Source organism: Mycobacterium sp., from assembly GCF_965229105.1.
Lineage (GTDB): Bacteria > Actinomycetota > Actinomycetes > Mycobacteriales > Mycobacteriaceae > Mycobacterium.
On record NZ_OZ245858.1, the window covers coordinates 512,861 to 570,227 of the forward strand.

Sequence of the window (57,367 nt, forward strand, 5' to 3'; positions counted from 1 at the left end):
GCCGGATTCTGCTCGACCGATCATGCCCAGGTGGTCGCGGCGCTGACGAAGGTCGGACTGGATGCGGCCCTGGCCCGGCGTCGGGTGGACCATCTCTCCGGCGGGCAAATGCGCCGCCTGGTGCTGGCGGGTCTGCTCGCCCGCAAACCACGAGTCCTGATCCTCGACGAACCGTTGGCCGGTCTGGACGCCGCCAGTCAACGGGGTCTGGTCGGCTTGCTGACCGACTTGCGGCGGACTACCGGGCTGACGGTGGTGCTGATCTCCCACGACTTCCTCGGCGTCGACGAGTTGTGCCCACGTGTACTGCAGCTCACCAACGGGGCAATCGAGGTGCCGGTGGCGCCGTCGACAGGAGGACGTTCATGACAACGGTTCAGGAAAAGATGACTGCGCCGCCGCGTAAACCGGTGCGCAGGCCGCTGGTGCTGATGCGTCCGGTTCCGGTTGCCAGCCCGATCCATTCACTGTGGGCGGGAACCAAGCTGATCATCATCTTCGGGGTCGGCCTGATATTGGCCACCAACCCCGGTTGGGTTCCCATCGTGGCGGTCGGCGGACTCGTCATTGTCGGCGTGGGGCTGGCACACATCCCGCGAAGTGCGCTGCCGTCGGTGCCCAGCGCCGTCTGGGTGGTGCTGGCGATCGGCTCCGCCTTCCTCACCACGTCTGGGGGTGCTCCCTTCGTCGACATCGGCTCCCTGCACGTCGGGCTCGGTGGAATGTTGCAGTTCCTGCGCATCACGATGCTGATGATCGTCTTGCTGTCGCTGGGTGCGCTGTTGTCGTGGACCACTGAGCTCGCCGAGATCGCGCCCGCGCTGGCCACATTGGGCCGACCACTGAGGTGGCTGCGCATGCCGGTGGATGACTGGGCAACCACGGTGAGCCTGGCGCTGCGGTCGTTTCCGATGATGTTCGACGAATTCCGGTTGTTGCACGCGGCACGCAAGCTGCGACCCAACCCGCGGCTTCGCACCCGTAAAGAGCGCTGCCGGTACCGGGTTCGCGACTTCATCGATCTGATCTCCGCCGCCACCGCGATGATGCTTCGCCGCGCCGATGAGATGGGCGACGCGATCACCGCACGCGGTGGCGCCGGGCAACTCACCGCCAGCCGGTCGGGGCCGGGACGGGGTGACTGGGCGGCGATGTCGATCGTGGTCCTGGCCTGCGCGGTGGCGCTGGCCATGCAGTTCGCCGTCGGAGGGGCGAGCGTACCGCCGCGTTAGCCTCGTGCGCGCTATGCGGTTCAGGGAGCGAGGAACGCGGTGCCGTACCAATGGCACAGCAGCAGAGCAACTTCCACATCGAGCCGGTCATCGACGATGGGTCGGCCACGGCGTTCGATAGCCCGCGCCACCCGGTATTTCACCGAGTTGAAGTGCAGGTGAAGCTCCCCGGCGGCGGCCTTGAAACTCGATCCTGCACGCAGGAACACCAGCAGGGTCTCACGGAGCCGTTCGTCTCCCGCCCCGGCCGACGCCAGCGGCCCGAGTACCTCGCGCACCCAGACCCGCGCCTCGTCCACATTGCTTCCGGCCAGGCCGGCCAGCATCAGCCCCGACTCGGCGGCGCTGACCGCTCGGCCCAGGCCGGTGCCTGATCCGGTCATCACCGTACGCGCAAGCTGCGCCTGTCGATGAGAGCGGCGAAACCCCGCCACCCCGGGTAAGGGGGAGCCCGCTGCGACGTTGATCAGTGAGTCTGCGGTGTCGGGCATCGGTGCGGAGCGGTTGGGCTCCAACGGAATCCAGGCCCATCCGGTGAGCCGGTCCGCCGATACGAACAGGGCGCGGTCACGGGCACCCACCCTGGCGGCGTAGTCGTGCACGAATCGTTCCAAGACGCTCAGCTCGTCCTGGTCACCGGATTCGTCGCACCACACCACCAGTGCCAGGTGTGTCCATCGCAGCGGGTAGCGCAACGCGGTGGAGACCACCTCGACGTCGATATCCTCATCACCATCGAGGACATCACGAATCTCTTCTGCCCGCAGACGGTTTCGGCTCTGCTGCCACCGGTCGTACTCGTCCTGATAGACGGAGAGGACCTGCTGACTGATCCAGTCGATGTAGCGGAATGTCACCGCGAGGATCTCGTCGAATACATCCAACCTGCGCTGCCCATCGAGTTCGGAGGATCGGATCTCCTCGAGCAGGATCTTGAGCACCTCCTGGTGGCCGATCCGGTAGGCGCGCACCAACGCGTTGACCGATACGTCCCGCTGCGCCAGCCGCCTCGCGTACTCCAAGGCGGCCGTCGGCGCCTCCACATGCTCCACCGGGATGCTGTGGCGGATCGCCGAGAAGACGGTGTCGATGTTGGCAGCGACGTTATCGCGCATCAACTGCACCAGCTGTGCGTCGCCGCGCAGATCAGCGACCTCATCCATCAGGACCCGGTGCGTCCGGGCCGTGACCTCATCGAGCTTGTCGATCAATCGACCGACGACCGTCGCGGCAGAGTCGGCCACCGAATCACCGTCACCTCGTTGGACCATGCCCGCGACGCTACTTGTTCGTAGGAGACAAAGGTAGGCGTGTGGTTGGTGGCCCAAGGACGTCGTTTTCCACCGAGGCGACCCATAGCGTTGTGCTGAGCGGTTCTCTACACCGCGGCCGATAGCGAGAAGCTTGGAGAAAACCCGTGTCCATCGCAGCAGCATTGGATGACACCACGACGGCATCGCCCGACCGCCACGGATTGCCAGATCCGGGCGCACCGGTGCCCAAGCTGGCGCTACCGACAGTGGCGCTCCTCGTGGCCGGGTGGACGGCCTTCGTGGCATCGACCGTCGGCTATCTCCACGGCTGGTTGCCTGCCGCAGTGACCATCGCGATCAACGCCGTGGTGACGTTCGTGATGTTCACCGTCAGCCACGATGCGATCCACTACGCGATCAGCAGCACCCGTTGGGTCAACGGGCTCGTCGGACGGCTGGCCTTTGCGCTGGTGGTCCCGGTCATTTCATTCCCGACCTATGCGTTCATCCACATCACGCACCACCGTTATGCCAACGATGACGACAACGATCCCGATGCCTGGGCCGCGCATTCCCGGTGGTGGCAGATGCCGCTGCGCTGGCCCTTTCCCGAGCTGCTGTACGGCGGCTTTATCCTCCGAACCTTGCGCAGCCGGCCGAAGCCCGAGGTGGCCGAGACGTTGGGGTTCCTCACGGTGTGCTTGTCCGCGCTGATCCTGGCGATCACCACTGGTCACTTTTGGACGCTGGCGGTGGTGTTCCTGATCCCCCAACGCATCGGGCTCATCGTCCTGGTGTGGTGGTTCGACTGGCTGCCGCATCACGGGCTGGCCGACACCCAGCGCAGCAATCGCTACGGCGCCACCCGGGCCCGGGTGGGCATGGAATGGCTGTACACCCCGCTGATGCTGTCGCAGAACTACCACCTGGTGCATCACCTGCATCCGTCGGTGCCGTTCTATCGGTACCGAAAAACCTGGCAGCGCAACGAGGAAGCGTATCTGGAGCGTGACGCTGCGATTGCCACGGTGTTCGGCCAGCGCCTCAACGCGGGCGAGTACCGGGAATGGAGACGGCTCAACAGCAAGCTCGGCCGGGTGGTGCCGGTTCGCATGCCACCGCGGTCAAGCGCCCCGCACGCGGTACTGCACCGCGTGCCGGTGGCCTCGGTTGATCCGATCACCGCCGACAGCACCCTGGTGACCTTCGCCGTGCCCGAAGCGTTGCGCGACGAGTTCCGGTTCCAACCCGGCCAGCACATCACCGTTCGCACCAACCTCGGTGGCGAAGACGTCCGTCGCAGCTACTCGATCTGCGCACCCGCCACCCGCGCCCAACTGCGTATCGCGGTCAAACACATTCCTGGGGGCGCATTTTCGACCCTGGTCGCCAACGAACTCAAAGCCGGCGATGTCCTGGAGCTGATGACCCCCAGTGGCAGGTTCGGCACTGTCCTGGACCCGCTGGCACAACGGCACTACGTGGGGCTGGTGTCCGGCAGCGGAATCACGCCGGTGTTGTCGATCCTGGAAACGGCGCTGGAAGTCGAGACCGAAAGCCGGTTCACCCTGATCTACGGCAACCGCACCACGGAGTCGACGATGTTCCGCCACGATCTCGCCCGGCTGGAGGCCCGTTACGCTGACCGGTTGGAGATCACCGACGTGCTGTCCGGCGAGCCGCTGCACATCCCGACACTGTGCGGACGGATCGACCGGGAGAGGCTGCAGCGGCTGCTGGACACCAGTTTGGCGCCCGATACCGTCGACGAGTGGTTCGTGTGTGGCCCGATCGGGATGAGCACCACCGCAAGAGATCTCCTGCTCGACCGTGGTGTCGCCGACGAGCGCATCCACCTGGAGCTGTTCACCGGCTATCCCCAACCCAGCACAGCTAATCGCGACTATTCTTCTGCCACAGTCACTTTCACGTTGTCCGGACAGCAGGCGACGGTCGATCTGGCTCCCGGAGACTCCATCCTGGAGGGTGCGTTACACATCCGCAGTGACGCTCCCTACTCCTGCATGGGCGGCGCCTGCGGTACCTGCCGCGCCAAGCTGCTGCACGGCACGGTGGAGATGGACCAGAACTTCGCCCTCGGACCCGCCGACTTGGAGGCCGGCTATGTGCTGACGTGTCAGGCGCATCCGACGAGCCCGACGGTGTCGGTCGACTACGACGCTTGAGCAAGGAGCGGGATGGAGTTAATCAACCTCTTCCCATGGCAATAACACGCATTTGCCCGTCGTTTGCCGGTCCTCGATGAGCCGGTGCGCCGTTGCGGCCTGCGATAAAGGCAGTTGCGGACCGAGCTGGATGCGGAGCCGCTTGGCTGCCACGTGGTCAGCGAGTTCAGCGAGCGCATCGGTCATTTCACGCGGGTCACCATGAAGGTAGGGATAGAGGCTGAAGAATCCCAGCGTCTGATTGCCGAACAGCCGTCCAGCTGCGAACTCGGCCTCGAAATCGATGACAGGAGTTGTCTTATCGGCCCCACCGTAGGCACTCAGCCGGCCGAAGGGCGCCAGCGACGCGATCGCTTGGGTGAACGCGCTTCCCCCGACGTTGACCAGCGCGGCGTCGACTCCGCGGCCACCGGTAGCGTCCAACACATCGGCGCTCCAGTTGGGTTGTGTGTAGTCGATACACGCGTCAGCACCCAGTTCGGAGACCATCTTGCGTTTCACCGCCGAACTTGCCGCACCGATCACCGGTCGTGCACCCCGGATCTTGGCGAGCTGCACGGCAATCGAACCCAGGCCTCCCGCCGCAGCGAGGATCAGCACCGACTCGCCAGAGCCGAGGCGTACGCCATCGCGAAGCAAAAAGTGGGCAGTCAATCCTTGGACCAGCAAGGCGGTACTCTCCGCGTAACCGAGCCCGGCGGGCAGTGGACGCACCGCTTCTGCCGCCGCGACAACGTACTGTGCGTACGCGGCGGGTTCGGCTCCGGAGAGGAATCCAAAAACTCGGTCGCCAACCGCAACGTGTGAGACACCGTCGCCGACCGCCTCCACCCGGCCAGCGAACTCCGCCCCCAGGATGTGGGGTAACGCCGGCTGAAACGGGTAGTTGTTGCGTCGCTGGTCGATATCGGCGAAGTTGACTCCGGCCGCCTCGTTGCGCACCAGCACCTGATCGGCACCCGCCTGCGGAATGGGGACGTCTTCGTAGACGAGGCACTCCGGTGGCCCGTACTGGTGGATTCTGACAGCCTTCATCGTACCGGTGGTCATTGATGTCTCCTCGTTCGAAAAGTGTTACAGAGGTTGGGTTGTCCGAAAGCGCGCCGCCTTGCCAAGCCAGGCTTTGGGTCGTCTTTGAGAGTCACACGCGAGCGCGCCCCGAGCGACGATCCGGATTTAGTTGGTAACATCAAACTATAGTCATACTAGTTGGTTGATGCCAACTAACTTTCACGGGAGCGGATAGGCCAGATGTCGAAGCCGGAACAGCCCACCCAACGCATCCACGCGGCGATGCCCAAGCTGGTCCGCTTCATGAGCCGCGCCGAGACACGCAACAAACTGTTGGGTGAAGCCGGCCGCGACTTGACACCCATCGACGTCGACCTGCTACGAACCATCGTTGCCAACGGACCGGTGCGGGCGTCTGATCTATCCGACTGGCAGGCCGTCGACAAATCCACCATCGCCCTGCAGGTTCGTCGCCTCGTGCGGCGCGAATTGATAGCGCGGCAAACCGATCCCACCGACCGACGGGCAGTGCTACTCACTGCGACTACGCAGGGACAGAAGACCTGTCAGCGAATGGAATCGACTGGAGTCGAGGTGCTCGCCGCCGCGATCAAGAAGTGGCCAAAGCAAGACCAGGTCATGTTCGCCACATTGTTCTGCCGGTTCGTCGACGACCTGACCGATACTCCGACAGAGTAGGCGGCCACGACCCCCGCAGTATCCGGAGTGGAGATAGCGCAACAGCAAGCTCGGTGTTGCCGATTCGCATGCCCCCGTTCGCACCAACTTCGGCGGCGAAGACGCCGTTCGAGGACTCCGCGCGGCGCCGAACGCTCGTGGATTTCGTAGTTGGCCGTCGGACGCCCAGGACACCTACGTGCAGATGATGACGTACTACGACGTGCACGGACTTCCCGCAGGCAACCTCGACGACCTGCCGAAGGTATTGCCGCGGCCGGCCACCAGTTACGAACAGTTCGCGCGCCGTATCGCCGCAGCGCACGGGGTTGCCACACCATAAGGTCACGGTTGACCCGGGGCGCGGGCTGAAGGTGCCAATGCCCGTGGCCTAGTGGACACCGCCCCTACGTCAAAGGCTCGCCGCGAATGCTCGGCGCGCCTGGGCATGTGCGTGTTCGGCGTGGAGACGACCGATCAATGCGGTGAGCACGACAGTGACCGTTGCCCACAGTGCGGTGAGGGTGATCAGCGACGCCAGCCGGAAATCCCAGAGCACATCCCCTGGGAAGTCCCCGATCTCGTCGACGGTCGGCATCAGCGCACTGGCGACGGCCACCACCGACACGTACACACCGGCTCCGATGAGCACCGCAGCCTGAACTCCCCGGGAGTCAAGCAACTTCGTCGCCAGGACCGTGCATGCGGCTGCGGCGGCCACCGATATCACCAGGAAGGTGAAATACAGGACGGTGCGCTCACCGATGGTCTCGCCCGAACCGACCGCCGGCGGGGTGGCCGGATATTTGAGGAACGGTATCAGTACCACCGACACGTAGCCGATGGCGCCCATAAGAGCAGTAGAGGTCCCCGGGGACAGCTGCCTGATACGACCCATCACTCCGGCGGCCACCAGGGCAAGAATCCCGCCAATCGTCACACCGATCGTCACGGTCCCGGTGGCCAGGCCCCACGTCGACTGGTCCTGGCGGCTGACGACCGCGGTGTCTTCGTCGTGTGAGTGAGCTGCGACTGCACCGTCGGCGTCGCTATGGTGGTCGGCAGGCCCGCCTGACTCTTCGATCGCAATTGCCCTGTCTACGTGCGGCTCCCCCACAACGTAGGCGACGGCGAACGCGGCGAAACCTGCCACCAGGCCCGCCAGCAGTCCGCGAATCAAGAAGGCACGTGCGTTCATCAGTGGCTCGGTACTCAGTGGCATGGGTAGCCCAGCAAGTGCCTGGCGTCGTGGACCCATTCATGGACCCCGGTTCCCGACAGCATCGAGACGGCACCCTGCTCGGTGCTGATGAAGAACACTGCCAGCAGCGCGAGCAGTCCGAAGAAGACGGCCCATGGCACGATCTTTGCCAACGGGATCGAGGGGATGTCCATCCCCGGGGTGACGGTGGTGCTGTGTGTCATCTTGTCTCCTTTAACTATTCGAGTCGTGGTCATGGTCATGGTCGTGATCCCGCTCGCGCGGACCGACGTAACCGTCGGCGAGTAGACCGTGCTCGTCGATCACCCGCTGCAGCGCCGCCACCCAGTGGTCGTAGTACTCCCAGGAGCTGGCGGCCTTACCCTCTTTCTCCCAGGTGTCGATCGACCGGATCAGTTCGCCCTGGAAGTCGTCCCAGCTGTAATGGTCGAACTCCGACAACGCCACGGCCAGCCCGAACGCTCGCCGTTGCCAATCCTCCTGGAATGTCGGCTGATTCGTGTCAGTGACGCAGCTGTCATGGAAGCGGACCTTGCCCGAATCGTCGTACTCGACCTCGCTGGTGGTCATACTGCGCTCCCCACTGCGACGGGGGGCTCGACGACCGCCACCCCGATCATGGATTCGGTGGTGACGAGGGCGGCGAGCTCTTCTTCGGTCAAGCCGTCAGTACCTTCAGGTCGGGAGGGCACGACGAACCACCGAGAATGTCCGCTGGAATCCCAGACTCTGACCTCGGTGTCCTCAGCGAGCGGTACGCCGAGTTCGGTGAGAACAGCTCGTGGCTCACGCGCTGCCCTGGCCCGGAACACCGGATCCTTGTACCAGTAGGGCGGGAGGCCGAGGACCGGCCAGGGAAAGCATGAGCACAACGTGCAGATGACGAGATTGTGCACGCCCGGTTTGTTGACGACGGCGGCGATATGCTCGCCCTCGGCGCCGGCCATGCCATCAGGTAGGTCCAGCTGCGCGATAGCCGCAGGCGCATCGCTAGCCAGCAGAGCGGCGAATTCATCGTCCACCCACGCCCGGGCCACGATCTTCTGGCCATTGAGCGGCGTCATCTCAGACTCGAAGTAGCCGAGCACCTTGTCTACCGTGGTGCTGGTGATGACTCCCTTCTCGATCAGAAGGGCTTCTAGCGCTTGAACTTTCGCGGCACTCGCCGACTCGCGGTCGGACGGATATGCGAACTGATCGGCCATCGCGTCTATGCCTCTTCTGTGTGGGGAGCTGCGGTCAGGTACGGCTCGTAAAGCTCTGCGTACACGGGGCTGCCATGCGTTTCCGTCATCGCACCCCACAGCACGGCAGGGTCGAACCGGACGATGTAAACCGGCACCGGCTCCCCGAGTCCATCGCCGCCGGTGGAGCAGAAGTAGGTGTAGTTGCCCTCGGCGACCGACTCCACCACGCCTTCGTGACCGCGCAGAAAGCCGGGCAGACGGGTGTGGTCGCCCGACGGTGGATTGGCAATGACGATGGTGTCCCCGACCTCGAATCGAGGCGTCGCGGGTCCTCGCCGGGGTGAATCCCCCTCTCGCAGATACCGAATGACCTGATCGTCGATGGCCTCCGCGGCCTCCTCGGACAGGAGGGCGTCGGCCGCACTGCGGTTCTGCTCGATGGCCGTGGCGAGTTCGTCCTCGGTCAGATAGCCCTGTTCAACGCAGTACCCGCTGATACCACCCAACCACTTCTCGTAGTAGCGAAACTTGAAGTAGTCGAACGGGTTCATCGACTCGGCGCCCTTGCGAAGGTCGGCCCACGTCCACGTCGTGCGGAACGATGTGCCTGCCGAGTCGAGGTCGTAGCCGGGTAGCGCTCCCCGCAGTGAGTCACTCAAACCCATCAAGGCGGTGTGGATGCCGAAGATGCGTTTTTCCCACTCCTCGACGAACACCCTCTTCTCGAAGTCGACGGGCCCGAGCCCCTCGAGTCCTCCGAGTGTGTGCTGCAGCTTCATGCTGTGGCTTCCTCACTTTCGTGCCGAGTGGTGGTCAGGACATTGGCGAGGGCTTCCGAGGCAAGCCCGAAGAGTCCGCCGAGCAGCATGGCCGTCACGACGATCAGCACGGGGTGCCCGATGGAATCGGTGTAGAGCATTTCCCGGCCGGTGACCGCGGTGGTGCCCACCGTGGATGCGAAGCCCCACACGATCGCCGGGATTGCGGTCAGCAGCGGGACCCTCGACACCGCCACCATGAGTGCGCTGCCGATACCGACGACGACGCCGGTCAGCCAGACCCCGAGGTCCGCCTGCTGTGCAATGAGCAGGCACAGTGACGCGATGGCGATCCCGGTCAGGTTGCTCGCCGCCGATTGCAGCAGTCCTCGCGGTCCGCCGCCAAGGATGAAAAAGGACGCCCAGGCGATGAACACCACCCATACGGGCACCTGGATGACCATCGCGGTCAACCACACCGCGACGGCGCCGAGAATTCCGATGCTCAGCGTCAAAGCATTCTTTTCCGACACGCGGACCACCTCTAAACTCGCACGGCAGCAACAGCATTCGTCGAATGCTGGCTTTATTGCATGAGTTGTCAACGCCGACAACGGGAAGCAGGAAGAGATGCGCGATCAGGCGCAATGCTGCGGTAACAGAACCCGGTTACGTTGATCGTGGTTCTCCCAGATCGCCGGTGACCTGTGCAGTTGAGTGTCGTACGCGAGCGGGGCAGACGGAAGGGCAGCACCGGACAGATGGCCGACGATTCCAGACACAACTCGAACGCTCCAAGAACAGTGGTCTTCGCTCTGTACAACAAGGTGACGTTGCAGGACGTGGCGGCGCCGTTGGAGATCTTCGCGCGCGCCAACGACTTTGGGGCACAGTATCGGGTCATCCTGGCCTCGCCCACCGGCGAGGCTGTCGCCACAACCGCCTACGCGTCGCTCAACGCGGATATGCCGTTAGCCGATGTTCCAGACCTCATCGACACGCTCATCGTGCCTGGCGGAGTGCCACCCGCCTTTACCTTCACCCCCGGTGAACACGACATCCCCGAAGAACAGACACCGGACGGCAACGCGTGCGCGCTGGAAATGGTGCGCGTACTCGCGCCCAGGGCGCGCCGTGTCGCCTCGGTGTGTACCGGCGCGTTCGTACTCGCCGCCCTCGGGCTGCTCGACGGCCGACGTGCGACCACACATTGGGCGCACTGCCAGGCGCTCGCCGCCAACTATCCCAGGGTCGAGGTCGATCCAGACTCACTCTTCGTCCAGGACGGTCCTTTCATGACCGGGGCCGGGATCAGCGCGGGCACAGATATGGCGCTTGCGCTGGTGGAAAGCGACTACGGTCCCGCCGTGGCCCGCCGCGTAGCGCGCTGGATGGTCGTCTTCCTCCAACGCCCCGGCGGGCAGGCCCAATTCAGCGTCTGGGCTCAATCAGCGCTGCCAGTCACGAAGAGTCTCCGCGAAATCCTGGACTCCATCGTTGCCGATCCCGGGGCCGATCATTCCAATGCGGCGATAGCAGCTCGTGCGGCGGTCAGTGAGCGCCACCTGGTACGCATGTTCGGGGATCAGGTCGGGATGACACCGGCCCGGTTCGTCGAGCAGGCCCGCATGGAAGCCGCGAAAGTGCTTCTGGCGACCGAGGACAGCAGCCAAGAGGCCGTCGCGCATCGCGCCGGCTTTGGCGGTTCGGACACGATGCGGCGGACCTTCCAACGCAATCTCGGCATTTCCCCCGGGACCTATCGCAGTCGATTCCGCACGACCGGCATCGACCAGTACACGGGCTGAGCGAATCTGCCGGTTGCCGGAATCTCTTAGGCGCCGCCTTCGGCTTTGCGGATCTGTTCGTCGACGGCTCCGGCTGCGGGCATCGGGGTGGTCAGGAATGCTCCCGACTGCGGCAGGCTTAGGTGTAGCGCAGTGATGGTATCGATCGCGACGGCGCCGGCAGTGAGTGTGAAGTCGAGGCAGTGGCCGCCGTGGGTGCGGCTCTCATCGAGAAAGTGCAGGTGGTAGCCGGCCACGGTGATCCCCTGCTCGTAGCTGGGACTGAGATAGCCGGCGAGTGTTCCCGTGATGTCGGTGAACGTGGCCTCGGCTTGCCCGTCGGTGGCCTCGGTCAACGTGGGATAGGGCTTGTGCTGTCGTGCGACGGTGCGTGTCGCGACGGTGCTGAAGTGGCCGGTGATCCGGACTGCATACGTCAGATTAGGGCTCGGAATCTGTTCGGAGACAAGGGCATCGAGTTGGTGGTACGTCATCGGCGTGTCCACAGTCACGGTGGTCTGCGGGTGGAAGTTCGTCACCGCGGCGAACGGTGTCTGCTCGGTGTCCGACGCGACCCTGGCCGTCCCGTCTGATCGTAGGTGATAGCAGGTTCCGTCGAGGACGATCATCTCACCGTCGAGGCTGTTGAAAGTCCCCAGCCCGAAGTCACCGTGGGTGAGAAGCTCGCCGATGGTGACCTCGCCGTCGTAGACGCCGCCCAGCAGCGCGTCCAGCGTTGAGTACTGAAATACCTCACGGGCGGAATCGGTCGTCTGCGGCGTGCTCGATGTTGCCGATGCGAGTGGCAGGTGGTGGTGAAACACCCTGGCAATTCGGGCGATTCGGCCCTGGGGTTGGTCAGTCATCGTGGCTCAGTGGAACGCATCGTCGTGGAGTTGCTGCCCCAGGTCACTGTTGTGACTGTAGTCCACGGGTACGTCGATAATGCTCACCCCGGGCTCGGCCAGCGCCGTCCGGAGCGTGCTGACGAACTCTGCCATCGAATTCACGCGGTAGCCGTGCGCCCCGAATGCGGCGGCGTAGCTGACGGTGTCGTAGGAGCCGAGTTGAATTCCGGAGGTGCGGCCGTACTTCATCACCTCTTGGAAGGCGACCATGTCGTAGGTGTCGTCGCGCAGAATGATGTGGGTCAGCGTCACCCCCAGCCGGTGCGCGGTCTCGAGTTCCTGTGCGGAGAAAAGGAATCCGCCATCACCGGATACCGAGACGATCTGCGTGCCCGGCCGCACCAAGGCTGCCGCGATGGCCCACGGCAGCGCGACACCGAGGGTCTGTTGGCCATTGGAGAACAACAGGTGTCGGGGCTGGTAGCACCGGAAGTGCCGGGCCATGTAGATGTAGTTCGAGCCCACGTCGCATGCGACGGTAGCGTCGTCGGCGAGATGCTCGCGCAGGGCGAGGACGACGGCGGCCGGGTTGAGTCCGAGATCGCTTTCACCTGTTGCTCTTGCCTTGTCATCGATGCTGGTGAGTCGATCGCGCTGCTCAGCGATGGCGCTGTTTACCTCGGCATCGAGTCGCAGGCCGGACAGCAGCGGTTCGAGCTCGCCCAGGGTCGCTGCGATATCTCCGCGCAGTTCGATGGCCGGCTGATAGTGGTTGTCGATATCAGCGGGCAGGGTGTCGATGTGGATGATCGCGCGGGCATCATCGGTATTCCACAGCGCAGCGTCGTACTCGACTGGGTCATAGCCCACGGCGATGACGACGTCGGCGCGGGCGAGCATCACATCGCCGGGTTGGTTGCGGAAGAGTCCGACCCTGCCCAGGTAATGCGTCTCGTGTTCGCGCGAGACCACGCCGGCGGCCTGGAATGTCTCCACGACGGGCAGATCGGTGGCTGCGATCAGTTGATGCAATACCTCGATGACATCGGGGTCGGCCCCTCGGTCGCCGACGAGCAGGACAGGCCAGCGTGCTGCGCGGACAGCCTCCGCTGCCCGGGTGATATCGGCGGTAGGCGCAGGCCCGAGCCGGGGAACCGTCGGTATCGCCGTCAGAGCTGCGGATGTCTGGGCAGCGGCCACATCGGCGGGGAGCACCACCGCGGTGGCTCCGCGCGGGCTGGTAGCAGCGATGCGGAAGGCGTTGGCCATCGTTTCGGCGACATCATCAGGCGCAGCGACCTCACCGACGAATTTGGTGACCGTGCGCAGAAGTCCTGCGGCATCCATGGATTGGTGGGTGCGCTTGAGACGCTGGTCGCGAGGGACTGCACCGCAGATCGCCACCACCGGGTCTTGTTCGGTGGTGGCGGTGACCAGCCCGGTCGCCAGATTCGTGGTACCCGGGCCTGAGGTCACCAGCACCACGCCAGGTGTGCCCGTCAACCGGCCGATCGCCGCGGCCATGAACGCGGCGTTCTGTTCATGGCGGCAGACGACCAGTTCGGCGGACGCGTCGAGCAGGGCATCGAAGACGGCGTCGATCTTTGCCCCGGGGATGCCGAACACGTACCGGACACCGGCAAGGTCGAGCGCCTCAACAACCCGCTGCGCCGAGCGAACCGGCGTCGTATCCATCTGTCATCTCCTGCGTCTGGTCGTGGGAGGCCAGCCTACGAGAACGCCGTTACGACGGCATGCCTGGTCGACGACATTGGCACCTCGGCGCCCGAAATCGCTTGTGGATGAGCGTTCTTCGTGACCGAACTCATATCTGGCGACACACATTTCCGCTCGACGATGCGGGGGCCGTGCATTGAATTCAGACCGTAGTCACGGCTGCAGCAAGGGCGAGGCCGAACACCGCGGCGGGTAACACCATGCCCACAAGGAATCCGAATCCGAAGCGGCGACCGCCGGCGGCGAAGGCCAGGACAATCTTGACGAGCAGATTGGATCCCAATGCGACACCGACCGCAACGAGCGCGGTGCCTACGGTGATGTCGCCCTTTGCGGCGAGGCTGGCGGCGGCAACCGAGCCGGCGTGGGCGTCGGCGAGCCCCGCGGCGAACGCCGCAAGAACTGCTCCGTTGGGGCCAAGGACGTCCGCGCCCCAACGGGCGACCAGTAGGGCGAGGGTCAGCACTGCGGCCAGGAGGAGGGCGGGCCGCAGCGCAAAGGGCCGGCTGGGTGGCACCGCTTCAACGTCCCCGACCTCAGCGGCATCCTCCTGATGGGTTCGGGTGGCGCTCCGGTAGACGCCGGCGGCGATCGCGACAAGCACCACCGCCCCGGCGACCACCGGGGGCCACAGGCGGCGCAGCACCTCGACGTCCACGAGACCGATGACAACAATCAATTGCACGAAGGTGGCGAGGCTGGCCAGAAGCGCACCGGCCAGCGGTGCCCGCCAACTCGCGGCCGTCCTGCTGAGCCGACCCATCGACGCCGTCGTTGCGCTCGCCGAGATGAACCCACCGGCCAGACCGGTGACGAGCAGACCTCGCTCGGGCCCGAGCGCCCTGACGCCGATGTAGCCAACCCAGCCGATACCGGTGAGTAGCACGACGAGCAACCACACCTTCGATGGATTGAGGACGCCGTAGGGCCCGATTCCCCGATCGGGTAGCAGCGGCAGGATGACGAAGGCGACGACGAGGAACTTGATGGCGTCCTCTAGTTCGACTTCGCTGACGATTTCGCGGGCGAACTGGTGTATGCGCGTCTTTGACACCAGCAGGCCCGCGACGACGACGGCGAGAGCCACGGCCACTGCCGGGCGGGAGTACGCGAGCACACCGAGCAAGTACGCGACGAGCCCGGCGATCTCTGTAGTGGTTCCGGGGTCTTCTTCGCTGGTGCGAAAGTAGGCGAACGCCAGTATTGCGCCAACAGCGACCAGACCTGCCACGACGGTCCAGTTGTCCACACTTGCGGCGACGGCCCCGACCAGGGACAGCAGTGCGAACGACCGCGATCCGGCGGAGAGCTTGTGGGCGTGACTGCGTTCCCGCTCCAAGCCGAGAAGCAGTCCGATGGCCAGCGCCACGAGGAACGGCTGGATCTGCAGCCAGCTCATCACGACCCCCGTTCGCCGAACTACCAGGACACTATGCGCGAAACCTACACAGTGACCAGGACTCGGCAACGTACGTGCTCATCGGCCATCAGCCACCGGCCTCGCGGCCCCGGCACCCTATGAGTGAGCCGTTTAGTCTGGGGTAACCGATGGGCAGAGCATCAGCCGCTCCCCTGGTTCATGGTCACTCGAAGGAGATTTATGCGTCGGCGGCTTCCGAAGTGGGCGATGAGCGGCATCGCGCTTGTCTGTGTAGCGCTACTCGTCAACGGTTGTGAGGCACAGGTCTGGGGCGAGCCGCCGACCTCTGCGAACGTCCCGCAGGCGCCAATCGCCGCCCCGCAGGCCCCGCTGCCCGAAGCCCCACCCGCAGAGCCCGCGGCGTCATTCGACGGGCTTGACGCCCGCGTGCGGCAAGCCACCGCCGACGCGGCCAAGTCCGGGGCCGACATCGAGACCGTGGTGTTGGACCGCGACACCGGCCAGATCGTCTCCAACGGAGACAACAAGCCCTTCCCGATCGCGTCCGTGGTGAAGCTGTTCATCGCCGACGACCTGCTGCTGCAGGAGGCGCAGGGCAAGACCCAACTATCACCCGCCGACCGCGCGTCACTGGACATCATGTTGCGCTCCTCCGACGACGGCGCAGCCCAGAGTTTCTGGGACCGCAGCGGCGGAAACGCCATCATCGGGCGCATCAAGGCGCGGTACGGGTTGGCTGGCACGACGGCACCGTCCAACGGACACTGGGACGTCACGCAGAGCACCGCAAGCGATCTCGTCCGCTACTACGCCAAGCTGTTGGACGGCACCGGCGGGCTACCACCCGAGCAGGCCAACGTCATCGTCGGCGACCTCGCGCAATCCACCCCGACGGGGACCGACGGGTACCCGCAGCGGTTCGGCATCCCCGACGGGCTCTATGCCGAGCCGGTGGCGGTCAAGCAGGGCTGGTTCTGCTGCTGGAGCGGGGCCAATCAATTGCACGTTTCCACCGGCGCGATCGGCGCCGATCGCCGCTACGTGTTGGCGATCAGCTCCCTGGAACCGGACGATGCCGCCGACGCCCGTGAGACCGTCACCCAGGCCGTCAAGACGATGTTCCCTGGCGGGAGGATCTAATGGCCAGAGCCGGGTTTCGATAGTGGTAAACCGCAGGGTCCGGCGACTCAACCTGAGCGCGCTCATGCTGATTGTTTTGATCGTCGGCAGTGTGTTCGGATCAGCTAGTGCCGTGGCTGCCGAACTCAGTGACTATCGTTGGGAACGACGCCCATTGCTGCTGTTCGCGCCAACGGACAACGATCCAAGGCTTGCCGAAGCGCTGCGCCGAATCGAGGCCAGTCGCTGTGAGTTTGTCGATCGCGACATGGTCATCGGCCTCGTGGTGGCAGAGGGCAAAAGCACGCTCGATGGCCACGTCCTCAACACCGATGAGTCACAGCGGTTGACGAAACAGTTTGCGATTGGTGACAACACCTTCAGCGCGCTGTTGATCGGAAAGGACGGCGGCGAGAAACTGCGCTTCAACGAAGTACCGGATCTTCAAGCCATCTATGCCGTCATCGACGGTATGCCCATGCGAAACAGCGAAATGACTGCTGACCCAAGCCGGTGTTGATGTCGCAGAAAGCACCCTGATGGGAATGTGTCAGACCCACGCATTCAGCAGTCATCGTTTGCGGCGTGCGCACTTGGGTATCGTGTTCTCCTGCTTGGCTTTTCTGATTGTGTCCTGTGGGAACACCGGGCGAACGGCCAACGCAGACGAACCCACAAACGCGCCGGAGAGTCCTCGCTCGTCGGCGCAGGCAATCGATCCTGACGAGCCCGGCGTCGTTCTCGTCGACCTTGATGACGCCGGCGAGGTGGCCACCTGGACAACGGTCAACGACCCCGTCATGGGCGGTATGTCCACCTCGAGGGTCACGTTCGGCAATGGTGGCCTCGTATTCTCGGGCAATATCTCGCTGGAGAACAACGGCGGGTTCGCCTCGGTCCGCAGTCCGCAGGACCCCGATATCGGGCGGAGAGCAGCAGGTGCGAAGTCGCTCCGCGTGCACGCTCTTGGCGACGGTAAGACCTACCTGTTGAAGGTGGGCACCGCGGGGCAACCATGGTCCTACGTCCAGCGTTTCGCCACCGAGGCCGCCGCCCAGCGGATCTACGAGCTGCCCGTCGAGGGCTTCCAGCCGGTCGGCATGCGCCTCGATCCCGCACCCAACGCGCCGCAGACTCTGGATCCGTCAACCATCACCCAGGTATCGGTCTACATTCTGGACAAACAGCAGGGCCCCTTCGAACTCACCATCAGCACGATCGACGCCACGTGACGATGCGCCGGCCGAATGACACGATGCGATATCGAAACGGACCCGGCCAGCCGACGCTAGACCGTTAACAGTAGTCACATTGGTAACATCGCCCGGTGCAGGACTTGTCGGGGATTACCAACCTGCGCCCATCGCGTCCGGTTTCCCGGCGCGACGCTCTGCGCTACGTCGCCGCTGCGTCGGCGCTGGCCGGGATGGGTGCCGCAGCAGGTGCTGGCGCGCCCGTGGCGTCGGCCGCCGCCCCCACACTGATCGATTTCGCCATGCGCCAGATTCCGGCCCAGGATATCCGGGCCGCAGGCCACGCCGGGGTGATCAACTACGTCTCGACGTCGCGTCCCGGTTCGTCCTTCGGCGCAAAGCCGATCACCCTGCCCTACGCGCAGTCACTGACCGCCGCCGGGCTGGCGATCGTCAGCAACTACCAATACGGCAAGCCGGGCGGGACCGCACCCTCGGATTTCACCCGGGGGTATGCCGGCGGCGTAGCCGACGCTCGTACCGCCTGGCAGTTGCACACCGCCGCCGGTGGCGGCCGGAGTGCGCCGGTCTTCTTCAGCGTCGACGATGATATCGACCGCGAAGCGTGGAACAACGTTGTGCTGCAATGGTTTCGAGGGATCAATTCGGTGATCGGCGTGCAGCGCACCGGCATCTACGGCGGTGTCAACGCGTGCCAGTGGGCTGCTGCCGACGGAGTGATCGGGCGCTCAGGCTCTCCCGGCAAGGTCTGGGCATGGCAGACGCGGTCGTGGTCGCGGGGCCAGGTCTATCCCGCCGCCGTTCTCTATCAGCGCATCGTTGCCACCGCGTCGAATCCTGGGCCGATAGTCGGCGGCCTCGAAGTCGACGTCAGTGACGCCCTGGCTCAAGATGTCGGCCAGTGGAACCTGCATCCCTGAGGACCGGGATCCGGCGCGGTGGACTACGGACCAGACGGAGCCGAAGCTTGATCTGGAGATAGCTCACCGTGTGGTTCCACCCCGGCCGGGCCGAACTTGGACCCGGCCTTGTGCAGGCGGCGCTCGAACAGTCGCTGCAGCGGGGTGGCGACGAAGGTGGTGATGATCGTCATCAGCGCCAGGATCGTGTAGAGCTTGCCCGAGATCAGTCCGGCCTCAAATCCGATGTTGAGCAGGATGAGTTCCATCAGGCCGCGCGCGTTGGCCAGCGCCCCCATCGAACCGGCTTCATACCAACTCATGCCCTGCCAACGCGCCGCCAGTCCGATCGCACCGAACTTCGCGGCGAAGGAAACGACGAGCACGACGCCCGCCATCAGCAGAGTGGACGGATCCAGTACCAGGCTCAGTTGAGTGTTCAGCCCCGAGTAGATGAAGAAGGCGGGCAGCAGCAGGTAACCGACCAGCGGCTCGAACCGCTCACGGATGGCCTCCAGCAGAGCACCGCGCGGCATGACGGCACCGGCCACGAAAGCCCCGAATACCGAATAGATTCCGACCACATCGGTGAACCAGCTCGCGGTCAGCACCACGAGAAGAACGATGCTCAACTGCGCGATCGGTACACCGCCCGTTCGTTCGAGGTCCGCGCGGGGCGGCGTCCACGTCTCCAGCCGCGCGAGCAGCGGACGGCCGATGTAGACCATGAGCAGCAGATAGGCCAGCCCACCGCCGATTGCCAGCAGCGCGCCGAACACACTCCCCTTTGCCGTCGCCACCACCGTGGCCAACAGAATCCAGGCGCACGCATCGTCAACGGCGGCACACGACAGTGCCATCGTTCCCAACCGGGTGTTGAGGAGTCCGGAGTCGTAGATGATCCACGCCAACATTGGGAACGCCGTAATGGCCACGGCCGCAGCGACAAACAGACCGCCCTGCCAGTGCACGACTTTCTCGGTGAAGTATCCGCCTAGGCTGACCATCCACCATCCGACGAGGCCGCCGAGCACCAGCGGGACGCCGATGCCTGCTGCGGAGGTGATACCGGCCTGCCTGGCGTGCGCGCCGAGGATGTCGAGTTTGAACGACGCCCCCACCAGAAACATGTAGAGCACGAGCCCGAGCTGACCGACGACGTAGATGACCGTGAGGTTCGGGTGGATGAACGTTTCGGCCCCGACGGTCAGCTTCGCGGGAAACAGCCAGTGCTGCGCAGCCGGCCAGACCCAGCCCAATACCGAAGGGCCGAGCAGGAATCCAGCCACCATGATGGCGACCACCTGCACTTGAGCCAGTCGCCGAAACAACGGCCACAACAGTCGGTAGGTCAGGAGTATGACGGCGACCTGGAGGAAAAAATGCGAGGCAATCGACAGAAGTGGAGGCATCAGCGTTTGTCCGACCACCGAAAGACGGACAGGCAGGCCAGTACACCGACGATGGTCCACGCGGCCAGGACCAGGAAGATGCGCCCGTGCTCCCAGCTGCCCGCCGGCTCGAAGACGACCATCTCCGGCGGCAGCAGCACCGATCGGAATCCCTGAGCCATCCATTTGACGGGAAAGATCGATCCGACGATCAGCATCCACGTCGGCAGCACCATCAGTGGCACGTAGGTACCCGAGAGGAACTGCAAACCCACCGCGGGCCCGTTGGTGATCACGGCCGCCGACAGGGCGTTGCTGACCAGGTTACTGACAAAGATGCCAAGCAGTGAACAGCTGAGGATGCCCAGGATGAACACCCACGCCAACGTGAACCACCCGAATGCGTTGGCAGGGAGCGCAAGTCGAAATACCAGCACACCCACCATGAGAAGGATGATGGCCTCGGCGAAACTCGCGATGGCAACCAGCATGATTTTGCCGATGAAGTACGACGACGCCGTTGCCGGCGTCCCGCGCAGTCGCCTCAGGGCACCCGTCTCCCGGTCGGCGGCAATGCCGATGCCGAGGTTGACGAACGACGTCGAGAGGATTCCGTAGGCAATCATGCTCGCGGCGATCACAGCACCGGTACTGGTGTTCGTGCCGGGCAGTTTCGCCGTGAAGATCGAGCCCAACAGAAGGCAGATCACCGCCGGCATCGAGAAGGTCAGGACCAGCTGTTCAGGGCGTCGGTAGAACATTTTGAGCTCGGGCACCACGCGGGACAGCCCAATGCGTATCGGCGACGGCAGGGCTGCCCGTGGGTCGTCCATGCGGTGTCGTGGGGTGACGCTGTTATCCGTAGAGCCGATCGCCATCACGCCAGCCCGATCAAGTGCAGATAGGCGTCTTCCAGCGTGGGGCGTGTGACGGTGAGCGCCGCCAGCTCCGCACCATTGGCCGACCGCTGCCGGATCAGTTCGGTCGGGCGGTCGGTCTGTTCCACATGGAGCTGGTCCCCTTCCATCCAGCGCACCGTCGCGGCCGTGTCCACGTGTGCAGTCAATCGTGCCGGCGAATCCACTGCGGCAAGCCGCCCCGCGGCAATCACCGCGACGCGGTCGGCCAGCGCGGCGGCCTCTTCCAAGTAGTGAGTGGTGAGCACGATGGTGGTCCCGTCGTCTGCCAACACCCTGATGAGATCCCAGAACTGCCGCCGCGCTTCGGGATCGAAGCCCGTTGTGGGTTCGTCCAGGAACAGCAGTTCGGGCTTGGCGATGATGCCCAGGGCGACGTCGAGGCGGCGGCGCTGTCCCCCGGAAAGCGTCCTTACCCTCGCACCAGAACTCGAGGCGAGTCCGACGAGTTCCAGAAGCTCCTCGGGGCCGCGGGCATCGCCGTAGCACTTGGCGAACATGCGAGCGGTTTCCAGCACCGTGAGCATCCCGAAGTCACTGGATTCCTGAAGCACAATGCCGATCCTGGCGCGCCAACTCCGTCCCGCAGTCCCAGGATCCTCGCCCAGGACTTGCACCTGCCCGGCATCGCGTCGACGGTGGCCCTCCAAAATCTCGATGGTCGTCGACTTACCCGCCCCGTTCGGACCGAGGATCGCGAAGATCTCCCCGTAGCTGACATCGAGATCCAGGTCCCGGACGGCGTGCAATTGACCATAGGACTTCGACAACCCACGCACACTGACGGCGGATGTCACGAATGAGCCTCTCCCGCTTGCGGTTCAGCCTCCGCCTCCAGCTCAGCCAGCAATTCTCGCAGATCGGCTTCGGACAACTCGTCCATCAGCCGGTCGACGTCCCCATCCACGACCGACGCTGTCGACGGCGGTAATTCGTCGGCCGCTGCCGGCACCTCACCATGAATCACGTGGAGTTCCGCGAGTACGCGCTCAGCCAAAGAGTTGACGCTGACCCCTCTGAGGATCTCCAGGACGGGGAGGTCGATCGAGAACACCATGTTGATCCTGACTCGGAAGTCCATCGCCATCATCGAATCCAGCCCGATGTCCTCCAACATGTCGTCTGACTCGAAGTCGTCGACGGCGCAGTCGAAGACCGCGGCGACGATGCTTCTCACCTGATCGGCGATCACCGCCGGCCTGTCAGCTTCTGGGGTGGCCACCAAAATGGCGAGAATCGAGCCGTCGGAATCCGCGTCAGCGTTCGCTGTTTCGGATTTTCCGAGATCCGAGAACATCGGCGGTAACCGTCCGTTGAAACCGGCCTGGCGGGCTCGATTCCAATCGGCGGTGATCGCGACCACGCTCGGCGTCTTCTGGTTGATGAGTCTGTCGAGAATTCGGGCACCCACCGCGGGCGTGATCAACTCGATGCCCCGCTGCGCATAGATCTTCTCCAACTTGAGCTCTTCGACCATTCCCACCGACCACGGTCCCCAGCCGATAGTCAGCGCCGGGAGTCCCTGCGCCACACGGTGATGCGCGAAGGCATCGAGGAAGGCGTTGGCGGCGGCATAGTTGCCTTGGCCAGGGGACGCGATGGTAGACCCGGCCGATCCGAACATGACGAAGAACTCGAGATCGTGATCCTTGAAGGCCTCGTGCAGTACCCGGGTGCCGATCACCTTGGGTGCCATCACCGTGGCGAAGTCGTCTTCCGCCATGTTGACCAAGAGTTGGTCATTGACCGACCCTGCGGCGTGGATGACGCCGCGGACCGGCCTGCCACCCTCACGCATGTGATTGTGCAGCCAGCCAGACACCTGCTGGGCATCGGCGACATCGACGCTGGCGGTGACGACCTGGACACCGAGACGTTCGATCGCCCGGATCGTTGTGACGGTCGCGAAATGGGGGTCGTCTGCGGTCAGTGCCGGCCAATCACGTCGCGACGGGATGGCGCTTCGGCCCAGCAACGTGATGTGCCGCGCTCCACGCTCGGCAAGGTAGGTGGCGACCACGCGACCGAGCGCTCCTGCACCGCCAGTGACGACGTAGGTCGCATCGGTGCTGAGCTTGGTGGGGAAGGGTTTCGTCAGACCTTCGCACGGGCGCAGTCGCGGGACGTAAGTCGCACATCCGCGGATCGCGATCTGATCTTCAGACCCGCCACCGAGAAGGTGATCGCACATCCGGGCGACCATTGCCTCGCGCTCCGAGGCAGAAATGAGGTCCCCATCGATATCGATTAAGCCGCCCCAGTATTCGGAGAATTCCTGGTGACCGATGACTCGCCCGAGCCCCCAGAGCGCAGCCTGGTCCACCGCGCGCACCGGGGTGCCGGGTGTCGGTTGCGCGTTGGCGGTGACCAAGAACAACCGTGATGTGACGGTGTCATGCTCGGCCAGACCTTTGACCAGGCGGAGTGTGCTGAACACGCCTAGCTGATAATTCTCGTCAGCTGATCGGTCACTGGAGATATCGAGCGGCCAGCAGTTCACGATGCCGTCGAGGTCACCCATTGCGCCAAGCTCTTCGAACAGTTCGCTGACCTGCTCAGCGTGTCCGGCGCGATGGTCGACCGTGCGGACGCCGTGGCCGCGCCGTCGTAGCTCCTCGGCGACAGCCGCGCCCACACCAGAGCCGTCCGCGAGAACGAGCCAGGATGAACCGGCCGCGCCGCTGTCCCGGTCGTCGCACGACTCGCTATCTGCGGCGATCCACTGAATGTCGAACAGTCCCTTGTCGATACGCTCAGATGACATTCGCGACGAGGCACTCAGCGACTGCACCGCGAAGCCGTCAAAAACGGCGAGCGGTTTACCTGCGTGGTCGGTGATGGTGATATCGCATTCGACCTCGGCCCGCGTCGCCGACAGCACGCGAACGTGCACCCTCATGTGCTCTTCGGGCGGACCGTAGACCGCGCAATGTCGTATCCGCGTCGGGAGGAAGGGTTCCTGGCCGGTGTCCTGCCCGAGAAACGGTGCACCGAAAAGTGTTTGGAATGCGCCGTCAACGAGCGCGGGATGAAACCGGAACTGATCCAGGTCGGCGACGATCGCAGATGGAACGGCGATCTCGGCGACGGCCCAGTCCTCCCCCGCGGTCACGCTTCGTATACACCGGAATGCGTCGCCGTAATCGAACCCTATTGCCTGGGTGCGAAAGTAGAAGTCATCGGCGCCGATCGAGATGTCCGACTCGGCGGCATCCGGCAGATCATGGGGGCACGGTGCGGGCGGAAGGATATTGAGCTCGGCGGTCGCGGTGATCATCCATCGGGAATCCCCATCCGCGGTGACAATGAAGGCCGCGAACTCCAGCGTGCCGTCGTCCTCGTTCAGTGTTGTCCTGAGGATGGGGTCACAGGCCTCGTCGAGAATCACCGCGCGGTGCAGTACCAGATTGTCCACACCGAGGTTCGACCCGTAGATGGCATTCGACGCTGCCAGGGCCATCTCCACGTAGACCGCACCGGGCACGACGATGCTGCCCTGCACGCGGTGATCGGCGAGGAACTCGTTGAAGACCAGGCTCAATTCGGCCTCCCACGTGGGATGCAGTGCGGCCACCGGTTGCCCCAGAAGGGGATGCACGGGTCGGTAGAACAGTGCTTCCGCTGCCTCGTCGGTGTCGTTCCAGAAGCGTTTCGTCTGCCACGGGTAGGAGGGCAGCTTGAGGAGTCGACCACCGTCGTCGGAATTCACGCTGTTCCAGGCGATCTGATGACCTGTGCAATGCAGTGCGCCAATGCAGTTGAGTAGCTCACGGGTGTCATCGTGGCCTCTACGCTGCGTCGCCATCACCGAGACCCGTTGTTGGCCGGCAATTTCAAAGATCGACCCAGCCAGTACCGGATGTGGACCCAGTTCAACGAAGTGGGTGTAGCCGTCTTCCAACATTCGTCGGATGGCCGGTTCGAAAAGGACGGTGGCGCGCGTGTTCTGCCACCAGTACGCGGCACCAGCGTGGTAACGCTCCAACTGTTCACCGGTGACCGTCGAATACAGCGGCAGGGCAGCGGCTTTCGATGACAGCCCGTCGAAGGCGGTGAAGAGATCAGCCTTCACCGCATCCATGTAGTGCGTGTGATAGGGCACTTTCACGGAGAGGTAGCGGTTGAAGATCCCCGCCTCGTCCAACTGACGGGCCACATCGTCGAGGACATCGCCATCGCCGGCAACGGTCACCGCGGACGGGCTGTTGATCGCCGCTATCGATATTCGCTGTCCGAACTCCTCTAGCGCCGGCCCGTCAAGGGTTCGCATCAATGTGTCGGCATCGAGGCCGACGGCCAGCATCCGGCCTTGCCCGCTGGTGCGTTGCTGCAGCCGGCTGCGATGGTAGATCACCTCGATCGCCTGCTCGAAGGTCAGCACCCCGGCCAGGTGATGGGCAGCCACTTCGCCTGCGCTGTGGCCGATTACAGCATCTGGAGTGATCCCGAACTGTGCGAGCTGTTCGGCGAGCGCGACCTGGATGGCGAAGTTGGCCGGTTGGGCGAACTCGGTCTCAGCCATCCGCGAACTGGTCTCGTCACGGCGGAGCTCATCGATGAGAGACCAGTCGGTGTAACGGGACAGTTCCCGATCGCTGCGCAGGATGCTGTCGGTAAAAGTCGGAAAGATATCGAGGAGCCCCCGACACATCTGCCACCACTGCGGGCCCATCCCCGTGCAGACGAATGCCAATTTCGGCGTGCTGGAATCCGTGCGGCCGGAGGAGATCTGGCCCCCGTCGGCGAGAGCCTGAAGTTGTTCTCGTGCACCGGCGGTGCTGTCGGCGATCACGACGTGACGATGATTCAGATGGGAGCGCCGTCGGCCGAGTGTGTAACCCAGATCCCCGAGAGTGATGTCAGGATTGATGGCCAGATGCTCGGCCAGCCGCCCTGCCGACGCGACCAGCGCCTCCTCGCTGCGAGCCGAGATCGGCAGAACGGTCGGGCGCGCCCGCACCGAAGGATCGGCCGCGGGCGAGCTGCCCGGGTCAGGCGGCTCTGCAAGCACGGCATGGGCGTTGGTGCCACCAAACCCGAACGAGTTCACCCCGACGATGCGGCGCTGGCAGTCGGGGAACGCCCGACCAGTTCGCGGAACGTCGATCTTGAGTTCGGCGAGAGATACGTGTCGAGTCGGCGTGTGGAGATGCAGATTGGCTGGGATGAACCCGTGCCTGGCCACCAACGCGGCCTTGATCAGGCCGGCCACGCCTGCGCCGGCCTCAAGATGGCCGATGTTGGTCTTCACCGACCCGATCAGAAGGGGATCCGTCGCGGCCCGGTCCAACGTCAGCGCACCCGAGAGTGCCCGCATCTCAATAGGATCGCCCAGGGGCGTTCCGGTGCCGTGCGCCTCCACGTACCCGACCTCGGTCGGCTGGACACTCGCGCGGCGCAGCGCAGCTCTGATGGCGGACTCTTGCGCCTCTTGGCGAGGTACGGTGATGCCTTCGGTGTGTCCATCCTGCGACACGGCGGTGCCGAGAATCTGTGCGTAGATGTCATCACCGTCAGCGATCGCCCGCTGCAGCGGCTTGATGACAACGATCGCACCGCCCTCTCCCCGGGCGTAACCGTCTGCGGAGTCGTCGAAGGCCTTGGACCGGCCTTCGGGGCTGAGGAATCCACTTTTGGACTCTGCGATCGCGGTATTGGGTCCGATCATGATGTTGACGCCGCCGGCCAGGGCCAGATCGCACTCGCCGTTCCAGATACTCTGCGCTGCAAGGTGTACCGCGACGAGTGAGCCCGAGCACGCCGTGTCCACCGTCATGCTGGGACCGCGGAAATCGAAAGCATGCGAGATCCGGTTCGCCAGCATCGTCATCATCATCCCGGTCGCGGAATGCGACTTGAAACGGTAGCGGCTCGTGCGACCGAGATTCTGCAGCAATTGATAGTCGAGAGTGAACCCGCCGATGAACACACCGACGTCGGTGCCGGCCAGGTCGTCGGCGGGGATTCCGCCGTCTTCGAGCGCCTCCCACGTGGCCTGCAGCAGGAGTCGCTGCTGAGGATCCAGTGAGTGCGCCTCGCGTGGCGACATACCGAAGAACTGGGGATCGAACTGGTCGATCTCGCGCAGGAATCCACCACGCCTGGTGACAATCTTGCCGACCTTTGCCGGATTCGAGTCGTGGTATCGCACTGCATTCCAACGTGTTTCGGGGACATCGCAGGTCGCGTCGGTTTCGCTGCAGAGCAGGTTCCAGAGGCTTTCGGCGGAGTCTGCACCGCCGGGAAGGCGGCACCCGATCCCGACGATTGCCAACGGCTCATGAGCGCCGTGTTTTGTGATCATGCTCAACTCGTCTGAAGCACCGGTGAACTGGCGACGATCCAGTCGCTGCTGACTGGATTGCTGGCCTGTTCCTTGCGGTAGACCGATCGCAGCTCATGCAGAAGCGAATCTCGTTGCCATGCCTGAACTTGTCGCATGGCATCGTCGTCGCCGAACATCGCCGATTTTTCCGCGAGTACGGTCTCGATCAGCTGTCCCGCCAGCTGACGCAGCAGCCGGGCATTCGCCTCGAATTGGTCGGTGAAGTTCGGACTGGTTCCCATCATCGCGGTGTGCAGCGCCACCATGAAGTTCAACGGGGCATAGAGGTCGACAAACGGGACAGACGCGGTGCCGGTCTCCACGGCGGCCCACTCGCGAAAGAACCGTTGCACACGATTACTCAGCGCAATAAGTCCTTCGAGATAGGGGACGATGCTGGGATCGTCGGCGACGCTGACGAACCGGCCGTTCATATAGAGCAGACCGACGAACCCCCAGTAGAACGCGACGTCCCAGATGATCTTCGCCGACATGACCGTCGGCGTACCCATGAGCGTGTACTGATCCTGATAGATAGCCAGCCACATCTCGGTGAGCGACCGAAAGAGGGAGTCGCTGATCTGGGCTCGCCCAACGACATCCGCGCCGTCCAGCTCGCGGACGATCATGTCGGTGATCAGTCCGTTTCCGATCGCGACGAGATCGAGACCCGATGAGTACAACGGATCCAGGAACACACCTGCGTCGCCGGTCAGGCACCATCGGCTCTGGCCGTCGAAGATCTTTGCCACCCCGTGGCTGTACTTCTTCATGACCCGGAAATCCCTGATCAAGTGCTCGTTCTTCGCGATCACTCCAGCGCACTGGGGCTCGTGATCTCCAAGCCACGCCCTGGCCTTGTCCAGGGTGTTGAACTCGTCGAAGCTGTGGAACTCTGGGTCGGCGACGATACCGACGCTGGTGGCACCGGATGCGAGTCGGATCAGCCAGACCCAATATCCTTCGCCCATAAGATGATTCGTGGACATCGCCCGGTCGCCCTCGACGAGGCGGGCCTGCCAGACCGGATCGTCGCTCCATTTGCCGACGTCAATCTCGGTGGCGACACGAAACCATGCGGCGTTGCATTTGTGCTGGTTCGTCTGGTTGAGATCCAACTGTCGGGGCAGCATCCGGTTTCGGCCCGACGCATCGACCACCCACCGCGCTGTGGTCTGCGTGATGACGGAACCATCTTGAACGGTGATCGTGTGCGGACGCTCTCCGGAGCCGAAATCCACTGATCGCACTCGGCCACGAGTGATCTCTACACCCTCGGCCAGGCAGCGCCGATGGAGTTCGTTCTCCAACCTGCCACGGTCTATTTGGTAGGTCACCTGGGGGACGAACGAGAAGCTTCCGAGTTCCATCCGTTGCGCGATATCGGTGTTCTTCTCGTGGGAGAAGAACATCCGCAGACCCATCTTGCGGATGTGGGCGGTGCTCAGGTGATCGCCCAAGCCCAGGCGGTCGCGTAAGTAATGCGCTGACACCTCGACGGTGGACTCACCGACGGTGTGGGTGATCTCCGGCACCGGGTGGGCATTGGGCTCGATCACCAGAATCCGCGTGGTCGGGCGCTCGCGACGAATCTCCAGCGCCAGGGTGAGGGCCGCGACGCCGCCTCCGATGATGCCCAGGTCATGGGCTGTTTCCCGCTGGTCGATATGCGAGAGTCGCGATCTGATGCGTTGAGCGAGAACCTCTCGTGCATCCTGACTCAACTGCGACAGCTGCACGCGCTCGTCCACGCATCCCCTCCCTGGAGTATCAGCGACCCAAGTACCCAGACGTCCGATCGTCAAACAGCCTGCGGGTTTGAGTGTCCGAGGCAGGTCAGACCACGCACACGCTCAACCGTCAGACCACACGTCACGAACCAGCGAATCACATTCGGGGGGCAGGGACAGCGGGCAAGTGATTACCGATTCCTGACGTCCCCGTCAAGACTGGAACAGAACCGATGGCGCCAGCTGTGGCGCCGTGATCGCCCGGGGCCCGCTTTGCGGGCCTTCTGGAACGCCGTGCGGGCCGCTGAGCATCCCGCGATTGGTATTCGCCTCGGGTGACATACATCACTTGACAATGCCGGAATCCCAGCTCACAGGTACCGACTTGTAGCAAGCAGTTGCCACCTCTACGCAGAAGCGATGGCAGACAGCTTGGAGAACGGGGACCCCCTCATGAACACATCGCAGCCGACCCGCACGGGCGGAAAAGCCGGGAAGGCCGCGCAGTCGGCCGTCTTCTCCGCTCTCGCTTTCGCTGCGGTCGCCACCGGCCTCGTCGCCGGGCCCGCCGCAACGGCCAACGCCGCCGACGACTCGTGCGCCAACGTCGAAGTGGTTTTCGCCCGCGGCACATTCGAAGGACCTGGTGTGGGCGCCACCGGACAGGCGTTCGTCGACGCCCTCAGCGCGCGTCTGCCGGGAACGACCGTCAACACCTACGGGGTCAACTACCCCGCATCACTTGATTTCGGTCAGGCCGTCGACGGAGTCGCGGACGCGAGCAACAGGATTCAGTCGATCGCGAACCAATGCCCGTCGACCAAGATTGTCCTCGGCGGATACTCGCAGGGTGCGGCAGTCGCCGGCTACACCACCAGCAGTGTGGTGCCGGCCGGGGTGATCCTGCCCGCCGGGCTGTCGGGCCCATTGCCCGCTTCAGTCGCTTCTCACGTGGCTGCTGTGGCCTTGTTCGGCACTCCCGATCCCTGGTTCCTTGGCCTGGCAGACCGCAGCGCTCCGCCGATCACCATCGGCGACCCCTACGCAGCCAAGACCGTCCAGTTGTGCGCCACCGGTGACCCGGTCTGCTTCCCGGGCGGTCTGGACCGCTCCGCGCACAGCTCCTACAAGAGCAACGGGATGGCCGATCAGGCCGCCGACTTCGTCGTCGGCAAGCTCGGTGTTGCCGCCCCGGCCCCGATGGGGACCGTCGTGCAGGCCGCAGCCGAGGTCGCGCCCGCCAACTGATCACGTAGTCCGCGCATAACGCACCGGCGGCCTGTCCCGATGACAGGCAACCGGTGCGTTACGTCGTGATCCGCAGTTCGGCACCCGGGTGCGAGCTGAGCGTCACGACGACGGTGCCGCTACCGGTGTTGAAGGTGGTGTTGGCGTAACCGATGAAACCGTAGTGTCCGTCGATCGTCGATACCGCGGTGATCTCGTGACTTCCCGAGGCGCCGGTGTCGAGATTTGCCCAGTCGGCGGTGACGGTGAGCGAACAGGAGCCGTCGTAGATGCCGGCGTCGTAGCGGATCGCGACGCGGACACCGTTGTCGACATGATCGTCGATCTGCACCGGCGTCACCTGAGCCTCGGCGCTCACCGTCCCGCCGCAGGTCGGGGACGCCACGACTGGCACCGGATCGAGCTGCGCGTAGGCGTCGGCCTGCGCCGTCGCCACCCATAACCAGGGCGCAGTCAACGCGACGGCCACTGCGCCGGCAACGCGGAGCGAAGTCATGCCTGGGCTATCGATGTACAACACGACATTGTTAGCGCACGACCGATCGGAGGACCTGGCTCGAGCATTGGCCTTGGTCAATCGCGGTAGTCCTCTTCGTCGATGGTGGCGAGCGCCGACGGGTGCAACCTGGTGGGCTGCAGACCGTAGTAGTGCTGAAAAGACATGATCAACGGTCGCCATCGGTCCGGGTCTATTCGGGTAGGACTGCCCGCCATAAGGATCTCGGGGTGCGCGTGCACCCGCAGGACGCGCACCTCGACGATCGGCAATCGCGACGAGTCATCCTGCATCGCATCGACGACGCACTCCATCCCCACCGGACACTCGGCAACTCGTGGCGGTCCGACGAAATCCGAGGGCACCGCAGTCACGTCAGCGTGGGCGAACTTATCCGCGACATGTCGGTAGCCGCGATCTGACTTGTACTGCGGCACTGAGCTATTGCCGGTCGTCAACGCCAGTCGATTTACCAACGAAACCACAGCAGCTGACGGTAGAGCGAGCACCACCTCGCGTTCCCGGTCCATGTTCACCCATGACTGCGATGCGCGGCTGACGCCGAGCGTCGCTTGATGACCCAACCAGAACACCGACGAGATCGGCGCAAGGTTCGCAGTGCCGTCGATATTTCTGGTGCTGAGTAGCACGACCGGAGTACCGAAATACAAGATTGCCGGGTCGATCTGAACATGGGGCGTCCGGAGTGAAGTCGTCATATCGGGTAGACGTCTGCGACAGCCCGTTTGTGAGATTGCGTGCTAGCTGGCACCCGAGCTGATCGAGAGCCGGACGCGATCTGTCGGTGTGCAAAGACACACTGAACCCATGTCGACAGGATTACTCGATGACTTCACGGACTGGCTTGACGGGAAGGAGATGCACGACGCGGAAGATGTCACAGAGTTGGTGATCTATGCAGATACGTTTCTGCGGTGGCGATCCGACGCGCCGCTGGAATCGCTCAGTGAAGACGACATCATTACCTTCTTGCTCGATTGGTGTCCACACCACCTCGCACTGACTGCCGAGATGGCCGGCGAGGTGTGTGCAGCGACAGTGGAATTCACTTACTTTCTCGGTTGCACAGGACGCCTGAACGGTGGCCGAGAGCGAGGCAGGTTACTCGCGAGGCGGGCAAACACCCTCAAAAACGCCATGCGTGTTGCCATCGCCGGCCAAACGGACTGCCGCGCGACGGCGGCTGACGCCGGACCTGCGGCTGACCTCTCCGAGATGGATGTGGACGCGATGGCCTCCGTCGTGCTTTTCGCACCAGTGGAAGAACGTTCGTCGTTACTCGCCGCGTGGCGGCCCGCTCTGTCGGCACCAGAACGGGCGGGGATCATCGCAGCTTCGGTCACTGCGTCAACCGATGCTCGGACCCGCCTCGTCGGGCTCGTCCTGCTCGGCCTGTTCGATACTGACGTGGCCGAGCCGTACATGCGACAACTGCTCGATACCGACGCGGCCGGGCACGCCGCGGTCTGGCTGCTCGATCACGGGCTCGCCGACCGAGACACCGTCGGCGTGTTCATCACCCCTGCCATCATGGTCGACATTCTGTCCCAATTGATCGACCATCCGGATGTGCTGTGTGAACAGTTTCTCGATGGTCACGACCCCCGGGTCATGCTGGACTTTTTCTCGCACCATCGGGCACCCGAGACAGCGCCTGTGCTGGACGCATTGGGGCGCCACCTTCCGGACCCGGTGCTGGCCAAGCAGGCTCGAAGATGCGCGACAACACACCGGATTTGGATGACCGACGGAAATCGGTCGTGAACGGCACAGCCTCAGGGCCAATGTCTTGGTTCCGCCAGCGCCGGTGAAGCGGCGGCTTTGGTGTCCTGCCATGGCGCATTTCGTCATCGATCCGGGCTCGGTCGCTGGGCATCGGCGTCTCAGTGCAGTTCCATCACCGAGGTTGCACACGAGGTGGACTATTTGGATAGCACTGATATCGGGCGGTGAGGCGTGTGGGCGACGTGCTGATTCGGGGGTTGTCCGAGGCGGCGGTGGCGCGTATCGACGCCGACGCGACCGCACGCGGGCTCTCCCGCCAGGAGTACCTGCGCCAGCGAACCTGGACGTTGCGGCATAGTCAAGTGCTTCCGAAGAGGAACACAATGGGGGCGTGGCATGGAGCACCCGTGAGATCGCCGAGCTCGCAGGCACCAGCCTGCGGGCAGTACGGCACTACCACCAGGTCGGCTTGCTCGCCGAGCCTGAACGAAGCAGCAACAACTACAAGCAGTATGGCGTCGCCCATCTCGTCCGGTTGGTGCGAATCAAACGACTCACCGACCTCGGCTTCTCACTCCCCCAGATCGCCGAGATGGGGGACACCGCTGATCACCCGGAGCAGGCGCTGCGGGATCTTGACGCCGAACTCGAGGCCACCATCAACCGACTGCAGGCTGCACGCGCCGAGTTGGGACTCATCCTGGACAGCGCCGCACCGACCGACCTGCCGCCGAAGTTCGTTGCACCTGGCACCGCGGCCAAATTGTCTGATGCCGACCGATCCCTGGTCGTCGTCCTCACCCGCGTGCTGGGACCGCGCGGACTACAGGTTTACGCGGACCTTCTGGAGAACGCTCCCGACGAGCCCTCGGTTGCCGTCTTCGACGACATCACCGACGACACCGACGAGGCGACTCGGCAGGACATTGCCGAACGCATCGTGCCCTACATCAAAACGATCTATGCAGAGCACCCCGGTCTGCGCGACTCTCGTGCGGACGCCCCCGGCGGCGCGCGCTTCGTCGACGAGACCGTCGCCGAAGCGATGTCAGAGCTGTACAACACAGCCCAACTCGACATCCTTCGCCGGACGAGGGAGATCTTGCGCGATACCGAGCGCAGCGATGACTCAGCCCCCTAATGCCGGCATCGGTAACGGCGCGAGGCGATAGCTGGGTGGCTCGGTGCCGTGCAGGTGACGGACGAAGTAGTCCCAGGTGCGCCGGAGAAAATAGTGTTGCCTGCCTACCAGGGCGTGTTCGGCGCCCGGAATGATGACCATGTCAAAGTCTTTGTCCGCCTTGATGAGTGCGTCGACAAGCCGCATTGTTTGGTGAGTGTGCGCGTTATCATCGAGCTCCCCGTGAATGAGCAGTAGTTTTCCCTGCAGATTTCCGGCCAGGGTCACGTTGGAGATCGCCCGCTTGCCCTCCTCGCTGACGTCACCGTGGTAATGCTCGGCCCACATGGTCAGGTTCACCCCGTTGTCGTGGTTGCCAGACACCGCGACGGCTACCCCGTAAAACTCGGGGTACCTCAGCACAGCACGGGCTGCGGCGAAACCGCCTGCGGATTGGCCGGTGATACCAACCCGCCCGGTGTCGAGCCAGGAATACCGATGGCCGAGCTCGCGGATCACGGCGACATGATCATCGAGGGCTCCGGCATTACCGAGGTCGCCGTAGGAGTGATCGTGAAAAGCCTTACTACGACCGGCAGTACCCCGGCCGTCTATCGCAACCGCTGCGAAGCCAAGGGCGGCATACGCTTCCGGCTCACCGAAGTGCATCTCGTTGAACGACGGACCGGCCCGGAAGTTCTGCGGTCCGGGGTAGATGTGCTCGATCACCGGATAGCTTTTCTGCGGGTCGAAGTTGTGTGGCCGCCACAGCAAGCCGTAGATCGGGGTCTTACCGTCGGCTGCGGTCGCACGGAACCGCTCGGGCGGGCTCCAGCCGAGCGCCTCCAGCTCTTCGGTACCGGGAGATTCGAGCTCGACAAGAACGTGCCCGTCGCCATCGAGCACCACCGATTGTGCCGGTCGGCTCGACGTGGAGGCCCGATCGACCAGGTAGCCACCCTGCGGCGGACTCACCGCGTCGTGATCGAGGCCGTCGTCGGTCAATCGAGTGAAGCCGGTGCCGTCGAGACCGATCCGGCAGATCTGGCGGACGTACGGATCGTCGTCCAGTCCGCCGGCGACGAACCACAGCTGCCGACGGTCTTCGTCGACCCACAGCAGGTTGCGTACCAGCCACTGCCCCACGGTGACCTGCGTGACCTGCTGCGCGTCGGCTGAGTACAGGTAGAGGTGACCCCACCCGTCGCGCTGCGACCACCACAGAATCTCGCCGGACTCCAGTACCCGCACCATCAGCGGGTCACCCAGTTGCGGAGTGGGGTCGACGCGGGTTTCACCGGTCTCGCTGATCAGCGTGGCGGTGATGCCCGTGGCCGGGTCGAGGCGGCGTAGCTCCAGCGTTCGAGCATCACGCGACTGACGCAGGAAGTGCACCGCCTCGCCTGACTTTCCCGTCCACCACGCGTAGACAATGGCGGTCGGGTGCGTGATCGTCGTCGGCTCGTCCTGCTGTCGGACAACGGTGCAGTCCCGTACGTCCAGGATGGTCCACGACATGGTGGCCTGCGCCTCTTCCCCGGGCATCGGGTAGCGGGTGCGGTGCTCCACCGGACGGCCACCGTCGCGGGGGGCGGACTCGATCAGAACCAGTTCGGGCAGGTCGCGTTGGTCGATGCGCTGCACCAGGATTCGGGTCGAGTCCGGTGACCACGACACGTGGAACAGCGGTGGCAGACCGAGTAGGCGCATCAGCGACCCCATACTGCTGGCACCAGGCAGTCCGCCGTAGTCGAAGTCCGGTTCCGCATCGTCGGTGAGCGCGAACTCCTGCTCGCGGTCGGCTGAACGCACCCAGATGTTGCCGTCGCGGCGAAAAGCCACCCATGACTTGTCCGGGGAGGCCACCTCCCCGAATGGCGACGGTTGGTCGCCATCGACCTGGACGCACGTGCCCGCGCCTTCTGACCATTCCCACCGTGACTCGAATGCGGTGAACCGTACGGAGTCGCCGACCTCAACTGCGGTGATCGGTAGATCCCCCGCGCTCACTGCGTGGTGAGACGCGACGGACAAGGCGGCGGCCAACCAGTCGTGGTCGAAGGCGTCGCGGCGGGTGCCGTCATCAGGATCCACGACGACGAAGCGGCCGCCCACCTGATACCAGAAGCGCTTTCCCTCCGGGAACCATTGGGGTTGAACTGAACTTCCAGGTATCCGTCGTGCCCGGTACGGGGCGAGCATCTGCTCGGCCCGCGCATAGTCGGAATCCGTCAGGTGAACGGCGGCCTGTGTCGACTCGGATGGCATCACAACCTCAGGGAACACCCTGACGTCGCGGCATAGTCAAGCGATTGACCGCCCGCAATTCACTCGCCTGTGTGGCGCTACTCGCCAACGGTTGCGAGGCACAGGTCAGGGGCGAGCCGCCAACGGCGGGGAACATCCCGCCCAGCCGGCGGCGTCATTGGACGGGCTCGACGCCCGCGTCGGTCAGGTAACCGCCGACGCGGCCATGGCCGCCGCCGGATGCGCCGAAGACCCAGAGGGTCTCGGTTAGGCTCGGCTGGATGGGTGACGGTACCGTCGTCGCGCGAAGCGCATGCGACTTGAAGATTGCTCCCGCTGTACTACAACGGTATTCGGTCAAACAGTCCCGCTCCAGCAGTTCGGGCGGACATGAGTCACCCCACATGTACACGGTGGTCTCACCATGGTTCACAGCCCGTGCAACCAGGGTACGAAGGCGTGAATTCCGGAGGTACAGGACAGCTGATACCAGGAGTACGTCTGGATGCGAGTCGGCGAATTGCCGTTCAACCAAAGCTGTTTCGAGATCTACGACCCGTACGCCTAGTATGGCGGCCGGTCGTAGTTCGGCATCGGGTTGTTCGACCAGAGCTGTAACGTCCCAGCCCGCGATCGCATGGTCGAAGACCCAACTTCCGATCAAAGACACGAACTCGGCGATCGACACAGCGGCGATGGCGATGCTGTAACGCTGCGACCGCGCCCGCGGATCTGTCATAGCCGCTTGAGGCCCTTGATGGCTTTGGTGAAGGATGTCGTGGTCGTCAAGCTCTTCCGCAGACTGGGCTGAACTGCGCCGGCGTTTCCCAGCACCGCATAGCGTAAGCCGTTGTCACGCCACTCGGCGAACTGCTCAACGATCTCATCGGGTGTTCCCACGGCAAAGGATTCCTCGATGAGAGAGCGCGGAACCTGCGCCGCGTAACTCAATGCACTCTGTTCATCAATCGTCTGTGGCACAAGGTCCTGAAAGCCGGTGAAGCCAGCCCCGAGGGGATGCTCGGCGCCGTGTCGCGCCCACGCTTCGGCCGGTGACGCGAGCATGAAAATTCGTGCGATGTCGGAGTTCACGATCTCATCGATCTCGGCCTGCGTACTCGCTGTGATGATGAATCGCACTGCCGCAGGGAGCAATGCGTCAGGGTCACGTCCGGCGTCAGAGGCTGCGGTCTGAACAGCGGCAAGCCGGTCGCCATAGTACTTCGGTTGAGTGATACCGGCCGGGAACCACCCGTCGGCATACCTTCCGGTGGCGCGTAGCATACGTGGGCCCGAAGAGGCCACCCAAATGGGCGGATACGCACCCTTATAGGGCGGCAGGGCGAAGATCGCATTGTGCAGGGGGAAGAACTCGGACTCCCGATTTATCGGCTCTCCGTTGGAGTTCCACAATGCGCGGATGGTCGCCAGCGCTTCTTCGAATCGAGCCACTGGTTTGGTCCAGTCAACCCCGTATGGCTCGTTGCCTTCGCGTTCACCTGTCCCTATCCCCAGGATGGCGCGTCCCCGGGTTAAGTGATGCAGCGTGGTAGCCGCTTGAGCGGTCACCGCGGGATTCCTTCGCCCGGTATCGGTTACCGCAATGCCGAGTCTTAGCCGTCGTGGTTTGTTGTGTGCAGCAAGGTAACCCAACATGGTCCACGGTTCGAGATTGGCATCGGTGCTAGGGACGAGCTTCGCCAGACCCACGTACTTCGGCTGCCACATCGAACGGGGCAGCATCCCGTTGAGGTGGTCGCCGACAAAAAACGCGTCCGCCCCCGCGGCTGCAGCGGAGAGAAAGTCCGCACGGACGAAAGGTGCTGCACCGTAGCGGGAATGGATGGTGTTGTGGACGAATCCGACGCGGAACCCGGTCACAAGGCTACCTCGATCTCGTTGTCGCAGTTTGTCGGTCGGCATCCGGCCAGCAGGTCACATCTCCCCCGGACCAACCCTTTCTTCACCACGTGACCGGCAACTCATATGCGCCGTAAGCAAGGCGGTCGTCCTTGAGTGAGACCTCGTCGAAGGGCACGGCCAATTGCAGCGTCGGCACCCGGCGGAACAGCGTGCTGAACACGATCTGCAATTCGAGCCGTGCCAATGACTGGCCGATGCACTGATGGCGTCCATAGCCAAATCCCATGTGAGCCAGGGCATTCTCCCGCTTGAGATCGAGTGTTCCGGGTTCGGTGAAGACGCTGGTGTCCCAATTGGCGGGGACGAGGTCGATGATGATGCCCTCCCCGGCGCGGATGACCTCCCCACCGATCTCGATGTCCGCAGAGGCCACCCGACGCTGGCCGTTCTGAATGATGCTGAGGTAGCGGACCAGCTCCTCGACGCCGACGGCGATGAGCTTCGGATCATCATTGTCTCGGAACAAAGCCAACTGGTCAGGGTGCTGCAGTAGCGCCAAGACGCCGAGGCTAATCATGTTGCCAGTGGTTTCGTGTCCGCCGATGAGCAGTGCGTTAGCCGCTTCTGCCGCCTCCTTGAGGGACAGCTCGCCGGCTTTGACCCGCTCACCGAGATCGGACACGGCGTCTTCAGCCGGCTCGTCCATCTTCTGCTCGACAAGCCGGATCAGGTACTTGAACAATCCCTTGGCGTTCTTCGCCGATTCCTCCGCGGTGGCAAATCGGGCCAGCCCGTTCGTCGCGGCTTCTTGAAAGAACTCCGCGTCCTCGTACGGCACGCCCAACAACTTGCTGATCACCAACGAGGGAATCGGCAGCGCCAGTGCCGTGACAATGTCGGCCGGTTGAGGCCCCGCCAGCATCGCGTCGACGTGCTCATCGGTGATCGCTTGGATAGAGGGTCGCAGTGTCTCTATTCGCTTGAATGTAAAGGGCTTGGCCATCATTCGACGAAACCGCGTGTGCTCCGCGCCGTCAGCGGTCACCATGTTCTTGGCCCGCTTCAACGCCAGCTGCGAGATCGCCTCATTCCAGTGCGGGAAGTTTGGCTGATGGTCGTCGACACTGACTCTCGGGTCAGCGAACAGCGCTCGAGCCTCCTGGTAGCCCGTCACCAACCATGGCGTCGTGCCATTCCAGATCCGTACCCGGTGCAAAGGTCTTTCCGCGTTGAGCTGCTGCAGCAGCGGCGGCGGATCGAACGGACAACCCGGTGCCCGCGTCATCGGGTATGTCGGCAGCTCGACGCTGCCAGCTGGGGTGAAGGTGTCGGTCATGGATCTCCTGGGTCGGCGGTGTCGCGCATGGGAGCCCGGCTGGGCATGCAGGCTGGTTAACGGCTTCTCGGTCAAGAAGTGATCGGCGCGCGCCATAGGGCAACGATTGCATCGATCAGCCCAGAGCCGAGGGCATGCCAATCGGCGCGCGGTGTCGGTCGGCCTTCGGCGAAGTCGGCCTCGTACTCCGCACAGACGTGGTTGAGCAGCAAACGTGTGTACAGGTGTCGCTCTTGGCGCACGAAGGCCGGCACGTCGGGCAGACAACGCCAGATACCGTCGAGCACCTCCTGCAGCACAGGAGAACTCAATGCACTCGACTTCATCACCTCGCCGTAGGCGGGATCAGTCATCGTCTGGGCGCAGAAGCGCGCGTACCACGATGGCTTACCGAGCGAATCGAGATGATCGGTGTAGGAACGGACCAGGCAACCGATCCAGTCCGCGAGATCCGTAGAGCCGGCGATCGCAGCGATGTGTTCCGTGAGGCGCCGCTCGACGTCGTCAGCATGTTTGTGTTCAATCGCGCGCACCAGTTCGGCCTTGGTGCCGAAGTGGTAGGCCACCGCTGCATTGTTTCCCTGACGCGCGGCTTCGACGATGCGACGGTGGGACACATTGTTGACACCGTGCTCGGCGAATAGTTGTTCGGCCGCGATCAGGATTGCCTGACGGGTGGAGTCCCCCCGGTCCGTCCGCGATTCACCTACAGCTGCCGTCACATCACTCTCTTCCACCGGTCAGAGGTACCACGTTCTCACCAGTGAACAGCCTCTCAGCAACTAAGTCAAACATTTTACTTAATGTGATACGGTTCGCGGCATCCATGCACCTGAGTGACACGGCACACACTTATGAGAGGTCTGATGACTGCCACTACGGCCAGCGAGCTGTACTACGACCCCTATGACGTTGCGCTGAACACCGATCCGTTCGCGATGTTTCGGCGTCTGCGTGAGGAAGCGCCGTTGTACTACAACGCCCAACATGACTTCTTCGCGGTCAGCCGTTTCGAAGACGTCAATGCCGTCCTGGTTGATCACGACACCTTCAGTTCCGCGCGGGGTGCCATCCTCGAAATCATCCGGGCGAACATGCCGATACCGTCTGGGCTGCTGATCTTCGAGGACCCTCCGGTCCACAACATCCATCGCAACTTGCTGTCGCGAATGTTCACACCACGCCGTATCAATGCGCTCGAGCCCCAGATCCGAGCGTTTTGCACGCAGATCCTCGACGAAGCCGCCGAGCGCGGCGGTTTCGACTTTGTCGCCGATCTCGGTCTGCTGCTTCCGGTTCGCGTGGTAGGCAAGCTCTTCGGAATACCCGAAGGCGAGCAGGATGAACTGTTTGGCCAGACCCTTTCCACTCTCGACAGTGAACCCGGTCAGCCGTTGGTCGGGCTTGCATCGGGTGAAGCGTTTTCCGCATACGTGGACTGGCGAGCCGAGAATCCGTCTGACGATCTGCTAACCGACATGATCAACGTCGAATTTGTGGACGAGGATGGCGTGACCCGGCGACTGTCGCGCGATGAACTGCTGCTCTATCTGACCGTCGTCGCGACCGCGGGGGCAGACACGACGACACGCATGATCGGGGCAGCGGGCAAGCTGCTCTTCGATCACCCCGATCAGCGCCGCGATCTCGTCGCGGATCGCTCACTGCTGGGTAATGCGGTCGAAGAGATCGTGCGCTTCGAACCTCCCGCTGTCCATGTGGCGCGCTATGTCACCCGGGACGTCGACCTCCACGACCGGACCGTTCCGGCAGGCAGTGTGGTCATCGCGCTGCTGGCTTCGGCCAACCGGGACGACCGCCGATTCCCCGATGGTGACAGCTTCGACGTGCACCGCCCGCCGCGCCAGCATCTCGGCTTCGGGGTAGGGACGCATTACTGCCTTGGCAATGCCTTGGCCCGCCTCGAAGGCCGCATTGCCCTCGACGAAGTACTCACTCGATTCCCCGAATGGCAGCTCGATATGTCCCGCGCTCGGTTCGTCACCACGTCCCTGGCCCGCGGCTGGGCTTCTCTTCCTGCGCTCGCGTCCTGACGCGACCGACCCATCCACTGACTGAAAAGACAAGGGAATCACCATGACTGGACGTGTCGAAGGCAAGGTCGCCTTGATCACCGGGGCGGCGAGGGGACAAGGCCGGGCGCATGCGGTGCGCCTGGCGCAAGAAGGCGCCGATATCATCGCCATCGACATCTGCAAGCAGATCGACAGCGTGCAGATTCCGCTGTCCACGCCGGAAGATCTCGCCGAGACTGCTGATCTGGTCAAGGCCCTGAACCGGCAGATCTACACCGCCGAAGTTGACGTGCGCGACTACGACGCACTCAAGACGGCCGTCGACACCGGTGTCGACCAACTGGGTCGGCTCGACATCATCGTCGCAAACGCTGGCATCGGCAACGGCGGACAGACGCTGGACAAGACCAGTGAAGGTGACTGGGACGACATGATCGCGGTCAACCTGACGGGTGTGTGGAAGGCTGTCAAAGCCGCTGTGCCCCATATTCTTTCCGGAGGCCGTGGAGGTTCGATCATCCTCACCAGCTCGGTCGGTGGACTCAAGGCTTACCCGCACACCGGGCACTACGTCGCGGCCAAACATGGCGTGGTCGGCCTGATGCGCACCTTCGCCGTCGAACTCGGCGCCCAGAACATCCGGGTCAACTCCGTGCACCCCACCAACGTGAACACCCCGCTGTTCATGAACGAACCCACCATGAAGATGTTCCGTCCCGACCTGGACAACCCGGGCCCCGACGACATGTTGGTGATCGGGCAACTAATGCACACCCTGCCCATCGGCTGGGTGGAACCGGAGGACATCGCCAATGCCGTGCTGTTCCTGGCCTCCGATGAGGCCCGGTTCATCACAGGTGTGACGCTGCCCGTCGACGGCGGCAGCTGTTTGAAATGACGGCACAAGGAACCGACTCGAGGTCGGCGACCGGGACGTCCGGCGTCGAGCACCGCACCGCGGCCACGCCTGAACGTGGGCTGCAGATGCGGTCCACTCTGGACTCCGACGGCACGATACGCCTCGCCTTGACTGAGGTCGCTGTCCGGCAACCGGGTCCGCGGCAGGTCGTTGTGCGGATCAAAGCTGCCCCTATCAACCCGTCGGATCTGATGACCATGATGGGCTCGGCCGACATCGCCGACGCCCATTTTGGCGGCACGTCAGAAAGTCCAAGTGTCCGAATTCCGCTTTCGCCGAGGCTGTTTGACGCCCTAGGCGCCAGGGTGGGCGTATCGCTGCCGGTCGGCCAGGAAGGGTCGGGGCACGTCGTTGCGGCCGGTGACGATGCCACGCATCTGATCGGTCGCAACGTTGCGCTGATGGCTCCGGCTGCCGGCACCTTCGCGGAGTACGTGACCGTTCCCGCCGATGACTGCCTTGAGCTCCCCGACACCACCGATCTGCTGGCTGCGGCGGCGATGTTTGTCAATCCGCTGACCGCGCTGGCCATCGTGGAAACGGCTCGACTTGAGGGCCATGAGGCGCTCATCCACACAGCCGCGGCCTCGAGCTTGGGCCAGATGCTGGTCAAGATATGTCGGCGAGACGATATCGCGTTGGTCAACATCGTCCGCCGCGACGAGCAGGTGCAACTGCTGCGGGCGATCGGCGCCGAACACGTCTGCAACTCGAGCGAGCCCACGTTCCGCGAAGACTTGATTGCGGCGGTCAAGGCCACTGGGGCGAGAGTGGCCTTCGACGCAGTCGGTGGCGGCACGATGGCAGGTGATCTGTTGGCCGCCATGGAATCTGCGGCAGCCGCCCGGATGAAGCGCCCGAGCCCGTACGGATCGATGGAACTCAAGCACGTCTACCTCTATGGCCATCTCGACACCACACCAACGTTGGTGCACAACTCCGGCAATGGGTTGCTGTGGGGCCTCAGCGGTTGGATGATGCCGCAGATTCTCGCCCGCGTGGGCCCCGAGCGCCGAGCTCAGATGCACCAACGAATCCTCGACGAACTGACAACGATCTTCAAAACCGATTATTCGCAGACGATTTCACTCACACAGTCCCTTACCCGTGAAGCGATGACCGGCTACTGCCGGCAAAGCACCGGGTCGAAATACCTCGTCACCGCCTGACCGTGGCATCGGCCACTGACCCCTACATGAGATGGACGCCACGCACATGCTTGCTGACGGCACCGCCGCTGTGATAGACGTCGTGAACCGCTACGCCCTGGCCGTCGACAGCCGGCAATGGGACGTATTTGACACCATCTTCGACGTAGATGCCGTGGTGGATTTCGGCGGCGGAGCACGCTGGCTCGGTCGTGCCGCGTTGAAGGAGGCATTCGACGCCATCCACGCCGGCTACGACGCCACCCTCCACGTCACCACCAACCACGTCGTCACCATGAACGTCGAAGTCGCGCACTGCCTGAGCTACGTCCACGGACGATTCTTCAAACAGGTCGACGGAGGCCACGAGTTCGAATCCGCGGGGTGGTATGACGACCAGTTGCGGCTCATCGACGATCAGTGGCGGATCACCCACCGCACGTGCAGGTTGGTGTGGTCCAGAGGGAATCCACGGGTCATGGGCGCCGAGGCTGCACCCCTCGACACGAGGCAAGCCACTGTGATCGGAAGTCTGCATCGCGCCGCCAAGGCGGGCAAGATCGGCTACCTGCGCTACCACTCGGCAGCCGCCACATCCGCCGCCGAACCCACCGACGCCCAGTGAGCGCGTCACCGGATCAGTTGTCTACCTGGTTAGCCAAGTGGGAACTGGCCGAACTCGTCGCACGGTCATGTCGAGCAATGGACCGCGGCGACCGCGACGGCATCGCTTCCTGCTACGCACCGGACTCATATGACGACCACGGCGCCTTCAAGGGCTCCGGACAACAGTTCGCCGACTTTCTGTGCAATACCTCTCATCCGCTCAAGACTCATCATCAACTTGGGCAGTGCCTCTTCGACGTATCGGGCGAGGAGGCCTGGGGCGAAACGTATTTCACGATGTACGGGCTCGGCAACCTACCCCTCTACGGCCGCTACGTCGACTACTTCCAACGACTTGACGACCAGTGGCTACTCAAGTATCGGCGGGTCGTACCCGAAGTGACTGTCGTCGGAGATGACATCGAAAGCTACTGGCGCAGTGGCCGGGACCGCAGCGACCCCGTTTACGACCACCTACGCGCACCTACCGACGTCTTGGGGCTGCGCACTCATGACTGACGAACTTCACACCAAAGTCGCGATCGTCACGGGCGGGTCATCGGGCATCGGTCGGGCCACCGTGGAAGCGCTTCACGGCGCCGGAGCCAGCGTCCTCATCGCCGACGTCGACGTCGACCGGGGGTTGGAACTGGCCGACTCGCTCGGCAGGCGTGCGGCCTTTCAGCCCACCGACGTCGCTGACCGCGATCAAGTGGCTGATCTGATCACCATTGCGGTGACGCGGTTCGGCGGGCTCGACATCATGGTCAACAACGCTGCGATCGCCAGCCCGCTGCGTCGCCTGCTCGACGACGACTTCGACGACTTCCATCGCGTCACGTCGGTGAACATGCTCGGCGTCATGACCGGGACCCGTTACGCCGCAAAGTACATGGCCGAGCAGCGCAGCGGCTGCATCATCAACATGGCTTCCATCGGTGGAATGTTGGCTGGCACCGGTGTTGCCACCTATCGCGCAACTAAGGCCGCCGTCATCCACTTCACCAAGTGCGCGGCAATCGAACTTGCGCAATACGACATTCGGGTCAACGCGATTTCGCCTGGCAACATCCCCACCCCGCTACTCGCGTCGTCGGCGGCACCAGACGAGCGAGCCGAAATGGACCGGTACGAAGCGAAGATCCGCGACAGAATGCGTGCTGATCGCCCGCTGCAGCGCGACGGCACTTCCCAAGATGTCGCCGAGGCAGTCCTCTACTTCGCCAGCGAGCGCGCTCGATACCTGACCGGCGTGATACTGCCCGTCGACGGCGGCATCACCGCCGGGAAGCCGGCCCACCGCGCGGCGACGGCAACAACTCGTTGACGCACTGCATCCACCTGGATCCATCCCCATCGAAAGGAAAAGCCAATGAAGGCTTGGCATCTCACCGGCGCGAACCAACCCCTCGAACTGGTCAACGTGGACGATCCGGTTGCGGGCTCTGGTGAAGTGGTGATCGAAGTCAGGGCAGCGGGACTGTGTCACAGCGACGTCGGATTCCTCGACGGCACGTTGACGGCGTTACTGCCGAAGTTGCCCATGGTTCTCGGTCACGAAGTAGCCGGGGTCGTTGCGGAACTCGGCCCCGACGTCGAAGGCTTCGAAGTCGGCGATCGCGTGGTTGTCGGCGGACCCGAAGACTTCGCCCCCGGCTGGGCTGTAGACGGCGGCTTCGCCGAGAAATGCCTCGTCAAGTGTTCCGGCCTCATCAAACTGCCCGACACCGTGGACTTCGACCAGGCAGCAACTGCCACCGACGCCGGGCAAACCGCCTACGGCGCAGTGGTCAGTGGTGGCGAAATCAAACCGGGCGATCGGGTCGGCATCGTCGGACTCGGTGGTTTGGGCCTGACGGGTGCCCGCATCGCCGTCCTCAAGGGCACGGAGGTCTACGCCGCCGAACCCCGACACGACGTGTGGAAGGCCGCAACCGAACAAGGCGTCCGCGAGATCTTCGATCACGTCACCGAACTCACGTCCCTCGAGCTGGACGTGATCGTCGACTTCGCCGGATTCGGGACCACTACCGCCGACGCCATCAATGCGGTCAAAATCGGTGGGCGAGTCGTACAAGTGGGGCTCGGAAAGCTCGAAGCCACGATCTCCACCGCCTCGTTGGTATACAAGGCCGTAACGCTGCGCGGGTGGCGAGGCGGCACTGACCCGAACCATCTCAAAGCCGTCATCGAGCACATGGCAGCCGGAGAACTCAGAATTCAGACCGCCCCCGTGGGATTCGAGGACATACCGAACGCCATCGAACGCCTCCAAGCCGGCAACGTGGTCGGACGCTTGGTCGCCCACCCACGATGACGGAAGTTCTGACTCGGTTCGCACCGCGCTGGGTCTTCAGCCGCGAGGAGTCGTGGTGATGTGTACGTGGTCGTAATGGCCGTAGCCCGTTGCTTGCGGACCGGCCGGCGTGTAGTACGTGCCGCGCCAGATCACATCCTGTAGCCCGAATCGGCCCACATTGCTCATCGCGAACGCAAGGATCTGATCTCCGAGTGCGATGCCCACGGGGCTGTCGGGGTTCGGAATCATGATGTCGATCGCCAGACCACGGGGATGCCACGGCTTCGAGTCCGGTCGGACCCCGTCGATCTCGGCTATCTGGGGGAACTGGGCGCTGACGGCCCGGGCAGCCATGATGGTGTTGGGCTGCAGCCCGGCCTCTGACGCGACACCGACGGGCAACGCCTCCGGTAGCTCTGCAACAGCAGCCTCGGGGGGCGGAGCAACATCGCCGGGAGGCAGGCCGGGCATAGCCGCGATCGCCGGGTCCATCGGAGCGGGGGCGCTCGGCGGCAGAGGTGTGTTGTCGATGACGGCTTGCTGCTGCGGGGTCAACGCTGCGTACTGCGCCTCCGCGGCGGCGATCTGACGCAGCAGTTCTTTCCATTTGGCCTGCAATTCGGTGCGCACTGCGGCGGCCGACTCGGCGGCGGCGCCTGCGTCGGCGGCCGATCTCTCCGACGCCTGGGCGGCGGCCGCCGCGCGCTCACGTGCGGATTGAAAGGCCTCCAACTGATCGGCAGTCACAGCGGCCACCGCCCGTTGCAGCGATAGCTGATCGATCAGCTGATGTGGAGAGGATGCGGTCAGCACCGCGGCGAACTGACCGTTGCCCCCAGTCATATAGTTCATCGCCGCCACCCGGTTGGCAGCCGCCTGATGGGGCTCCAGCTGGAAGTTCGCCACTTCCAGGGCCGCCACATCGGCACGATGGCGGTCAACGGCCGCAGCCTGCTCAGCGAGCCTGGCGTCGACGTCGCGCTGGGCCGCTGTGACGGCCTCGCGGCTCTGCACCGCCTGCTGGGACAACTCGGTGAGCTTGGCCAACGCATCGCCCGCAGGGTCCGCCTTGACAATCCCCGTGGGCATACCCGCCATGGTCAACACCAGGACTGCGGTCGCAAGACCGCACACCGTTCGCCTAAGCGAATGGCGCACCCCGGTCACGCGGATTGTCACGATCCTTACGTTTGAGGACCGGTCCTGGCCCGACTGTCGATGTCTCGGGCAAGGCTACGAACTGATACCGACGATGTCTACTCGGGGTTAGTAGGGTCGCAGGCAGGGGACGACTCGGGCTTGACTGGGGCCAGTCACTCGGCGGCTGCTGTGACCTCCATATCCCGGAGTAGGCCGCATGGCCTAGATCACGGAAATGGTTCACGCCACAGATGACGTCACCAACCATCCGACGCCGATTTGACGGCCCTGGGCGCTCCGATTCTCCTGGGGTTACGACCTGGCGCTGCGTCTGGCTTCGGCAGACCGGCAGACCGGCAGACCTTCTAGTGGAATCGCTATGCGTTTCCCGAAACGACGCCCTGTATCTACACGACTCAGGCGGCAGCATCGCCAGCGCCCTTGCCGGACTGCTGTTGTGCCCTGTGGGACTTCGCGGTGGACTTTTGCCGGTCGGGCTCTTTGTTGTTCTCGAACTTGTCGTCGGATTGAGTGTCGGTGTCGGTGTCGGTGCCGGCAGCCGATGTGGGGGGGCCGCAACGCCTTGGTGACGTGAGCGGCGAACTGCCGGATGCCACGTTCCACGTCCCGGAGGAGTTCCCCAGCCTCCTCGGCACCTGTCGCGCCGGTTGAGTCGTCGGCACTGGCAGCTACCCTGTCCGTGTCCGCCCCCTTGCTGCGCGTTGAAGGCGCCGCGAACGTGGTCAGTCTGTGAGACAAATGAGGTCTACCCGTTGGCTCACGAGCGCGGCCGCTGCGTCTGCGCGCCGGTCCGCCGGCACGTCGACCGCCACCAGCGCACCCGAAGCGTGGCGGAGCCGCTCGGCGAAGTCGAAGCGGTTGAGCAGGGATTCGCGGTCCGCCGGTCCGGCAAGCAGGTAGATCTCGGCAGGCGGTAATCCACTGAGCAGTCGGTCCGCGCCGTCGCCCCAGGCCGCGGCGGCCCCGACGTCAACGCGATGCGCGGTCGGCTCGGCGCCGATCTCGTGGGACACCACTCGGCCGTCGAACCGACGTGTGCCACGGATCAGTGGCCGACCGAGGATCCAGTCGACCAGGTCGCCCGAGGGGGGAACGTTGTCCTCGCTGACGTCGGCATAGGCGGCCACTCCCCTGCGTGCGACGTGCGGAGCCGATTCGGCGAAGCGTTCCACCGTGACCTTGCCGGCGCGTGTCATGTAAGCGATCATCAACTGCTCGACCGGCATCGTGGCCATGCGGTCGGGGAACGAATCCCACCACAGCATCGAGCGCAGAGCGATCGACTGCAAGTGGTCGACAGCGGGACGGCGATCCTGTTCGTAGGCGTCGAACGCCTCGTCGAGGGTGTCGGCCGCGACAATCGCGCGGTCGAGCACAATGGCGTCCTCCATCGCCAGCTTGGTACCCGACCCGATCGAGTAGTGGGCGGTGTGGGCGGCGTCGCCGAGCAAAACCACGTTGCCGGTGTGCCACGTGCCGCAGTGCACCGTGCGAAACCGCATCCAGCGCGTGCGGTTACCGATCAGTCGATGCCCGTGCAGCGCGTCGGAGAAGGCGTCCTGGAGGTAGCCGAGCGAGGCCTGATCAGTTTGCGTCGTCGGCGTGTCACGGGTGGTTTCCTCGAATCCCGCGCGCCGCCAGGTTGATTCGTCGGTTTCGATCAAGAAGGTGCTGCGGTCGGCGGCGTACGGGTAGGCGTGGGCGACGAAGGACCCGTGCTCGGTGGTGACCGGGGTGAATACCGCACTTGGCAGGGCGAATTCGGTGCCACACCACAGGTACAGACCCTGCCCCTCAGCAATATCGGGCTTGAAGTCGTCTGCCAATTCGGTGCGGGTGCTGCTGTTGATCCCGTCGGCGGCGACGATCAGATCGGCATCGAGATCGGCCACCGCGCGTCGCTCGTTGAACCGCAGTTGCACCCCGGCGTCCTGCGCGAAGCGCTGCAGCACGCCCAGCAGCGTGGCCCGCCCGATGGCCAGCAACTCACCGTGAGCCAGCTGTGCGTGCTGGTCGCCGACGCGCATGGACATGTCGTGCGGGCGCGACGCGGCGACGATCGCATCGAGCGAGGCGGTATCGGCCAGACGCAGGTTGCGTTGGGTGCGCGAGGCCAAGCCGACACCAAACCCGAAGGTGTTCTCCGGCACCCCCTGGTCGTACAAGGTCACCTGGGCGTCGGGGTGGCTCAGTTTGAGCAACCGCGCCGCGTACAGGCCGCCAGGGCCTCCGCCGAGGACCGCGATCGTCTTCAACTTCATGCGTGATGCCTTTCGTGTACCAATGCGCCGTCGTCGGATGAATCAACCACTCGCGCAACCGATGTCGCCGCCTCGGCTTCCAGTAGTGCCGCGATGTCGGCGCGGAGCGACTTCTTGTCTATCTTTCCGACGTTGGTCTCCGGCAGGGCCTCGGTCCACTGCAGCCGTTCGGGCCACTTGTACTTGGCGACTCCGAGGCCGTCGAGGTGCGACTGCACCTGCGCCATGGTCAGCTCGACGCCGTCGACCGAGACCAGGTAGGCGCAGGCGCGCTCGCCGAGCCGCAGATCGGGCATGGCGACCACCGCCGCCGCAGCGATACGGGGATCACGAAGCAGCAGCACCTCGATCTCCTCGGCGTTGATCTTCTCCCCGCCGCGGTTGATGAGGTCCTTGATGCGCCCTTCGATGCACACGTAGCCGCGTCCGTCGATATCACGGATCGAGGCCAGATCGCCTGTGCGGTAGAAGCCGTCGGAGGTGAAGGCGATCGCGTTATGCTCGGCCGCGTCGAAGTAGCCCGGGATCGTGTACGGACCGCGGCAACACAGTTCTCCGACCGCGCCGGCGGGGACTTCCTGCTCACTGGACGGGTCGAGGATCCTCACCTCATCCGAAGGGGCGACGGGCACCCCGACGGTCTCCCTGCGGGCGACCTCGGGGGCATCGAGCGGGGTGACCGTGAACAGCCCTTCGGACATCCCGAAAAGCTGTCCCGCCCAACGCTGCTCGCCGTCATCGACGCAGCGGAACAGGTCGTGGCTGACCTTGGCACCGGACAGTAGTGCCCGACGCAGGGTGCGGCGGACCTTATCGAACTCGGGCCGCTGTACCGCTTGGTAGTGGCCGTGACCGAACAGCGCGTCGGTGACCTCGTGGCGGGCCATCAACTCGAACGCCGAGGGTGCATCCGGTGTCGCCACGACCAGGGTGGCGCCGACGGCGTGGGCCGCGTGCAGGGCACAAGAGATGCCGGCGTTGTGGATGAGCGGAATCAGGTGCGCCACTTTGGTTTCGGGAGTCCAGCCCAGGGCTTGGGCGTAGAACAATGCGTTGTTCCAGTACTCGGCGTGGATGCGTGGGATGACCTTCGGCACTCCGGTGGTCCCGCCGGAGAGTTGGAAGACCGCGACGTCGCAGGGATCGATGCGGGCTTCGACCGATTCGACCAGAGCGCGGGCGGCGGCCGGGTCGCCCTCGGATCCCAGGTCCTCGATGCGGGTGGTGCCGTCGGTCGCCACGGGTGCCTCGATGGTCAGGACGTGGCGAAGGGTGGGATGCCCACGGGCGACGTCGTGGGCAAAGGCCACCAGATCGAACTTCGTTCCGGCCTCGACGATGTGGGCCACCGCACCGACCTTGGTGCTGATGTGCCCAATTTCGTGTGCGCGGTGCGCGGCGAGGGTAGCTACCGGGACGAGGCCCGCCTTGAGGCACCCGTACCAGGCGACCACGGCGTGGGCCTTGTTGGTGACTTGGAACACCACGGGGTCCAAGCGGCGCAGACCGAGCGAGATGAGCGCGGCGGCGACCTGGTCGGTGCGCTCGTCGAGTTGGCGATAGGTCAAGGTGACCTCCGCGGTGATGAGCGCGACGCGATCGCCATGGCGCACCGCGGTCTGGTGGAGGCGAGCACCGGTCGCGGCGTCGCTCCATTGGCCGGTCTGGCGGTAGTGGCGGGCACGATCGACGGGATAGGGCACGAGCCGCCCGTCCCAGTCATACGGCGTCGTGGGTCTGTGCGCTGGCATCACTGCATTCACTCGGCGACCGCCGGGAGCAGTCGGGCCAGGTCGGAGACGTGGTCGGGGTGATCGGCGGGGACGACGCCGGAATACACCGCGGTCCAGCAGCCCGGGCAGCACAGTTGACGGAAAACCACTGGGGTGTCGACATATTCGGCCGGGTCGGAGGTGACCTGGGGTCCGGCGTCGGTGGAGGGACCCTCATAGCGGGCCAGATCGAGTCGGCTGGTCTTGCTGTCTCCGAGCAGTCGGCCGCAATGCGCGCAGGCGATCACACGGGCTTCACCGATGGTGATCTCGGCGAGGTTGTCGTCGATGCGCCGGCCGGTTTCGGGGTGAACGCTCGCCTGCTGGGTTTGGGGGATGTCGGAGCGGCTCCGTCGCTCGGCGCGGATGTCATCACGCAGCGCCTCCGTGGCCGCGGTGTCGACGTCACCCTCGGCGACGACGACACCGTAGTTGATGCGGGCACCTTCGGCGCTGACCTTGCCGTTGACGACGTCGCGGGCGACGGCAACGGGTTCGCGGCGCAACGGGTCGCCGTAGCCGCCGCCTCCTTGCCAGTGCATATAGAGCACTTCGCCTGGGGCGAGGTAACTTTCGGCGTAGCAGGCGCCGATCTCGCGAGTGCCCCCCAACTCGTCGAGGTCGCCAGGCAGCCGGCCTCGGGCGAGCATCTCGGCGATACCGGCATCGCGGGCGAGGATTTCCAATCCGGTGTTGCCGGGCTGTCCGCCAGCCAGGCCGGCGTTCTGGGCGATGGCCTTGCCTGCGGAGGCGAAGACCAGGCCCATGGGCAGGCTGCTGCCGTAGGGGGTGACCGCCACCGACGCGCTGACCCCGCCGCGCATGCGGCCGGGGCCCCCGGAGTCGGGCTCCTCGCGGCGCCACAGTGTCAGCAGGGGATAGAGGAACTCGGTCATCTCGGTATCGGGGATGCGTCCCATCGGGATGCAGAACAGGCCGCCGGTGTCCATGCCGTCGGCGACGGGGCGAGCGCCGTAACCGCCGGCCATGGGTTCCATCATGATGTTGAGGAATGGGACGCTCTGGTCGTTGCGTTCGTCGAGGCCGGCGATGACCGCGGTATCCCAGGTGCCGCAACAGGACGCCTGCACGTTCTTGCCGAGTTCGATGCGTTGGTCGAGCATTTGGGCCAGGCACTCGGCGATGAGGTTGCCGGTCAGCCAGGCCGGGCCGATGGGGCCGCGGCTGACCGCGGCGGGGAAGGTGGCGTTGTTGATGGTGCCTTCCTCGGAGACAAGGTCGAAGCATCGCATCAGTCCGCCGGCCGACCAGGGGATGTCTCCGGCCAGTATGGGCAGCAATGCCAGCATCACCCCGCCCCGCATACCGGCGTAGGTGCAGTTGATGACGCCGGTTTGGGGGTCGGTGCCGGTGAAGTCGAAGGTGAGGTGGTTGTCGTTCTTGGTCATGGCGACGGTGATCTTGTGCACGGCGCGGTCCCCGACGGAGCTTTGATCCTGATACCCGGTGGCGCGCCAGGTGCCGTCGGGCAGGCCAGTGAGCTTGTGGCGCAGGCGGGTCTCGGCGTCGTTCATCATCCGCTTCATCACCGCCTTGACGGTGTCGGCACCGTACTGCTCGATGACCGACGTCAACCGGGTGCGTCCCACGGTGTTGGCGCCGATCTTGGCCCGCAGGTCGAGACCGACGAGCATCGGTACCCGGGAGCGACGGATCCAGGCGTCGGCGACATCGCGCTGGATTTCGTGGTTGCGCATCACTTTGATGGGCGGGGTGGGCAGGGATTCGGAGAAGACGTCCTTGGCCGACGGGTCGAAGGATCCCAGGCCCGACCCTCCGAGGTCGGGCTCGTGGCAGATGGCGCTGGTCCAGGCGAACAACTTGCCGTCGTGGAAGACCGGTTGATAGACCATCACGTCGCTCTGGTGCAGCCCGCCGCCGACCCACGGGTCGTTGCACAGGAACATGTCGCCCTCGGTGATTCCGGGGTTCTGGGCCCGATGACGCAGGGTCCAGTAGATCGCCAGGTCGACGGCGCCGACGAGCATGGTGTTGTACAGACCGACCTGCACCTCTTGACCGAGTTCGTCGCTGATGGCGAAGTCGAAGTCGTTGGCGTCGGTGACGATGGGTGAACCGGACATGCGCTTGAGCGCCTCGCCCATCTCGTCAGTGACCGACCACAGGCGGTGCCGGATCACCTCGTAGGTCAGCGGGTCGACTGCGTCGATTTGCTCCTGGGTGACGGTGTGGATCGGCACCGTCGACCCGATCATGCGGGAGAGGGTGTCGGGGTCGATTGGTCGGCTGGAGAAGATCTCGGAGCCGGGGATGGGGGCGGTCATGATGGCTTCTCCTTGTGAATCAGGCTTGTGAATCAGACTTGGTCGACGGCGATGTGCAGGTTGCCGAGTCGGTCGACGGTGCCAGTGGTGCCTGTGGGCACCACGACGGTTGTGGTGGGCACCTCGATCACCGCGGGCCCTCGAAGGACGTGGCCGGCACGCAGCTTGCTGTACTCGTAGATGTCGGTGTCGACGTAGCCACCACGCCCGCCCAGGCACACCTTGCGGGTCCCGGTCAGGGCTGCGGAGGCATCAATGGAGTCGGCCTGCTTTACCTCGGGCAGAGTGGGTGAGAACGGCAGCACACCGGTGCCGCGCACCCGGTAGGTGATGGCCTGGATGCCGGCCTCGCGGAATCCGCTGTCCTTGCCGTAGAGGTCGGCGTAACGCTGCTCGAACACCTCAACACTCGCAGCGACGTCGTCTGCGGTCAGGCTGTCGTTGGGGACGGGAGTGGCCACTTCGGCGAGCTGCATCGAATAGCGCATATCGATCTCCCGCTCGATCTCGATGGATGAGAAGTCCAAACCCTGCCGGGCCAGCAACTCCCGGACCTGTGCCTCCAGACTCTCGAAATTGCGTTGCACGCGTGCGGGATCCAGCGGCATAGCCGCTGGATCCGACAGCTCCTTGGCCAGCACGATGTCCGAGGACGCCAGACCGTAGGCGGAGAACGCCGAGGCCACCTGCCCGAGAGGCACCACGACGTCGGTGACCCCGATCTCCTGTGCGTAGAACCCGCAGTGGGCGGGGCCCGAACCGCCGAACGCATAGACGATGAATTCGCGCGGGTCGTGGCCGGCCTCCACGACGGTCTTGCGCAGCAGGTCGCCGGTTTGGGCGTTTTGGACTTCGAAGATCGCGGCCGCCGCCTCTTCGATGGTCAGCCCCAGGGGTTCGGCGATGCGGGTGCGGATCGCCTCGCGGGCCAGCCCGATATCGAGTGTCCGTCGCCCGCCGAGCAGGCCGCGTTCTCCGATGATGCCCAGGACCAGGTTGGCGTCGGTGTTGGTGGGTTCGGTGCCGCCGTTGCCGTAGCACGCCGGCCCGGGGACGGCTTGGGCGCTGTGCGGGCCGATCTGCAGATTGCCTCCGGCGTCGAGCCAGGCGATCGCCCCGCCGCCGGAGCCGATGGCGTGCACCTGCAGAGTGGGGACGTTGATCGGGTGATGGTTGATCACGGTGGTCGAGGAGCGGACCGGTTCGCCATCGACGATGAGGCCGGCCAGGAACGTGGTGCCGCCGGCGTCGGTAGCGATGATGTTGCGGTGTCCGAGTTGTCGGCCCAGCGACACCGCGCCGACCACCCCGCCGGTGAGTACCGATCCGACCGTGGAGATGGCATTGCCCGGAGCCTCCGATGCGGCGACGGCGCCGCCGTTACTCTGCATCACCAGCAGTGGCCCTGTCATGCCCAGCTCCCGCAGTCTGCTCTCAAGCTGGCCGAGGTAATCGCGCAGGCCCGGTCCGATCTGCGTGCTCATGATCGTGGTGGCGTTGCGGGCGAATTCCCTGATGCGAGGAGACACTTCGCTGGAGATGGCGACGAACAGATCGGGGTCGATCTCGTGGGCGATCTCGCGGATTCGCTGCTCGTGGGCCGGGTTCCGGAATGACCACAGCAGCGACACCGCGATCGCGGAGATGCCGTCGGCGACCAGGGTGGTGACCGCGTTGCGGACCTCGTCCTCGTTGAGTGCCACCACGACGCGGCCGTCGCGGTCCAGCCGCTCGGTGACCTCCAGTGCGTGGCGCTGGCGCACCAGGCCGTGAGACTTGCTCTGCCAGAGCGGGTTCTGTAGCTCCTCAGTGGAGCGGCCGAGGTAGCGGCCCTCGACGTTCATGATGAAGATGGAGTCGCGGTGCCCCTTGGTGGTGATGAACCCAATGTCGGGAACCCGGTTCATCACCAGCGCGTTGAGCGAGGACGTCGTCCCGTGCGCGATGTGATGGGTCTCGGACAGCATGTCCTCGATGGGCTGGCCCAGCTGTTGGGCCAACACGCCGAGCACGTCGATGACGCCAGTCGAGTAATCCGGTGGCGTGGACGGCGCCTTGCCCGCGATCACCATGCCATTGCCGTCGTCGAGTACTGCGTCGGTGAACGTTCCGCCGACGTCCACGCCGATCACGTATGCCATCTGTTGATGTCCCTCCACTTGAGCGGCCCGACTTCTCCAACGGAGTCAACGCCTGTGTCGAGTATTGGACGCGCATGGTGCTTGTGTCAACAGTCACACCGCCATCCATTATCCGGATCTTGAGCGCGCCTCTGGCCGTGGTTGACGAATCCGCACAAAACTCGCACACTCACAAGTGTCGAATAATCATCGTAAGCGTCAAGCAGTTGCGCTGGGGAGGACCCACACCGACATGACCACGCCGCATCGAATCGGACTGGTAGTACCGAGTTCCAACGTCACCGTCGAAACCGAGATGCCTGCGCTGCTGGCGCGGCACCCGTTGTCGCGCTTTTCGTTTCATTCCACGCGTATGCGGATGCACACGGTCTCACCCGAGCAGCTGGCGGCGATGAATGCCCAGCAAGAGCGCTGCATCATGGAGATCGCCGATGCCGACCCCGCGGTGCTGCTTTACGCCTGCCTGGTCGCGGTGATGGTGGGCGGCCCGGGTGAGCACCGGCGCGTCGAAGCTGCCGTTGCCGAACAACTCGCGACCGGCGGCTCGGATGCCCGGGTCAGATCCAGCGCTGGCGCCCTGGTCGAAGCACTCGGCGTGCTCGACGCCAAGCGGATCGCGCTGGTCACCCCGTACATGAAGCCCCTGGCGCAGCAGGTCGTGGACTATCTGATCGCCGAAGGCTTCGACGTCGTTGACTGGCGCGCCCTGGAAGTCGCTGATAACGCCGACGTCGGCTGCATCCCGGGCGAGCAGGTAATGGCGGCGGCCCGGTCGTTGGATCTGACCGGAGTCGACGCGCTGGTGCTGAGCTGCTGCGTCCAAATGCCATCCCTGGACCTGATCGAACCCGCCGAACGCGAATTCGGTCTGCCAGTGCTCTCGGCAGCCACCGCCGGCGCCTACAGCCTGCTGCGCAGCCTGAGCCTGCCGGTCACCATCGAGGGCGCCGGCAGCCTACTGCGAGCCGATCTCGCCTCCATCCCCGCCTGACGACCATCCCATCGAGCCACCCCACCCAAGGAAGACCGCATGTCTGATTCACAACACCTCGTCCGCGGCGTCGATCACGTCGCATACCCCACCTTCGATCCCGCGGCGACCGTCCGGTTCTACCGCGACACACTGGGATTCCCGGTAGTGCACTCCATCTGCGCCGCCGGCTGGGGCCCAGACAAGCACCCCGACTTCATCCACTTCTTCTTCGACATCGGCAATGACGACCGACTCGCGTTCTTCTACTACTTCGGGCTCGAACCGTTCGCCGGTGGCCCCCAGGGCGACTCCTACTCGCGGTTCGACGAAACGGTGCCCGTGTGGTTCATCCGCTCACGCCACCTCGCGATTCACGTCGACAGCGAAGAACACCTACTCGAATACCGGCGCCGTCTCGACGCCAGCGACTGGCCCGTGGAAATGCAGATCCAGCACGAAACCATCGAGTCGATCTACACCCACGACCCCAACGGCTACATGATCGAGATCACGCGCGCGATGCGACCCGTGACCCCGCAGGAAGACCTCGACGCAAACCTCACCATCGACGCCCTGATCGACGTCGTCTCCGGTCCGGCACCCTCGATGGACGCGCTGCTGGTCCGCAAGGCCGAACTCATCGTCGAACGCGCCGACCAATGGCAACGCCAGCACGACACCGCCACCACCACGGTGCCCGTCTCATGACCGCGCTGTTCGTGCTCGACGTCCCGGAGAACCGTCCGGTCGTGATGCAGGCAGGAGAAAGTCCCACCGTCACCATCGACCGCATCGGACCGTATTTCAAGATCAG

51 protein-coding genes (2 of these 51 cut by a window edge) are annotated in these 57,367 nt (G+C 64.2%); 23 read left to right on the forward strand and 28 right to left on the reverse strand.

Features of this window, described 5'->3' with window-relative positions:
* Together ADBZ9O_RS02415 and ADBZ9O_RS02420 are read left to right on the forward strand one after the other, a co-directional pair.
* Positions 1 to 369 carry the 3' portion of an ABC transporter ATP-binding protein gene (locus tag ADBZ9O_RS02415; protein ID WP_526528049.1) on the forward strand. 1,701 nt of this gene lie to the left of the window's left edge, so only the last 369 of its 2,070 coding nucleotides appear in the window; its start codon lies off the left edge, out of view; it ends in the stop codon at positions 367 to 369.
* Positions 366 to 1,232: an energy-coupling factor transporter transmembrane component T family protein gene (locus tag ADBZ9O_RS02420; RefSeq protein ID WP_526528051.1), complete on the forward strand. Its 867-nt coding sequence runs from the start codon at positions 366 to 368 to the stop codon at positions 1,230 to 1,232. Before ADBZ9O_RS02415 ends, ADBZ9O_RS02420 begins: the two co-directional genes overlap by 4 nt.
* A gap of 20 nt (positions 1,233 to 1,252) precedes the next feature.
* Here ADBZ9O_RS02420 and ADBZ9O_RS02425 read toward each other — a convergent pair whose 3' ends face one another.
* Entirely contained in the window at positions 1,253 to 2,503 is a 1,251-nt protein-coding gene (locus tag ADBZ9O_RS02425; RefSeq protein WP_526528053.1) for a PucR family transcriptional regulator, read from the reverse strand.
* 146 nt (positions 2,504 to 2,649) lie between these two features.
* On the opposite strand from ADBZ9O_RS02425, the gene ADBZ9O_RS02430 reads away from it, so the two are divergent.
* The gene (locus ADBZ9O_RS02430) at positions 2,650 to 4,671 is read left to right on the forward strand and encodes a fatty acid desaturase (protein ID WP_526528055.1); all 2,022 of its coding nucleotides are present in this window, start codon (positions 2,650 to 2,652) and stop codon (positions 4,669 to 4,671) included.
* An 18-nt stretch (positions 4,672 to 4,689) separates the two neighbouring features.
* Here ADBZ9O_RS02430 and ADBZ9O_RS02435 read toward each other — a convergent pair whose 3' ends face one another.
* On the reverse strand, positions 4,690 to 5,721 hold the full coding sequence (locus ADBZ9O_RS02435) for a quinone oxidoreductase family protein (RefSeq protein ID WP_526528057.1): 1,032 nt from the start codon (positions 5,719 to 5,721) through the stop codon (positions 4,690 to 4,692).
* Between the two features lie 201 nt (positions 5,722 to 5,922).
* Here ADBZ9O_RS02435 and ADBZ9O_RS02440 point away from each other — a divergent pair, with 201 nt between their 5' ends.
* Both ADBZ9O_RS02440 and ADBZ9O_RS02445 read left to right on the forward strand, forming a co-directional pair.
* Positions 5,923 to 6,381: a MarR family winged helix-turn-helix transcriptional regulator gene (locus ADBZ9O_RS02440; RefSeq protein WP_526528059.1), complete on the forward strand. Its 459-nt coding sequence runs from the start codon at positions 5,923 to 5,925 to the stop codon at positions 6,379 to 6,381.
* Between the two features lie 178 nt (positions 6,382 to 6,559).
* Positions 6,560 to 6,703 (forward strand): hypothetical protein, encoded by a 144-nt coding sequence (locus tag ADBZ9O_RS02445; RefSeq protein ID WP_526528061.1) that lies wholly within the window; start codon positions 6,560 to 6,562, stop codon positions 6,701 to 6,703.
* Positions 6,704 to 6,772: 69 nt separating this feature from the next.
* On the opposite strand, the gene ADBZ9O_RS02450 is transcribed toward ADBZ9O_RS02445, so the two are convergent.
* From ADBZ9O_RS02450 to ADBZ9O_RS02475, 6 genes are read right to left on the reverse strand one after another with little or no spacing between them, the layout of a single operon-like run.
* Positions 6,773 to 7,558 carry a CbtA family protein gene (locus ADBZ9O_RS02450; RefSeq protein ID WP_526528063.1) on the reverse strand — a complete coding sequence of 262 codons (786 nt, stop codon included), beginning with the start codon at positions 7,556 to 7,558 and terminating at the stop codon, positions 6,773 to 6,775.
* A 14-nt stretch (positions 7,559 to 7,572) separates the two neighbouring features.
* Positions 7,573 to 7,785: a CbtB domain-containing protein gene (locus tag ADBZ9O_RS02455; RefSeq protein ID WP_526528065.1), complete on the reverse strand. Its 213-nt coding sequence runs from the start codon at positions 7,783 to 7,785 to the stop codon at positions 7,573 to 7,575.
* A 10-nt stretch (positions 7,786 to 7,795) separates the two neighbouring features.
* A complete protein-coding gene (locus ADBZ9O_RS02460) occupies positions 7,796 to 8,152 on the reverse strand; it encodes a nitrile hydratase accessory protein (RefSeq protein ID WP_526528067.1) in 357 nt (118 codons plus the stop codon).
* A complete protein-coding gene (nthA, locus tag ADBZ9O_RS02465; protein ID WP_526528069.1) occupies positions 8,149 to 8,787 on the reverse strand; it encodes a nitrile hydratase subunit alpha in 639 nt (212 codons plus the stop codon). Before nthA ends, ADBZ9O_RS02460 begins: the two co-directional genes overlap by 4 nt.
* Before the next feature lie 5 nt (positions 8,788 to 8,792).
* Entirely contained in the window at positions 8,793 to 9,548 is a 756-nt protein-coding gene (gene nthB, locus ADBZ9O_RS02470) for a nitrile hydratase subunit beta (protein ID WP_526528071.1), read from the reverse strand.
* On the reverse strand, positions 9,545 to 10,060 hold the full coding sequence (locus ADBZ9O_RS02475; protein ID WP_526528073.1) for a DUF1097 family protein: 516 nt from the start codon (positions 10,058 to 10,060) through the stop codon (positions 9,545 to 9,547). The genes nthB and ADBZ9O_RS02475 overlap by 4 nt, the downstream gene beginning before the upstream one ends.
* Before the next feature lie 228 nt (positions 10,061 to 10,288).
* On the opposite strand from ADBZ9O_RS02475, the gene ADBZ9O_RS02480 reads away from it, so the two are divergent.
* A complete protein-coding gene (locus tag ADBZ9O_RS02480; RefSeq protein ID WP_526528075.1) occupies positions 10,289 to 11,335 on the forward strand; it encodes a GlxA family transcriptional regulator in 1,047 nt (348 codons plus the stop codon).
* Positions 11,336 to 11,361: 26 nt separating this feature from the next.
* Here the strand turns inward: ADBZ9O_RS02480 and budA are convergent, their stop codons facing one another.
* The 3 genes from budA to ADBZ9O_RS02495 form a co-directional block, all read right to left on the reverse strand.
* Entirely contained in the window at positions 11,362 to 12,180 is an 819-nt protein-coding gene (gene budA / locus ADBZ9O_RS02485; protein WP_526528076.1) for an acetolactate decarboxylase, read from the reverse strand.
* Positions 12,181 to 12,186: 6 nt separating this feature from the next.
* A complete protein-coding gene (alsS, locus tag ADBZ9O_RS02490; protein WP_526528078.1) occupies positions 12,187 to 13,857 on the reverse strand; it encodes an acetolactate synthase AlsS in 1,671 nt (556 codons plus the stop codon).
* Positions 13,858 to 14,041: 184 nt separating this feature from the next.
* Positions 14,042 to 15,298 (reverse strand): MgtC/SapB family protein, encoded by a 1,257-nt coding sequence (locus tag ADBZ9O_RS02495; RefSeq protein ID WP_526528080.1) that lies wholly within the window; start codon positions 15,296 to 15,298, stop codon positions 14,042 to 14,044.
* 201 nt (positions 15,299 to 15,499) lie between these two features.
* Between ADBZ9O_RS02495 and ADBZ9O_RS02500 the strand changes: the two genes are divergently transcribed.
* From ADBZ9O_RS02500 to ADBZ9O_RS02515, 4 genes are all read left to right on the forward strand, one after another.
* Positions 15,500 to 16,420 (forward strand): serine hydrolase, encoded by a 921-nt coding sequence (locus ADBZ9O_RS02500; RefSeq protein WP_526528082.1) that lies wholly within the window; start codon positions 15,500 to 15,502, stop codon positions 16,418 to 16,420.
* A 64-nt stretch (positions 16,421 to 16,484) separates the two neighbouring features.
* On the forward strand, positions 16,485 to 16,919 hold the full coding sequence (locus ADBZ9O_RS02505) for a DUF4174 domain-containing protein (RefSeq protein WP_526528084.1): 435 nt from the start codon (positions 16,485 to 16,487) through the stop codon (positions 16,917 to 16,919).
* A gap of 94 nt (positions 16,920 to 17,013) precedes the next feature.
* On the forward strand, positions 17,014 to 17,631 hold the full coding sequence (locus tag ADBZ9O_RS02510; RefSeq protein ID WP_526528086.1) for a CIA30 family protein: 618 nt from the start codon (positions 17,014 to 17,016) through the stop codon (positions 17,629 to 17,631).
* A gap of 95 nt (positions 17,632 to 17,726) precedes the next feature.
* On the forward strand, positions 17,727 to 18,533 hold the full coding sequence (locus tag ADBZ9O_RS02515) for a glycoside hydrolase domain-containing protein (RefSeq protein ID WP_526528088.1): 807 nt from the start codon (positions 17,727 to 17,729) through the stop codon (positions 18,531 to 18,533).
* 23 nt (positions 18,534 to 18,556) lie between these two features.
* Here ADBZ9O_RS02515 and ADBZ9O_RS02520 read toward each other — a convergent pair whose 3' ends face one another.
* The 5 genes from ADBZ9O_RS02520 to ADBZ9O_RS02540 are packed head-to-tail and all read right to left on the reverse strand — an operon-like array spanning position 18,557 to position 28,896.
* Positions 18,557 to 19,924, reverse strand: a complete 1,368-nt coding sequence (locus tag ADBZ9O_RS02520) for a cation:proton antiporter (RefSeq protein ID WP_526528090.1) — start codon at positions 19,922 to 19,924, stop codon at positions 18,557 to 18,559.
* Positions 19,924 to 20,736, reverse strand: coding sequence for an ABC transporter permease (locus ADBZ9O_RS02525; RefSeq protein ID WP_526528092.1), 813 nt, complete (start codon positions 20,734 to 20,736; stop codon positions 19,924 to 19,926). Before ADBZ9O_RS02525 ends, ADBZ9O_RS02520 begins: the two co-directional genes overlap by 1 nt.
* Before the next feature lie 44 nt (positions 20,737 to 20,780).
* The gene (locus ADBZ9O_RS02530) at positions 20,781 to 21,617 is read right to left on the reverse strand and encodes an ATP-binding cassette domain-containing protein (RefSeq protein WP_526528094.1); all 837 of its coding nucleotides are present in this window, start codon (positions 21,615 to 21,617) and stop codon (positions 20,781 to 20,783) included.
* Complete coding sequence (locus ADBZ9O_RS02535) at positions 21,614 to 27,124, reverse strand: type I polyketide synthase (protein ID WP_526528096.1); 5,511 nt, start codon at positions 27,122 to 27,124, stop codon at positions 21,614 to 21,616. Before ADBZ9O_RS02535 ends, ADBZ9O_RS02530 begins: the two co-directional genes overlap by 4 nt.
* Positions 27,125 to 27,126: 2 nt before the next feature.
* The gene (locus ADBZ9O_RS02540; protein WP_526528099.1) at positions 27,127 to 28,896 is read right to left on the reverse strand and encodes an NAD(P)/FAD-dependent oxidoreductase; all 1,770 of its coding nucleotides are present in this window, start codon (positions 28,894 to 28,896) and stop codon (positions 27,127 to 27,129) included.
* A 432-nt stretch (positions 28,897 to 29,328) separates the two neighbouring features.
* Here ADBZ9O_RS02540 and ADBZ9O_RS02545 point away from each other — a divergent pair, with 432 nt between their 5' ends.
* Positions 29,329 to 30,123: a cutinase family protein gene (locus ADBZ9O_RS02545; RefSeq protein WP_526528101.1), complete on the forward strand. Its 795-nt coding sequence runs from the start codon at positions 29,329 to 29,331 to the stop codon at positions 30,121 to 30,123.
* A gap of 58 nt (positions 30,124 to 30,181) precedes the next feature.
* Here the strand turns inward: ADBZ9O_RS02545 and ADBZ9O_RS02550 are convergent, their stop codons facing one another.
* Entirely contained in the window at positions 30,182 to 30,619 is a 438-nt protein-coding gene (locus ADBZ9O_RS02550) for a hypothetical protein (RefSeq protein ID WP_526528103.1), read from the reverse strand.
* A gap of 77 nt (positions 30,620 to 30,696) precedes the next feature.
* On the reverse strand, positions 30,697 to 31,338 hold the full coding sequence (locus tag ADBZ9O_RS02555; RefSeq protein ID WP_526528105.1) for a flavin reductase family protein: 642 nt from the start codon (positions 31,336 to 31,338) through the stop codon (positions 30,697 to 30,699).
* A 109-nt stretch (positions 31,339 to 31,447) separates the two neighbouring features.
* Here ADBZ9O_RS02555 and ADBZ9O_RS02560 point away from each other — a divergent pair, with 109 nt between their 5' ends.
* Positions 31,448 to 32,404 carry a hypothetical protein gene (locus ADBZ9O_RS02560; protein ID WP_526528107.1) on the forward strand — a complete coding sequence of 319 codons (957 nt, stop codon included), beginning with the start codon at positions 31,448 to 31,450 and terminating at the stop codon, positions 32,402 to 32,404.
* A 352-nt stretch (positions 32,405 to 32,756) separates the two neighbouring features.
* Positions 32,757 to 33,506, forward strand: a complete 750-nt coding sequence (locus ADBZ9O_RS02565; protein ID WP_526528109.1) for a MerR family transcriptional regulator — start codon at positions 32,757 to 32,759, stop codon at positions 33,504 to 33,506.
* Here ADBZ9O_RS02565 and ADBZ9O_RS02570 read toward each other — a convergent pair.
* The 5 genes from ADBZ9O_RS02570 to ADBZ9O_RS02590 all read right to left on the reverse strand — a co-directional run bounded on the left by ADBZ9O_RS02570 (position 33,495) and on the right by ADBZ9O_RS02590 (position 39,653).
* On the reverse strand, positions 33,495 to 35,753 hold the full coding sequence (locus ADBZ9O_RS02570; protein WP_526528111.1) for a S9 family peptidase: 2,259 nt from the start codon (positions 35,751 to 35,753) through the stop codon (positions 33,495 to 33,497). The genes ADBZ9O_RS02565 and ADBZ9O_RS02570 overlap by 12 nt on opposite strands.
* A gap of 154 nt (positions 35,754 to 35,907) precedes the next feature.
* On the reverse strand, positions 35,908 to 36,420 hold the full coding sequence (locus ADBZ9O_RS02575) for a hypothetical protein (protein WP_526528113.1): 513 nt from the start codon (positions 36,418 to 36,420) through the stop codon (positions 35,908 to 35,910).
* Positions 36,421 to 36,467: 47 nt separating this feature from the next.
* Complete coding sequence (locus ADBZ9O_RS02580; protein ID WP_526528115.1) at positions 36,468 to 37,613, reverse strand: LLM class flavin-dependent oxidoreductase; 1,146 nt, start codon at positions 37,611 to 37,613, stop codon at positions 36,468 to 36,470.
* An 82-nt stretch (positions 37,614 to 37,695) separates the two neighbouring features.
* A complete protein-coding gene (locus ADBZ9O_RS02585; RefSeq protein WP_526528117.1) occupies positions 37,696 to 38,931 on the reverse strand; it encodes a cytochrome P450 in 1,236 nt (411 codons plus the stop codon).
* A 71-nt stretch (positions 38,932 to 39,002) separates the two neighbouring features.
* On the reverse strand, positions 39,003 to 39,653 hold the full coding sequence (locus ADBZ9O_RS02590; RefSeq protein WP_526528119.1) for a TetR/AcrR family transcriptional regulator: 651 nt from the start codon (positions 39,651 to 39,653) through the stop codon (positions 39,003 to 39,005).
* Positions 39,654 to 39,797: 144 nt separating this feature from the next.
* Between ADBZ9O_RS02590 and ADBZ9O_RS02595 the strand changes: the two genes are divergently transcribed.
* From ADBZ9O_RS02595 to ADBZ9O_RS02625, 7 genes are read left to right on the forward strand one after another with little or no spacing between them, the layout of a single operon-like run.
* Positions 39,798 to 40,985, forward strand: coding sequence for a cytochrome P450 (locus tag ADBZ9O_RS02595; RefSeq protein ID WP_526528121.1), 1,188 nt, complete (start codon positions 39,798 to 39,800; stop codon positions 40,983 to 40,985).
* Positions 40,986 to 41,028: 43 nt separating this feature from the next.
* The gene (locus tag ADBZ9O_RS02600; RefSeq protein ID WP_526528123.1) at positions 41,029 to 41,865 is read left to right on the forward strand and encodes a mycofactocin-coupled SDR family oxidoreductase; all 837 of its coding nucleotides are present in this window, start codon (positions 41,029 to 41,031) and stop codon (positions 41,863 to 41,865) included.
* Positions 41,862 to 43,055 (forward strand): alcohol dehydrogenase catalytic domain-containing protein, encoded by a 1,194-nt coding sequence (locus ADBZ9O_RS02605; protein ID WP_526528125.1) that lies wholly within the window; start codon positions 41,862 to 41,864, stop codon positions 43,053 to 43,055. The genes ADBZ9O_RS02600 and ADBZ9O_RS02605 overlap by 4 nt, the downstream gene beginning before the upstream one ends.
* 31 nt (positions 43,056 to 43,086) lie before the next feature.
* Positions 43,087 to 43,659, forward strand: coding sequence for a nuclear transport factor 2 family protein (locus tag ADBZ9O_RS02610; protein WP_526528127.1), 573 nt, complete (start codon positions 43,087 to 43,089; stop codon positions 43,657 to 43,659).
* Complete coding sequence (locus ADBZ9O_RS02615) at positions 43,656 to 44,159, forward strand: nuclear transport factor 2 family protein (protein WP_526528130.1); 504 nt, start codon at positions 43,656 to 43,658, stop codon at positions 44,157 to 44,159. The genes ADBZ9O_RS02610 and ADBZ9O_RS02615 overlap by 4 nt, the downstream gene beginning before the upstream one ends.
* Positions 44,152 to 44,967, forward strand: coding sequence for an SDR family NAD(P)-dependent oxidoreductase (locus ADBZ9O_RS02620; protein WP_526528132.1), 816 nt, complete (start codon positions 44,152 to 44,154; stop codon positions 44,965 to 44,967). Before ADBZ9O_RS02615 ends, ADBZ9O_RS02620 begins: the two co-directional genes overlap by 8 nt.
* Before the next feature lie 45 nt (positions 44,968 to 45,012).
* The gene (locus tag ADBZ9O_RS02625) at positions 45,013 to 45,957 is read left to right on the forward strand and encodes a zinc-binding dehydrogenase (RefSeq protein WP_526528134.1); all 945 of its coding nucleotides are present in this window, start codon (positions 45,013 to 45,015) and stop codon (positions 45,955 to 45,957) included.
* A gap of 36 nt (positions 45,958 to 45,993) precedes the next feature.
* Here ADBZ9O_RS02625 and ADBZ9O_RS02630 read toward each other — a convergent pair whose 3' ends face one another.
* The 5 genes from ADBZ9O_RS02630 to ADBZ9O_RS02650 form a co-directional block, all read right to left on the reverse strand.
* Positions 45,994 to 47,106, reverse strand: a complete 1,113-nt coding sequence (locus ADBZ9O_RS02630; protein WP_526533790.1) for a coiled-coil domain-containing protein — start codon at positions 47,104 to 47,106, stop codon at positions 45,994 to 45,996.
* Between the two features lie 716 nt (positions 47,107 to 47,822).
* Complete coding sequence (locus tag ADBZ9O_RS02635; RefSeq protein ID WP_526528136.1) at positions 47,823 to 49,361, reverse strand: FAD-dependent oxidoreductase; 1,539 nt, start codon at positions 49,359 to 49,361, stop codon at positions 47,823 to 47,825.
* The gene (locus tag ADBZ9O_RS02640) at positions 49,358 to 51,112 is read right to left on the reverse strand and encodes a (2,3-dihydroxybenzoyl)adenylate synthase (protein ID WP_526528138.1); all 1,755 of its coding nucleotides are present in this window, start codon (positions 51,110 to 51,112) and stop codon (positions 49,358 to 49,360) included. Before ADBZ9O_RS02640 ends, ADBZ9O_RS02635 begins: the two co-directional genes overlap by 4 nt.
* 8 nt (positions 51,113 to 51,120) lie before the next feature.
* Positions 51,121 to 53,439: a hydantoinase B/oxoprolinase family protein gene (locus ADBZ9O_RS02645; protein WP_526528140.1), complete on the reverse strand. Its 2,319-nt coding sequence runs from the start codon at positions 53,437 to 53,439 to the stop codon at positions 51,121 to 51,123.
* Positions 53,440 to 53,471: 32 nt separating this feature from the next.
* Positions 53,472 to 55,580 (reverse strand): hydantoinase/oxoprolinase family protein, encoded by a 2,109-nt coding sequence (locus ADBZ9O_RS02650; RefSeq protein ID WP_526528142.1) that lies wholly within the window; start codon positions 55,578 to 55,580, stop codon positions 53,472 to 53,474.
* A gap of 232 nt (positions 55,581 to 55,812) precedes the next feature.
* On the opposite strand from ADBZ9O_RS02650, the gene ADBZ9O_RS02655 reads away from it, so the two are divergent.
* The 3 genes in view from ADBZ9O_RS02655 to ADBZ9O_RS02665 are tightly spaced (at most 39 nt apart) and all read left to right on the forward strand, a layout consistent with a single transcriptional unit that may run on beyond the window.
* Positions 55,813 to 56,571 (forward strand): maleate cis-trans isomerase family protein, encoded by a 759-nt coding sequence (locus tag ADBZ9O_RS02655; protein WP_526528144.1) that lies wholly within the window; start codon positions 55,813 to 55,815, stop codon positions 56,569 to 56,571.
* A gap of 39 nt (positions 56,572 to 56,610) precedes the next feature.
* Positions 56,611 to 57,261 carry a VOC family protein gene (locus tag ADBZ9O_RS02660; RefSeq protein ID WP_526528146.1) on the forward strand — a complete coding sequence of 217 codons (651 nt, stop codon included), beginning with the start codon at positions 56,611 to 56,613 and terminating at the stop codon, positions 57,259 to 57,261.
* On the forward strand, positions 57,258 to 57,367 hold the 5' end (the start) of the coding sequence (locus ADBZ9O_RS02665; protein WP_526528148.1) for a hypothetical protein. Its footprint extends 136 nt past the window's final position; only the first 110 of its 246 coding nucleotides appear in the window; it begins with the start codon at positions 57,258 to 57,260; its stop codon lies off the right edge, out of view. The genes ADBZ9O_RS02660 and ADBZ9O_RS02665 overlap by 4 nt, the downstream gene beginning before the upstream one ends.

What these genes read in the sequence shown, in the direction of transcription:
- ADBZ9O_RS02660 (WP_526528146.1), top strand. Translation starts at nt 56,611, where the DNA reads ATGTCTGATTCACAACACCTCGTCCGCGGCGTCGATCACGTCGCATAC.
- ADBZ9O_RS02420 (WP_526528051.1), top strand. Translation starts at nt 366, where the DNA reads ATGACAACGGTTCAGGAAAAGATGACTGCGCCGCCGCGTAAACCGGTG.
- ADBZ9O_RS02585 (WP_526528117.1), bottom strand. Translation starts at nt 38,931, where the DNA reads ATGACCGACACCTTCACCCCAGCTGGCAGCGTCGAGCTGCCGACATAC.
- ADBZ9O_RS02525 (WP_526528092.1), bottom strand. Translation starts at nt 20,736, where the DNA reads ATGGACGACCCACGGGCAGCCCTGCCGTCGCCGATACGCATTGGGCTG.
- ADBZ9O_RS02435 (WP_526528057.1), bottom strand. Translation starts at nt 5,721, where the DNA reads ATGACCACCGGTACGATGAAGGCTGTCAGAATCCACCAGTACGGGCCA.
- ADBZ9O_RS02640 (WP_526528138.1), bottom strand. Translation starts at nt 51,112, where the DNA reads ATGCCAGCGCACAGACCCACGACGCCGTATGACTGGGACGGGCGGCTC.
- ADBZ9O_RS02620 (WP_526528132.1), top strand. Translation starts at nt 44,152, where the DNA reads ATGACTGACGAACTTCACACCAAAGTCGCGATCGTCACGGGCGGGTCA.
- ADBZ9O_RS02500 (WP_526528082.1), top strand. Translation starts at nt 15,500, where the DNA reads ATGCGTCGGCGGCTTCCGAAGTGGGCGATGAGCGGCATCGCGCTTGTC.
- ADBZ9O_RS02545 (WP_526528101.1), top strand. Translation starts at nt 29,329, where the DNA reads ATGAACACATCGCAGCCGACCCGCACGGGCGGAAAAGCCGGGAAGGCC.
- ADBZ9O_RS02650 (WP_526528142.1), bottom strand. Translation starts at nt 55,580, where the DNA reads ATGGCATACGTGATCGGCGTGGACGTCGGCGGAACGTTCACCGACGCA.
- ADBZ9O_RS02440 (WP_526528059.1), top strand. Translation starts at nt 5,923, where the DNA reads ATGTCGAAGCCGGAACAGCCCACCCAACGCATCCACGCGGCGATGCCC.
- ADBZ9O_RS02655 (WP_526528144.1), top strand. Translation starts at nt 55,813, where the DNA reads ATGACCACGCCGCATCGAATCGGACTGGTAGTACCGAGTTCCAACGTC.
- ADBZ9O_RS02520 (WP_526528090.1), bottom strand. Translation starts at nt 19,924, where the DNA reads ATGCCTCCACTTCTGTCGATTGCCTCGCATTTTTTCCTCCAGGTCGCC.
- nthA (WP_526528069.1), bottom strand. Translation starts at nt 8,787, where the DNA reads ATGGCCGATCAGTTCGCATATCCGTCCGACCGCGAGTCGGCGAGTGCC.
- ADBZ9O_RS02455 (WP_526528065.1), bottom strand. Translation starts at nt 7,785, where the DNA reads ATGACACACAGCACCACCGTCACCCCGGGGATGGACATCCCCTCGATC.
- ADBZ9O_RS02595 (WP_526528121.1), top strand. Translation starts at nt 39,798, where the DNA reads ATGACTGCCACTACGGCCAGCGAGCTGTACTACGACCCCTATGACGTT.
- ADBZ9O_RS02450 (WP_526528063.1), bottom strand. Translation starts at nt 7,558, where the DNA reads ATGAACGCACGTGCCTTCTTGATTCGCGGACTGCTGGCGGGCCTGGTG.
- ADBZ9O_RS02570 (WP_526528111.1), bottom strand. Translation starts at nt 35,753, where the DNA reads ATGCCATCCGAGTCGACACAGGCCGCCGTTCACCTGACGGATTCCGAC.
- ADBZ9O_RS02550 (WP_526528103.1), bottom strand. Translation starts at nt 30,619, where the DNA reads ATGACTTCGCTCCGCGTTGCCGGCGCAGTGGCCGTCGCGTTGACTGCG.
- ADBZ9O_RS02495 (WP_526528080.1), bottom strand. Translation starts at nt 15,298, where the DNA reads ATGAGCTGGCTGCAGATCCAGCCGTTCCTCGTGGCGCTGGCCATCGGA.
- ADBZ9O_RS02555 (WP_526528105.1), bottom strand. Translation starts at nt 31,338, where the DNA reads ATGACGACTTCACTCCGGACGCCCCATGTTCAGATCGACCCGGCAATC.
- nthB (WP_526528071.1), bottom strand. Translation starts at nt 9,548, where the DNA reads ATGAAGCTGCAGCACACACTCGGAGGACTCGAGGGGCTCGGGCCCGTC.
- ADBZ9O_RS02480 (WP_526528075.1), top strand. Translation starts at nt 10,289, where the DNA reads ATGGCCGACGATTCCAGACACAACTCGAACGCTCCAAGAACAGTGGTC.
- ADBZ9O_RS02505 (WP_526528084.1), top strand. Translation starts at nt 16,485, where the DNA reads ATGCTGATTGTTTTGATCGTCGGCAGTGTGTTCGGATCAGCTAGTGCC.
- ADBZ9O_RS02460 (WP_526528067.1), bottom strand. Translation starts at nt 8,152, where the DNA reads ATGACCACCAGCGAGGTCGAGTACGACGATTCGGGCAAGGTCCGCTTC.
- ADBZ9O_RS02535 (WP_526528096.1), bottom strand. Translation starts at nt 27,124, where the DNA reads ATGATCACAAAACACGGCGCTCATGAGCCGTTGGCAATCGTCGGGATC.
- ADBZ9O_RS02560 (WP_526528107.1), top strand. Translation starts at nt 31,448, where the DNA reads ATGTCGACAGGATTACTCGATGACTTCACGGACTGGCTTGACGGGAAG.
- ADBZ9O_RS02425 (WP_526528053.1), bottom strand. Translation starts at nt 2,503, where the DNA reads ATGGTCCAACGAGGTGACGGTGATTCGGTGGCCGACTCTGCCGCGACG.
- ADBZ9O_RS02605 (WP_526528125.1), top strand. Translation starts at nt 41,862, where the DNA reads ATGACGGCACAAGGAACCGACTCGAGGTCGGCGACCGGGACGTCCGGC.
- ADBZ9O_RS02625 (WP_526528134.1), top strand. Translation starts at nt 45,013, where the DNA reads ATGAAGGCTTGGCATCTCACCGGCGCGAACCAACCCCTCGAACTGGTC.
- budA (WP_526528076.1), bottom strand. Translation starts at nt 12,180, where the DNA reads ATGACTGACCAACCCCAGGGCCGAATCGCCCGAATTGCCAGGGTGTTT.
- ADBZ9O_RS02610 (WP_526528127.1), top strand. Translation starts at nt 43,087, where the DNA reads ATGGACGCCACGCACATGCTTGCTGACGGCACCGCCGCTGTGATAGAC.
- ADBZ9O_RS02635 (WP_526528136.1), bottom strand. Translation starts at nt 49,361, where the DNA reads ATGAAGTTGAAGACGATCGCGGTCCTCGGCGGAGGCCCTGGCGGCCTG.
- alsS (WP_526528078.1), bottom strand. Translation starts at nt 13,857, where the DNA reads ATGGATACGACGCCGGTTCGCTCGGCGCAGCGGGTTGTTGAGGCGCTC.
- ADBZ9O_RS02645 (WP_526528140.1), bottom strand. Translation starts at nt 53,439, where the DNA reads ATGACCGCCCCCATCCCCGGCTCCGAGATCTTCTCCAGCCGACCAATC.
- ADBZ9O_RS02600 (WP_526528123.1), top strand. Translation starts at nt 41,029, where the DNA reads ATGACTGGACGTGTCGAAGGCAAGGTCGCCTTGATCACCGGGGCGGCG.